This window comes from Streptomyces inhibens (assembly GCF_003389455.1).
Taxonomy (GTDB): Bacteria; Actinomycetota; Actinomycetes; order Streptomycetales; family Streptomycetaceae; genus Streptomyces; species Streptomyces inhibens.
In genome coordinates, this window is sequence record NZ_QUAC01000171.1 from 1 (window position 1) to 45,524 (window position 45,524).

A 45,524-nucleotide genomic window follows, 5' to 3' on the forward strand; every position below is an offset into this window, starting at 1 on the left:
GGCGGAGGCGGCGGGGTGGGCGGCGCGGCCGGGACCGGAGGCTGCGCCGGCACCGGGGGCGGCGGTCCGTCCGGAGCGGGAGGCGCGGCGGCCCGCCGCTCCCGGCCACAGCCCATGCAGAAGCGCGCCTCCGGCGGCGAGGCAGAACCACAGTCCGGGCAGAACGACGACAAGACGGACTCCGGGAGAATCGAGGGGCAGCACGCGCGGCTGCCGCGGGCGAACGAACGTACAGACATCGCTGTCGCACGCATGGTTCCCGGTAGTTGACGCCCCGTGAAGGGACGTTACCCAAGCGAGTCCAAGTCCCGGCCGCCCTGCCCGAGCGGGGGGGGTAACCCCCCGGAAGAGTTCGGTAGTTGCCCCCAGCGCGCGACAGGGGCATCGCTGGCGATGCTTCTCTCACGTCGCAATATGCAAGTTAAGGGGTAAAGAGCATGGCTAGGCACCGGAAGCGCATCAGCCGGCGGGGACTGCTGGTCACGGCGGTGGCCGCGACAGGAGCGGTCCTCACTCCTGTGGCGGTCCAGGCGGCCACAGCCGCCCCGGCCGACGGGAAGCAGAACCCGGTCCGCGCACTGGAGCAAGCGGCCCACCCGCTGCGCTCGACCGAGCCCGGGAAGAACACGGCCGACCTGAGAGCCCTGGACTCGATGATCGGCGACGCCAAGGTGGTCGGCCTCGGCGAGGCCACCCACGGCTCCCACGAGTTCTTCGCCATGAAGGAGCGGGTCTTCCGCCACCTCGTCGAAAAGAAGGGCTTCACCACCTTCGCCCTCGAACTGAGCTGGTCCGCCGGGCTCCAGATCGACGACTACCTCCAGACCGGCAAGGGCGACGCCCGCAAGATCGCCAAGGAGACGCTGACCGACTCCCCCTGGGAACGCGAGGAGTTCGTCAGCCTCATCGAGTGGATGCGCGACTACAACAGCCGCCACCCCGACCGCACCGTCCACTTCATGGGCGACGACATCGGCGCCCCCTCGGTGAACGACGCGTTCTTCGGCCGGGTGACCGGCTATGTGCAGCAGAACCACCCGCAGGCACTGCCGAAGCTCAACGAGCTCTACACCGGCCTGCGCCCGATCGACGACGCCTTCGCCTACCTGCGCAAGCCGCTCGCGGAACGGCAGCAGCTCGCCACCAAGGCACAGCAGGCCCTGGAACTGGTCAGCAGCCAAAAGGGCTCCGGCGAGGCGTTCGCATGGGCCGAGCAGCACGCCCGCACCATCGCCCAGACCGCCAAGTTCCTCACCATCAACCCCGACGACTCGGACTCGTTGCGCACCTTGCAGCGCTACCGCGACGAGGTGATGGCCCAGAACGTCACCTGGTGGCAGCAGCACACCGGACAGAAGATCCTGCTGTCCGCGCACAACAACCACGTCGCCTACGCCGCCAGCACCCCCGAGCTGTACCCGAAGACGCAGGGGTCGTTCCTGCGCGACACGATGGGCAAGAACTACCTCCCCATCGGCTTCACCTTCAACCAGGGCTCCTTCCTGTCGAAGGACACCGCCCTCGGCGGCGACTGGAAGAAGTTCACCGTGGACGCCGCCAAGGCCGGCAGCAACGAGCACACCCTCGACCAGGTCCGCCACCAGAACTTCTACCTCGACGTCCGCAACGCCCCGGCCCCCGCGCGCGACTGGCTGAACACCGCCCGGCCCACGCTCAACGTCGGCACGCAGTTCCCCACGGAGCCGCGCGACGTCGCGCTCGCCAAGGGCTTCGACGTCCTCATCCACCTCCACGAGGTCCGGGAGGCCGACAAGCTGAAGCCGTGACGGCAGGGCCGTGCCGGGACCTGTGGGTCCGAAGTCCCGCCTGTGGGGAGACGACGGGACTTCGGGCTTACTCGTCCAGCGCTTCTCAGCCGGCCGGCCTGGTCCCCCGGTGCAGCGCCACGACGCCACCCGTCAGATTGCGCCAGGCCACCTTCGTCCAGCCCACGCCCTGGAGGCGGGCGGCGAGCTCGGGCTGGTTGGGCCAGGTGCGGATGGACTCGGCGAGATAGACGTACGCGTCCGGGTTGCTGCTGACCGCACGGGCGACCGGCGGCAGTGCGCGCATCAGGTACTCGGTGTAGACGGTCCGGAACGGCGCCCAGGTCGGCTCGCTGAACTCGCAGATCACCACCCGGCCGCCGGGCTTGGTGACCCGGTAGAGCTCCGCCAGCGCGGCGTCCGTGTCCTGGATGTTGCGCAGCCCGAAGGAGATGGTGACGGCGTCGAACACCTCGTCCGCGAACGGCAGCCGGGTGCCGTCACCGGCCGCGAACGGCAGCCACGGGTGCCGCTTCTTGCCCTCCTGGAGCATGCCGACGGAGAAGTCGCACGGCACGACGTACGCACCGGACCTGGCGAACGGCAGCGAGGAGGTGCCGGTGCCGGCCGCGAGGTCGAGCACCCGCTCGGCGGGCCGGGCGGCCACCGCGCGCTCCACCTCCTTGCGCCACAGCCGCGCCTGCCCCAGGGAGAGCACGTCGTTGGTGAGGTCGTACCGCGCCGCCACGTCGTCGAACATCGCGGCGACTTCGTGCGGCTGCTTGTCCAGGGATGCTCGGGTCACCCGGCCATTGTCCACCGTGTGGCCCCGGCCGCCCGCACCGGGCACGGCCCGGCGGCACAAGTGGCAAAAGGTCGGTCGGGGACGGCCGTATGCCCCCCTCGGACGGGCCCTGGCGCGGCGGCTGGACGGGCCCCTGGGCCGGCGGCCTACGGGCCCTGGCGCGGCGGCCCGGGGCCGCGGCGGGCGAGCTCAGCGGCGGCGGTGGACCAGGCGGCCGGCGAGGACGGTGGCCAGACAGCTGCCGTCGTCGGCGAAGACGGCGAAGTGGGCCGCGCCCCCGACGGTCAGTGCGCGCGGGCCGCCGCCGGGCAGCTCCACGAGGCCGGACCGCTGGACGGCCGTACGGACCGCGGGCCGGGTGAACGGCCCGGTCAGCGCCGTCGTCCCGGTGGCCAGGAGGCGCTGGAGACCACGGCGGGCACTGGCGCCCCAACGGGTCTCGGTCATCTCCAGGGCGGCGAGCGCCTCGCCCGTGACCGGCTCGCTGCCGAGCTCATCGGCCTCGCGCGGGTCGGGGTGGTAGGCGGCTTCCAACAGCGCGGCGCCCTCGGTTTCCTGGCGGCCGGGGGTCAGTACGCCGTCCCACTCCCGGACGCGCGCCTTCCCCCCGTAGGCCGCCCACAGCTCCTCGTACGGGCCGATGGCGGCGAGGCGGGCGCCGTCGACGACGACCGCATGCCCGGGATCCAGCCGGCCGTCGTGGACCAGCTGGACACCGCGCACACGGTGGAGGGTCAGCACCCGTCGCCTACTTGGCCTCGACGAGCTTCAGCTCCGGATGCGCCGTGCCGCCCTCGATCGCCGTCGAGGACAAATGCGAGACGACCTTGTCGTCGACCGGGTCGTTGGCCGGGTCGTCGTGCACGAGCAGGTGCTCGTACGTCGTCGCGCGCTGCGCCGGGACCCGGCCCGCCTTGCGGATCAGGTCGATGATCTCCATGCGGTTGGAGCGGTGCTTGGCACCGGCCGAGGAGACCACGTTCTCCTCCAGCATGATCGAGCCGAGGTCGTCCGCGCCGTAGTGCAGCGACAGCTGGCCGACCTCCTTGCCGGTGGTCAGCCACGAGCCCTGGATGTGCGCGATGTTGTCGAGGAAGATCCGGGCGATGGCGATCATGCGCAGGTACTCGAAGAGGGTGGCCTGCGTCTGGCCCTTCAGGTGGTTGTTCTCCGGCTGGTAGGTGTACGGGATGAAGGCGCGGAAGCCGCCCGTACGGTCCTGGACGTCGCGGATCATCCGCAGATGCTCGATCCGCTCGGCGTTGGTCTCGCCGGTGCCCATCAGCATCGTGGACGTCGACTCCACGCCCAGCTTGTGGGCCGCCTCCATGATCTCCAGCCAGCGCTCGCCGGACTCCTTCAGCGGCGCGATCGCCTTGCGCGGCCGCGCCGGCAGCAGCTCGGCACCGGCGCCCGCGAAGGAGTCGAGCCCCGCGGCGTGGATACGCGAGATGGCCTCTTCGACGGACACCTTGGAGATCCGGGCCATGTGCTCGACCTCGGAGGCGCCGAGGGAGTGGATGACCAGCTGCGGGAACGCCTTCTTGATGGCCGAGAAGTGCTTCTCGTAGTACTCGACGCCGTAGTCCGGGTGGTGGCCGCCCTGGAACATGATCTGGGTGCCGCCCAGTTCGACGGTCTCCGCGCAGCGGCGCAGGATGTCGTCGAGGTCGCGGGTCCAGCCCTTGGCGGTGTCCTTGGGCGCGGCGTAGAAGGCGCAGAACTTGCAGGCCGTCACGCACACATTGGTGTAGTTGATGTTGCGCTCGATGATGTACGTCGCGATGTGCTCGGTACCGGCGTAGCGGCGGCGGCGCACGGCGTCGGCGGCCTTGCCCAGCGCATGCAGCGGCGCGGAGCGGTACAGGTCGAGCGCTTCCTCCGGCGTGATGCGACCGCCCTGGGCGGCACGGTCGAGTACGGACTGGAGGTCGGCGTTCTCGGTCACCGGGGCGTCCCTTTCGCAGGCGGGCATCACGACTGAACCAGCGTACGTCAGGGGTCCGACAGCCTCGCTGGCGGCCGGGCCACCGGCCGACGCGATTCAGCCGCTCCCGTTACCGCCCCGCGTACCGGTCCGCCGATGCCGCCTCAACCGCCTCCCGGCGCCGCCTTCACCGCTTCGTCAGCGTCGCCTTGGGCGTCCCGCCCGCCTCGTCGTCCGAGGTGAACTCGATCGTGCCGCCCTTGCCGAGCGTGTACGTCACCCGGGACGTGTTGCCCGTGCAGCCGGGGCCCTGTTTGCCGTCCGAGCGCTCCATGAGCACCAGCTTGGTGTCGGTGGCCGACTCCAGCTTGGCCTTGGCCTCGCAGCGCACCAGCACCGCGTCGTAGGTGGTGTGGATGACGTAATCGCCCTTGCCGCCGGCCTTGATGACGCTGGTCAACGTGCCGTTGGGGATTCCGTGCGAGGTGGTGATGCTGCCGGTCCAGGTGCCGAGGAAGGCCTTGGCCACGGTGGGCCCGCCCGCACTGCCGTCGCCCGGGTCGGACGGCCCGGCCGACTTGGACGGCGGCTTGGCGCCGGCCTGCGCACCGCTGTCGGCGTTGCCGCCCACCCCCGGCATCAGCTGGAAGACGAACGCCGCGGTCGTCGCGGCGGCCAGCGCACCGGCCACCGACAACACCAGCGTGCAGCTCACCCGCCGCGGCCGGTCCTTGCCACCGACCGCGCCGGACAGCGCGATCCGCCGCTCCCCGGCCGTGGGCGACGCGGCCCCGGTCGGCAGGTCGGCGATACCGGGGGCGGTCGGCGGGTGCGCGGGCCCGGTTGCCGGGAAGACCGACGGGCCGCCGGCGACCGGCCAGGACGTGGACTGCGGCGGAGGGCCGGGCGGCCGGGCAGGGATGCCGGTGGCCCCGGAGGCGCCCGGAACCTGCGCCTGCGCATCGAACGGCACCAGCCCGGACACCGCCCCGTACGAGGGATCCGGCGGCCCGAACGCCCCACCGGGCGACACTCCCGCACCGGCTGCGCCCACCGGGCCCGCGCCTACCGGGCCCGCGCCCGCCGAGCCACCGCCCGGAGCCGGGCCCCAGCCTCCCGCGCCCGCTTTTGTCCCTGCCCCGGCCCCCGCGTCCGCCCGCTCCCCCGCATCGCGCCCCGCTTCGGCCCCCTCGTCAAGCCCCGCATCAAGGTTCAGCAGCTCCACCGCCTGCCGGCTGACCCGCTCGACCAGCGCGGCGGGCAGCCACCCGGCCCGCACCAGCCCCGCCGCGCCACCGCTCCCCGCACCCGCGAGGCGGGCCGCCAGCGTCTTGGGTGCGGGGCGGTCCGCAGGGTCCTTGACGAGGCAGCCGGCCACCAACTCCCGTAGCTCACCCGTGAGTTGGGAGCCCAGCTCCGGCTCCTCATGGACGACCTTGTAGAGCAGGGCGGCCGAGGAGTCGCCCGAGAACGGGCCGGCGCCGGTCGCCGCGAAGGCCAGCACCGCGCCGAGCGAGAAGACATCGGCGGCGCCCGCCGCCCCCTTGCCCAGGATCTGTTCGGGCGCCATATAGCCGGGCGACCCGACGGAGACGCCGGTCGAGGTGAGCGACGCGGTGCCCTCCGTGGCCCGCGCGATCCCGAAGTCGATCAGCAGCGGCCCGTCGAGCGTCAGCAGCACATTGGACGGCTTCACGTCCCGGTGCACCAGCCCGAGACCGTGCACCGCGGCCAGCGCCTCGGCCAGCCCCGCGCCCAGCGCCCGTACGGAGTGCTCGGCCAGCGGCCCGACTTCGGCGACGGCCTGAGCGAGCGAGGGGCCGGCGACATAGCCGGTGGCGATCCAGGGGACGGTGGCGTCCGGGTCGGCGTCCAGCACCGGCGCGGTCCAGGCCCCGCCCACCCGCCGCGCGGACTCGATCTCACGCCGGAAACGGGCCCGGAACTGGTCGTCGACGGCGAAGTGCGCATGGACGACCTTCACCGCGACGGTCCGCCCGCCCGCACTGCGCCCGAGGTAGACCCGGCCCATCCCGCCCGCGCCGAGCCGCCCCAGCAGCCGGTATCCGCCCAGAACCCGTGGATCGTCCGCTGCCAGCGGCTCCATGGCGCCTCCCCCTCGATACGGCGCACCCAGCTTATGACGCACGTCATGCCCGCCCCGTTGAACCCTCCACCCCGCTTTTGCCCTCAAACAGTGCGCAACTCGACCATCCTGCCCTCGCGGCAGCCCTGCCTTCGCGGCAGCGTCACCGTCCGGAGAAGCGTCCGTGCCCCACCCTCCCCAGGAAGCACCCCCGCGCCCCGCCCGGCCCCTCGCCGACCCTCTGTCCGGCGCACGCCAGGAGCCCCGCGCCGGACGCCGTAGGCCGACAAGGCGGACGCTGATCACCGGAGCGCTCTTCACAACCCTGGCGCTGCTCGCCTACCCCGTCCTGAAATACGGACAGGTGGGCTCCGGCATCGGCGAGCCCATGTCGTTCAACGAGCCGGCCCCCGACGGCGGTGCCGGGAGGCACACAGCCCTCTCCGCCGACCCGTCCGTACGGATGCCGACCGGCCCGCAGGCGGATTTCCGCACGGCCGACACGCTCGGCGACGGCACCAAGATCGGCGTGACCACGCTCAAGGGGAAGAAGTCCGGGTTCACCGGCAAGGTGTGGGTGTGGGCGCCCGAGGAGTACTACGAGGAGCGGTACCGCAACAGCGCGTTCCCGGTGCTGATCGCGCTGCCCGGAGGCCGCGGCTACCCCGTGAACTACTGGACGCGCCCCGACCTCAAACTGCAGCGCACCCTCGCTGACCTCACCGCACTCGGCCGCAGCAAGCCCTTCCTCCTCGTCATGCCGGTGCTCAACCCCGACAAGGCCCACTACTACGACGGCAGTGACATACCGGGACAGCCGAAGATGGGCACCTGGCTGTCCGACGACGTCCCCGACCTGGTCAAGGCCAACTTCCGGACGTTCACCAGCCGCGACGGCTGGGCCTTCATGGGCTCCTCGTCCGGCGGCTTCGCCGGCCTCAAGCAGGTGCTCCAGCATCCGGACCGCTTCAAGGCGGTGATCGCCAGCGGCCCCGACACCCGCCCGGACTCCCCGTTGTGGCGCGGCCACGAGAAGGAGATGCGGGCGAACGACCCCGAGCGGCTGGCCGCCCGCCTCGCGGCCCGCCCCGGCGCCCCGGACGTGCACCTGCAGTTCCAGATAGGCACGAAGGAACGCGGCCGGGCCAACCTGGAGCGCTTCCTACGCACCTGCGCCAAGGGCCCGGTCAAGGCCGAACTGCACGTCATCCAGGACGGCGGCCACAACGCCAAGGGCTATGTCCGCGGTATGCGGGACGCGAGCCTGGAGGCGATCAGCAAGGTACTGCGCGGCCCGACGCCGTCGTAGTGGCCGCCGCTTTGACGCCGCCGTAGTGGCCGCCGTTTCCGTGACCGGGCCGCGGAAGCCGCTAACGGGTGCCGGCGCCCAGCAGGTCCACCGTCACCCCAACAGAGCCACCTTCACATCCGCCGGGAATCCGGTCGTCGGCCCGACCCGCCGCGCGAATTCCGTGACGCCCCGCAGCTGCTCCGCCCCGAAGCGGAAGTCCAGCGTGGTGAAGTAGCGCTCCAGCACCGGCTCGTCGAAGGTCTCCCAGCGCGCCGCCTGCTCGGCGACCTTGCCGACCTCCTCCAGCGACAGATCACGCGAGGCGAGAAACGCCTCATGCACCTTCTGCACCACGGCCGGCTCGCGCTCCAGGTAGTCGCGCCGGGTCGCCCATACGGCGAAGACGAACGGCAGCCCCGTCCAGTCCTTCCACATCTGGCCGAGGTCGTGCACCTCCAGGCCGAGCCGCGGCCCGTCGTGCAGATTGGCGCGCAGCGCGGCGTCACCGATCAGCACCGCCGCGTCCGCCTCCTGCATCATCAGGCCGAGGTCCGGCGGACAGGTGTAGTACTCGGGCTGCACCCCGATCTTCTCGGCGAGCAGCAGCTGCGCCAGCCGTACGGAGGTACGCGAGGTCGAGCCCAGGGCCACCCGGGCGCCGTCCAGCTTGTCCAGCGGCTTCTGCGAGACGATCACGCAGGACATCACCGGCCCGTCGCAGCCGACCGCGAGGTCGGGGAAGGCGACAAGATCGTCGGCGGCGCGCAGGAATTCGACGAGCGTGACCGGCGCGATGTCGAGATCCCCGCGGACCAGCTGCTCGCTGAGCTTCTCCGGCGTGTCCTTGCTGAGGTCCAGATCGAGCAGGGTGCCCGTACGGGCGAGGCCCCAGTAAAGGGGCAGGCAGTTCAGGAACTGGATGTGGCCCACTCGCGGCCGGATGCGACGTTGATCGGCGTCGGCTCCTGCGGGTGCGTCTCCGAAGGTTGAATTGTCCACATGCGGAGGCTAGACCCGTCTCCCATGGGGTAGCGCGGCGGGGCGGCGTATGGACGTCAGTGCGGTCCGTTAAACGTGATCTTTGGCTCTTCCGCCTCACGAGCGCACCATGCTACGCTCAGCGCAAGTTGCAGTTTGGTTTCCCTTGCAGTACAGAGCCTGCGGAGCATGTGACCCCGCAGGCTCTTGTAGTTTCAGACTTCTTTGCAGGTTCTGGAGCAGGGCAACCCTTTGGCCCAAGGAGGGCTTATGGCTACCGGAACCGTCAAGTGGTTCAACGCTGAAAAGGGCTTCGGCTTCATCGCCCAGGACGGCGGCGGCCCGGATGTCTTCGTCCACTACTCGGCGATCAACGCCTCTGGTTTCCGCTCCCTGGAGGAGAACCAGCAGGTGAACTTCGACGTCACGCAGGGCCCGAAGGGTCCGCAGGCGGAGAACGTTACGCCGGTCTAAGTTGCCCGGCCCGGAATAATTCCAGGTCGCCCCAAGCAGTACCCAAGGAGCCTCGCTCCGCCACTTCGGTGGCGAGCGGGGCTCCTGCCTTTTGATTGCGGCCTGATTTACCGACGATATAAATGGCCACTACATGAACTTTTACCGTCCGGCGCATTACGCAGCGCGTAACGCGTAACTCGGCACCGAATTGCCCGCCCGGCAGTTCACCGCGGGGGCTTACGGGCCCAGGCAATCGGACCACGCCCGATGACGGCCAATGGCGACGCCCAATGACGCATCCGGCCGCCGGGCTGCCGTGGCGGTCGCTCGCTTCCGGCTTACGAAATCGCGCCAGTTGCGGAAGCGAGGACAGGCCGGCGACTCAGAAGAAGACCGTGAGCAGCAAGGGCACAACCGAGGCCGAGACCGCAGCACCGGCGATGGCCAGGGCGATACGCGGTGTGCGCCAGCGCAGATTCCATGGGAAAACGCAGGAGAGCAGGGCCAAGCCGACACCGGTCAGGTAGAGGTAGGGCGCGCTCTTCAGGGGGACCATGACGCTGTCCGGGCAGCTGTCGGGGCCACAGGAGTCCGTAGCCATGGTCGCGAAGCCCAAGAGGAAGAAGGCGGGCAGATAGAGGCTCGCGATAACGGAAAGCGCGATCAGCGGCGGACACCACCACTTACGGTCACGGGCCTTCTGCGCCGACGGGTGACCGGCCGGACTCCGGGGCACGGCGGCGGTCGCAACGTGGTCCGCGCCGACAGGCCGTGACACGTGGTCGTACGGGACGGGCTGCGGCGGCCGAGCAGGCGCATGGGTCATGGTGGTAGTCAACCCTCCAGGGCGCGGAGTGCCATCAGGAAATGTACTCAGCCAGGTGCGGACAAGTACTCACCCCGCGGCAGCCAGCAAGGATCGGGCACCGAGCAGGCGCATAGAGCAGGTGTGCGGATCGCGCGTATCGAACTGATCACGGAAAGTGGTCACATCGGAACATGACGCGGCCTACGGTGGGCAAGATGAGCGAGAACATGCCCCCGCAGAAGCCCTGCCCCGACTGCGGTGGCAGAGGAACCGTGGACTGGGAGACGCAGACCGGCGACAAGGTCACCACACAGTGCTCCGGATGCGGCGGCACCGGAACCGTCCTGGCATAGGGGAGGCAGACGTGGCGGCCTTTAGTAGGAACGGCAAGCCGGTCGGCCTGGACGCGCAGTACGTCGGCAAGCTGCCGTGCTCGACCTGCGGAATACGGTCGATGAAGCTGCCCGGGCGGCAGGGCGGCCTGTGCATCCCCTGCTATGCCGAGGAGTGTTCGGCCGCGGGGCGACGGGCGGCGACGGCCGGTGCGTGGGTCACGGCGAATTTCGTGGGCGACCCGTGTCTTGCATGCGGGTCGAGGTCCGTCGACGCCAACGGCTGGGCGTTCTGGTGCAACTCCTGCGATATGCAGACGGCGGTGGCGCTGCCGCCGCGATGAGCCCACCGCGGTGATGGGTGCGGCAGTTGGTTGCCCTGTCTACAACGGCCTTCATGCGTAGCGTGGAAGGTGAGGCACGAGCAGAGTACGGTCCCCGGCCGTACTCGCTGTCGCACCACCGCACGCCCCGAAGTCCCCCATGTTCAACGGCCGAGAAGAAAACGAACGCAGCCTGACGGCGCCGCTGCCGGCTCCCCGGTTTGTGGCCTGGTGGGTATGGAGCGGCATGGGCCTTCTCGGCTTGATTGGTGTGTTGTGGTGGTCAGCGGACACGAAAGGGACCTCTACAGGCGCACGGCTGGCGATCTTCCTGGTCCTGATGCTGCTCGTGTATTTGCTGTGGAGGGCAACGCGAGCCTGGCTGGCTTACAAGCCGGGAGCGGTGGACGTACAGCAATTGGAGGACGCCACGCCGGCAAGCACCCCCAAACCGTCCGACGTCGACCTGACGGCCAAGCTGCGCCAGCGGCTGTCCGACAGCAGCATGTATCCGCCGACGACGCTGCCCGCCCAGGCCCCGCCCGAAACGTTCTTGGAACTGCTCGGCGATGTCGAGATCGATCCCAAAAAGCTGGGAACCGCGCTACCAAGACTGCTCAGCCGACTACGTCCAAAGCTGGCCTACCGGGTCGGAGGGGTCCTCCAGTTCCGCAAGATGGCGCCGGATCAGTTCGGAATGACAGTCACCGTTACCGCGTTCCTGTTCGGCGGCTCGCGCGCGACAACCATTTGGGGAAGCGATTGGAACGACGTCATTCGCAAAGCCAGCAGCTGGGTCATCAGCACGCTGTTGCCCGTCACCCGAGCGGGCAGGATGCCGCCCTGGCGCCGGTGGTGGGGGCGAGAGCTCAATCCCGAGTTGTATGAGGCGTACCAGGAGGCGAACGAGCTGAGCCGCGCCGGGCGGCATCTTGAGGCACTGGAAAAGTACTTCACCACGGTAAGGCTCGACCCCAAGAACCCCTACCTACGGGCCGAACTGGCGGAGACACAGGAGAAGTTGGGGCTGCACATCGATGCGCTCGACACCTGCCAAAGGGCGCTCGCGCTCGACGGGCAGTATGCAGGCAGTTATCGAGAACGTCTATGGCTAGGGCGTCACCGACTCCGATATTTCTGGCATCCGCGCCGCTTCCGTGAATTGCTGGGCCTCCGGTACCGCAATTCGATCATCCTTGGCACCGCCGAGGTGACGGCAGATCAGTGGTGCAATGGCAAGGGAACCAATGGCGAACATACGGGTAAGAACCTGACACCGCTCCTTGTGGAGCGGTACTGGCCCACCGTCCCACGCTTGACCGGAACTGGACAGAACGAGCAAACCTGCAAGGATTCACTGTGGAAAATGTTGACGAATAGAGCGGACCGAGAAAAGATTCGCCTGGTCTTTCAACTTGCTTCCTGGCAGGAGACGAAACTTCTTGCCCGGGATAACAAATGGGCCAGCGTCTGGCTCTACTGGCCTGTTTTGCTGTGGAGTTGGGCTCGGATGATCTGGCCCGCTGCGTACTACCAAAGCGTGCGCGGCCCTCGACCTCCGGTTACCCTCGGAGCCTTTCGGGTCAACCGTAAGGCCTGGGCACCATTGCGCCTGGCCTGGGCCAGCTGGGCGTACAACGAGAGCCGAGGAGAGCGGGAAAGGCGCGCTCAAACTGGCTGGGGCGCTAGATCCAAGATCGCCTGGAATGGACTGAACGTCAAATTTCTCGAACGTAAGCTTCGGTCCGCGACCCGGAGGGCGCGCGGCGACTGGCTCACCAACTACAACGTGGCGTGCGCCTACGCCGTTGCGGTGCAAGCCGATTGGGATGATGTGCACCGCCAGCGAGATCTCGCCCGGCACGCCGTCGAACACCTTGAGAAGGCAGTGCTGACCACCAGAAAGAACTTCACCATGGTTGAGCGAGCATGGCTAGTCGAGGAGGACCCCGATCTGACTCCGCTTCGAGATAAGAAGACGCCCGGGAATGAACTCTTCAATGATTTCGCGCGGACTGCGTACCCGAGGGCTGAAACGTTCGAGGAGAACCCTCCGGGCCGTCAACCCGACGAACAGCTAAGGGAGTACGACTACCGGCTCCTCGAAGAGACCGCCAAAGTGATGCAGCAGGTCTGGAATCGACGGAGCGAGACGGCAGACATTGATATTCAGCGCGCGGCAGAATGGCTTCGCACCGAGAGCAAGATCTGGATGTTCATACGACAGATCTCTGGCAAGGAGAACAAATACAGGTGGCAGGACCGGGTGAGTCTGATCCACTATATCCAGGCCGACTGCCGGTCAGCGTCTTGCTCTGCCCCAGGATTCCCGCCCCCGTTGGTGCTGGACGAAACCACCTCCACGAACGCCCGGCCGGGTCCCACGAAGGTCGAGAATGCTCTGGCGACTTTGAACCGCGATATCGCAACGGCACACGCCTACTCAACCAGCGATCAGGGCCAAAAACTTCTCCGGGAGCGCGCTGCGGACGGTGTGGCACGCCTGGATGCGCCGACGATCCGCCAGCTGTCCATGGGGTACGCGGCGGCCTGGCAGACCCTCGACGACTGGCTGGAGCGGGAAGTCGATCACAGGCAGTTCCGCAAGGCCCTGGGAAGAGTTCCGCAGCTGACGCGACCGTTCCCCTCGACAGCTCACGGACCGCCGAACCTGGAGATTTGATCAGCTAGCCGATCAAGTCGGCCTTCACGGCCGTGATGAAGCGGTCCCAGGCGCCGGCCGGGATGAGCAGCGCCGCCCCGTCAGGGTTCTTGGAGTCCCGGACGGGGACGAGGCCCGGGAAGTCGTCGGCGACCTCGACGCAGTCGGCGCCTTCGGCGTTGCTGTAGCTGCTCTTGCGCCAGTTGGCGGCGCCGAGGAATCCTTCGGCGACCTCAAGGCATTCGCCGCCGTCACCATTGCTGTAGCTGCTCTTGCGCCAATGCGCAGCGCTCAAGTCAAGGTCCTTGCTGGCCATTTCGGTAGTCCTCAGCCGCTTCTTCGATGATGGCAAGGGACGCCTCCGGTGGCAGTGCGGCGGCCCTGAGCCGATCGTATGCCTTGCGGTACTGCTTCACGAGGGCCGGATCGTCAATGGTCTGGCCGTGGTACGGCCCCTCCGTGTACATCAGCGGCGGCTCGTCATCGAACTCCATGAACATGAGCGACAGTTCCATGAAGGGCCGGGTCAGCGCATTCCGCGGCAGGATCTGCAGAAAGACGCGACGCCCCCGCACCAAGGCGGCGATCTGGTCCAGCTGTTCGGCCATCGCCAAAGGCGGAAGGAGTGGGTTCGGGCGCACCAAGGACTCGTCCAGGATGACCCAGTACTCCAGCTTGCCCGGAGCGTCGAAGAGTTTGGCTCGCAGCAGCCGAGCCCGGACCTTCGCATCGACCTCCTCGGGGAGGTCGAGCGGATGCGTGGAGTGGACGACCGCCCGCGCATACGCTTCGGTCTGCAGCAAGCCCGGGATGAGCGCATTACTCCACCGCTCGATGGTCCGGGCCCGTGTCTCAGCCTCCGCGATCGGCGCGAAGTACTCAGCGTGCGCGCCCCGCCTGGCCTTCCGTACGTCGTCGCAACGCCGCTCAAAGAACCCGTCGGTCTTCAGCACACGGTCCACATGACGGGCCAGATCCGACGGCATGCGTCGCTTCCCGCGCTCGATCTCGCTCAGGTAGCTCACGCCGTAGAAGCTGCCCTCCACGAGAGCCTGGAGCGTGAGCCCCGCAGCCTCCCGCTTCCAGCGCAACTCCTTGCCGTAGAAAGCGGGGACGCTCGCCGAGCCGTCAATGTCCTTGGGTGCAGCCATGGTTACCCGTTTCGCGCTTCACGCAGTGGAGTCCAATTCGCTTCCACGCTACGCCGCGTGACGTCACTCTGTGAGGGCTTCGTCACAATGCGCACAGGGAGGCGTACCACTTATGCCCAACCACATCCACGACGACGTACACGACTGCACCGAGTTGCTCCGCGCCGCACTCAAGGCCCACGGCATCACGTTGCCGTCACTCGGTGTCGATCTGCCGAGCCTCGTCGGCAGTTACGCGATTCCCCTCGTCGCCCTCGGCAACTGCAACACCGCCACCGCTCGCCGGCTGGCCGAGGCGCTGCGCAAGGCCGCCGTGCAATGAAGCGCCCGCTCACGCTTGAGCTGTTGGCCCTGCCCAAAGAAGTTCCCGTGGTCCGGCACGCCGTGCGCGAGCATCTGGGCGGGCCGTGCGCCGAGGTGCAGCTCTGCGTCACCGAAATACTGGGGAATGTGATCCGGCACCTCGGGGAGGGCACGCCCGTGACCGTCCGCATCAGGGGCGCCGACGGTGGCCGTACTCGCGTGGAGGTCAGCGATCCGGACCCCCGTGCGCTGCCGGTGCTGCTGGAGGCGACCGGTGAGGACGAGTCGGGGCGGGGCCTGGCGCTGCTGGATGCCGTCTCCGTGCGGTGGGGCGTGCTGCGGGGCGGCGACGGCAAGACCGTGTGGTGCGAGCTGGCGGAGGCGTAGTGCCGGAGATACGACAGACCCCGTGCCACCTCCCCCACAGAGGTGACACGGGGTTCCAGTTTGACGCGGTAAAGGCCCCGGCTCCAGAGCGGAGTCACTTCCTTTCGTAAAGCGCGGCTATGTCTTTGGCGAAATCTCGGGCCACGGCGGACCGGCGCAGCTTCAGAGATGGGGTGAGATGCCCGGTTTCCTCACTGAAGTCCGCCGGAATCACCGCGAAATGACGAATGGATTCGGCCCGGGAGACCGGATCGTTGGCGTCATCGACGGCGCGCTGGAGATCGGCCAGCAAGCGCCCGTCGTGAACCAGTTCCTCAGGCGGCACGTTCTGCTTCTTGTGCAGAGGAGGGCGCCATCGACCCCGAGGACCTGGCCCACGTCTCGCCGTAGTGACCAAGCACATCCGCCGCTTCGGCGAGTACTCCACCCATGAACTCGGCCTCCAGCCCGAGGCGTACGACCCGCACCTGGACGTCGACTTCAGCCCGCTCCGCGGCGACAGCCCGCCCGCACCGGACGGCTACAGCCAGGCGTCCTGATCCAGGCGAGCGAGTCCGCCGTGCCGCTGTGAAGCCGCGGGTTCAGATGCTCCAGTTGCGTGAGCACAGGACGAGCAGGTACCCGTCAGGGTCGGCGACGGTCACGCCGTACTTGTCCCAGTAGGGGTTGTGCGCGGGAACCCTGGTGCCCCCATTGACCTCCAGGCGGTCGACCAGGGCTTGGTCGACCGGGGCGCCGAGGTAGACGACGAACAGGTCGTCCACTGTCGGGGTGGGTTCGAGCGGCTGTTCGGGGTCATGCGTGAGTTCGAAGTGCCAGGCGGCGCCCGGCGGGCCGACCATCAGGAGGTCGTGCTCACCCGTGACTCGCTCAGTGGAGCGCCACAGGATGTCCAGGCCGAGACCGTCTACGTAGAAGCGCTCGGCGGCTGCGAGGTTCCGTGAGGGCCGGGCCACCCGGATCCGGGTCGTGGAGTCGATCACGTGGAACGCTCCAGGGCGGCGCGCCAGACCGGGCTGTCGACGTAGTGGTTGTCGAAGCGTTCCGAGGACTCGGCGATCTCCTTCGGGTCTGCCTCACCGCGCATCACCCGGCCGAGCAGGCGCAGGTAGTCGAACCTGCCCATGCCGGGGGTGAAGACGAACAGGACATCCGCCTCGCAGCCCGGGGCGGCCGCGAAGGCGTGCGGGGTGTGGGGCGGTACGGCGAGGAAGTCGCCTGCCTTGAGGACGGTGACTTCCTCGCCCACCAGGACCTGCAGGGCTCCGCTGATGACGAAGAAGAGTTCCGATGCCCGGGTGTGGAAGTGGGCGGGCGCCCCTATCGCGCCCTTGGCGAAGGTGGATCGGTAGCTCGTGCAGCCGCCTGCGGTGCCGTCCGAGTCGGCCAGCAGGGTCATCACGCTGCTCGGGTCGGCACAGGTCTCGGCGTCTGCATGGCGGGTCAGCATCGCCTCGAGCGGGGTCGTGGTCGCGGGCATGGTGGGCGTTTTTTCGTTCATGATCGTGATCCTAAGTGCGAGGGTGGGACAGGACTGGGCGAGGCGTGTCAGCCGCCCAGCGTGATCAGGGCTGCGATCGCTGGGCCGAAGGCACCGCCCAGCTGGTAGCAGAGGTTGAACAGGCCGATCGCTGTGGGGCGCTGAGTGGTCGGCGCGGCCTGGGTGGCGTATACGGCGAGCGTGGCCTGGCCAGCGCTCGTCGTGAAGACGGCCAGCGTCGCGACCAGCAGGAGCAGCGGCGCCCAGGGGGTCAGCACGGCGGTGAGCGGGGCCAGCGCTCCGACCGTGAGCAGGATCGTCAGGACCCGCGGGCGGCCCAGCCGGGCCGAGGCCGCGGCCAGCACCATGGAGAGCGCGGAGCCTGCGAGGAGAGCGACCAGCTGGCCGGTGCCGATCGTGGAGGTCGACCAGTCGGTACGGTCGCGCAGCAGCTGCGGGATGGTGAAGAGCAGCGTGAAATACGAGGTCGCGAAGGTGCAGGCGAGCAGGGCGGAGAGGGCGAAGGCCCGGGTGCGCAGCAGCGTTGCGGGGACGAAGCCCGTGGGGTTGGACCGGATGTGCAGGGCCAGTAGCACGGTCGTCAGCAGCGAGGCGGCCACCGCCGGGAGCGGGTAGCGCGGGATGAGTACCAGGGCCGTCGCCGTCAGGACCAGCAGGGCGGCGCCCCGGCCGTCGAAGGGGGTGGTCTGCTTGGGTGCGGACAGGTCGGCGCGGCGCATGACCGCCGGCAGGGCCAGGAGGGCGACCGCCCCAACGGCGAGGGACACCCGCCAGGAGGCCGTGCCCGCGATCGCCGAGCCGAGCAGCGGTCCGACCGCGCCCAGCGTCCCGAAGCCCGCCGTGATCACGCCCATTCGGCGGACCGAACCCGCCAGGCTCATCGCCGCGGTGACCAGGCCCGCGCCGCCCACCGCCTGGGCCGCCCGGCCTGCCATGGCCAGCGGCAGCCAGGGCGCCACGGCGACGACCGCGGTGCCGGCCACGATCAGGGCCGCGCTCAGCCGGAGCGTGTTGCCCAGGCCGCGGCGGCGCAGCAGGCCCGCCATCAGCGGGGTGCCGACGGCCATGGCCCAGGCGAAGACCGTGACGAGCCAGGTCGCCGTGGCCGTACGGACGCCGAGCGAGCCAGCCATGTCGGGCAGGATCAGGACCGGGCTGTTGGCGCTCGCGGCGACCGGGGTGGCCAGCAACGCCAGCCATGCAGACGGGACGTGGCGCGAAGCCGGCGTGGCGGGCGCGGTGGCGGGGGCCGGTGCCTGCGCGGCGTAGCGGGGGCGGGTGAGCAGAGACATGGCAGGCTCCGGAAGGTGAGGGGGTCGGCGTGGAGGGCTCAGGGAAGTCAGGAAGGCGGTTCAGGCAGGCCAAGCAGCTCACGCAGCTCAGGCGGCTCAGACCGTGGTGACGACCTCGTGGTAGGCGAGCCGCGGCGAGCGCGGGAACCAGGCGTCCGCTCCGGGGCGGCCGATGTTCACGACCATCAGAGGCGTGTGGTCGTCGTCCAGGAACTCCTTCTGCACACCCGGGAAGTCGAAGCCGGTCATCGGCCCCGCGGCCAGCCCCGCCGCGCGCACGCCGAGGATGAAGTACGCCGCCTGGAGCGTCGCGTTGAGCAGCGCGGACTCCTCGCGGACCGGGCGGTTGGCGAAGAAGAGGTCCTTGGCCCGTGGGAAGTGCGGGAGCAGCGCGGGGAGCTCCTCGTGGAACTCGTTGTCGGCGGCGAGGACCGCGATCAGCGGCGCGGCCGCAGTCTTACGCCGGTTCCCCTCGTCCATGAGGTCCACGAGCCGCTCGCGGGCCTCGTCGGAGCGGACCAGGACCACCCGCAGCGGCGACTGGTTGTAGGCGGTCGGGGCGTACTTGACCAGGTCGTAGATCGCCTGGACCTGGTCCTCGGTCACTGGCTCGGTGGTGAAGGTGTTGGCGGTGCGGGCCTGGCGGAAGAGGAGGTCCTGGGCGGTGGGGTGGAGAGCGAGCTCGGACATCGGGGGTGCTCCTGTCGTTCAGTCTTGATAATCTCAACGTTGAGATAAAAGCAGCTCGACTCTCTCAACGTCAAGTGTCTTAACGTTGAGAAGATGTCCATTGAGAGGAGTGACAGTGATGAGCGATGCCGTGGACGCGATCATCGGTCAGTGGGCCAAGGAGCGCCCCGACGTGGTGGAGGATCTCTGGCCGGTGCAGCTCTTCGGGCGGATCCAGCGGCTGGCCCGGGTGGTCGACAAGTCCGCCAGGGCCGCGGCCGCCGCACACGGCGTGGAGCACGGCGAGTTCGACGTGCTCACCACGCTGCAGCGCTCCGGGCCGCCCTACACCCTCACCGCCGGGGCCTTCCTCAAGGCATCCATGGTGACCTCCGGTGCGATCACCAACCGCATCGACAAGATGGAGGCCAAGGGCCTGGTCGAGCGAGTACGTGACGGCGACGACCGGCGCACCATCAAGATCCGCCTCACCGAACACGGACACGAGGTCACCCGGGCCGCCTTCGCCGACCATCTGGCGAACTACGCACAGCTGCTCGCCGACGTGGACCGCGACCTGGTCGACAAGACCGCCGAGGGCCTCCGCCAAGTGCTGGAGACCCTCGGCGACACCACCATCAAGTGATGGCTGTCCGAATGCACACGGTGGGCCGGATGTGATGGCCGTCGCACCCCGTTCGTGATGCCGCCAGTGCGCGGCGTCCGGCTAAGCCTCCACCTCGTACGTTTCGGGAGCCGCCGTCCAGGACGAGGTCGCCGGCGCGACCGGCGCCGCCTTGCCCAGATCCACCGCGAGCGACGCCGTCGCGGCATCCAGGTATGGAGCGCGAGTACATCCGCGACCGCACCCTCGAAGGCCACGAATCCGCCCGCAAACGCGGCAAGACCATCGGCGGCGCCGGCGTCACCGACGACTCCATGCCCATGGCCCTCCACCTGCGCGACCAGGAGATGAGCCTCCGCGACATCGCCAAGCGACTCGTCATCACCACGGGCGCAAAGAAGGGCCGGCACCCCTCACCCGCGACCGTCATGCGGATGCTGCGCGAACACGACGAACAGACCGTCACAGTCTCGGCCCCATAGACGGCCGCGTCAGACGATCAAGAACATTCCATGGCGGGTTTCTGGCGTATCCAGTTTCATGCCCCTAGCCAGAGCCGCATCACCCGACAGCGCCGGGTGGCCCCACCCGATCGACGAGTCCGCCCGGTGTCCATCGCGCCCCGCCCATCAACCGCCCGAGGCCCGCCCAGGCGAAGTTCATCATCGTGGCCGCCGTGTCCTTGGCCGAAGAGTGCTCCCACTCCCCCGAAGCACCTTCGTCCGTACGGGCGTTGGCCCATTCGGCGAGTGACTCGGCCGCGCCGATCAGGGCGTGCGCAACCCCCGCCACCTCCCGTTCGGCCAGCTCACCGGCGCAGCCCGCCTCCTTTGCCGCCGCGCCGATCAGATCCGTCACGAACTCCGCGATCTCCGCCCGCATCGCGGCGACTTCGCGCGCGAACGGCTCCCCGTGCGTCCGCGCCTGCTGATGCAGCACCGCCCAGCTGTCCGGATGCTCCGCGGTGTGCGAGAAGAAGCCCTTCAGCCCGCTCCACAGTCGCCGGTCGGCCGCCGCCCCGGGTTCGACCGCCGCCGTCAAGGCCGCCACCAGCGCCGCCGACTCCCGCCGGATCACCGCGCTGAACAGGTCCTCCTTCGAATTCAGGTAGAGGTAGACCAGCGGCTTGGAGACCCCGGCCACCTCGGCGATCTCGTCCATCGAGGCCGCCCGATAGCCACGCCGCGCGAACGTCAGCACCGCGGCGTCCAGCATCTGCTGCTCCCGGACGGCGCGCGGCACCCGCTTGCTCTTCACAGCTCCCACCCTGAATGTCCCTCCATCCCGCCCCTTTACTGCCGAGTAAGTTTACGATCTTCGCCTTCTACCCCTCTTTTCTTGACACGATCCCCGCCATGGCGAGACGATACGTCTCGTTACGTTGACGGACCGGCAGCCTGTGCCCGCACCCCCTCCGGAGGTCACCCCATGGAGCAGTTCATCGACGCCGCCCCCGGCATCCGCCTGTGGACCGAGCAGCGCGGCGCGGCCGACGCACCCCCGTTGCTGCTGATCATGGGCGCTCAGGCGACCGGCGTCGGCTGGCCGGAGCCGCTGGTCGATGCGCTGGCCGCGCACCACCGGGTCATCCGCTACGACCACCGCGACACCGGTCGCTCCACCTGGCCGTTCGACGAGCGGCCGTACCGGATCGCGGATCTCGCCGATGACGTGATCGCGGTCCTGGACGGGCTGGGCATCGGGCGGGCGCATATCGTCGGCATGTCATTGGGCGGCATGCTGGCCCAGATGATGCTCGCCGACCACCCCGACCGACTGCTCAGCGCCACTCTCATCGGCACCAGCGCCCTCAGCACCACCCCCTACACCACCCCCGACGGCAGCACGGTCCCGGTCGAGGCGCTCCCGGGCATCTCACCCGAGGTCCTGGAGCTGTGGGCCCGTCCGGTCGAGGATCATGGCCAGGCGGCCGAGGTGCAGCGCCGGATCGAACACTGGCGCGTACTCGCCGGTGACCAACTCCCCTTCGACGCCGACCACTTCCACGCCCTCGAACAGCGGGTCATCGCGCACACCGGCCACCACCGCACCGGCACCGCGCACGGTCGCGCCGACAACAGCGGCATGCTGCGCACCGACCAGCTCGCCAAGAACGAGGTGCCCACCCTCGTGGTCTCCGCGCCCGCCGAGCCGGTCTTCCCGCCGCCGCACCCCGAGCACCTCGCGCAGTGCGTCAACGGCGCGTATGTCGTCGAGATCCCGGGGATGGGGCATGCGCTGCCGCCCGCCGTACAGGGGCCGCTCGCCACGGCGATCCTGGCCCATACGGGGGCGACGGCGACGGGCTGAGGGGACGGCCGCCGCACGCCCCGGCGCACATACGACGGCGCCCCCACAGCCAGTACTCCAAGGCTGCGGGGGCGCCGTCGTGCGGTCGCTTCGGGTCAGCTCGCGGTGGCCGCGGCGGGGACCGGGGTGGCCTCCGGCGTGGCCGGCGTGCCGGCCTCGGTGTCGCCGATGCGGATGCTGGTCGCGCTCGCGTAGGCGTCGCGGTCCAGGATCTTCTCCTTGGCGGAGACCAGGATCGGGATGACCGCCTGGCCGGCGACGTTGGTGGCCGTACGCATCATGTCCAGGATCGGGTCGATGGCCATCAGCAGGCCGACGCCCTCCAGGGGGAGACCCAGCGTGGAGAGGGTCAGCGTCAGCATGACCGTCGCGCCGGTCAGACCGGCGGTGGCGGCGGAGCCGATGACGGAGACGAAGGCGATCAGGATGTAGTCGCCGATGCCGAGGTGGACGTCGAAGATCTGGGCGATGAAGATCGCGGCGATCGCCGGGTAGATCGAGGCGCAGCCGTCCATCTTGGTCGTCGAGCCGAACGGCACCGCGAAGGAGGCGTACTCACGCGGCACGCCGAGGCGCTCGGTGACCTTCTGGGTGACCGGCATGGTGCCGACCGAGGAGCGGGAGACGAAGGCCAGCTGGATGGCGGGCCAGGCGCCGCGGAAGAACTGGAGCGGGTTGACCTTGGCGACGGTCGACAGCAGCAGCGGGTAGACGCCGAAGAGGACGATCGCGCAGCCGACGTAGATGTCGACGGTGAAGGTCGCGTACTTGCCGATCAGGTTCCAGCCGTACGTCGCGATGGCGTTGCCGATGAGGCCGACGGTGCCGATGGGGGCGAGGCGGATGACCCACCACAGGGCCTTCTGGAGCAGTTCGAGGACCGAGCGGCTGACCTTGAGGACCGGCTCGGCCTTCTCGCCGAGCTGGAGGGCGGCGATACCGGCGACGGCCGCCATGAAGACGATCTGCAGGACGTTGAGCTCGGTGAACGGCGTGATGATGTCGGTGGGGACGATGCCGGTCAGGAAGTCGATCCAGGAGCCCGCGTGGTCGGGGAGCTTGCCGTCCTTGGGGGTCAGGCCGGTGCCCGCGCCGGGGTGGGTGAGCAGGCCGATCGCCAGGCCGATCGCTACGGCGATCAGCGAGGTGGCCATGAACCACAGCAGGGTGCGGGTGGCGAGCCGGGCGGCGTTGTTGACCTGCCGCAGATTGGTGATCGACACCAGGATCGCGAAGAAGACCAGCGGGGCCACGGCCAGCTTCAGCAGCTGGACGAAGAGGTCGCCGATGTGCTCCAGCGTGGAGGTGAGCCAGCCGAGGTCACCGCTCTTGGCGATCCAGCCGAGCAGCACGCCCAGGGCGAGGCCGGCCAGGATCTGAACCCAGAACGGGACCTTGGGTATGCGGGAGGACTTGGGGGTCTGGGGGGCCTGTGAAGACTCGGCGGTCTCGGCAGACGTGGACAACGGACACACTCCGGGAACAGGTAAGACGTCGGGAAAACGGCGTAAGTGAGCGCCAGGAGGTCCGTGCTTCAGACAGGATCTCCGGCCGCTGGACGAGGTCAGTCAGCGGCGGCAACAGGCCGCGGACATACAGCGGCAAAGATCGACGTGCAGGCGCGCCACGAGCGGAACGCTCATGGGGAACGGGGGCGCGGCTGCGGTCTTCATGACAAGTACGTTAACACTTGAACTTTGAGGAACCCAAAGAAAATCTTTGGGATCTCCGGGGGTGGACAAGCGGAACCACGGCGGAACGCCCCGTCAACAACACGACAGGCGCCCGGCCGTGGAGCAAAGTCCACGGAACGGGCGCCTGTCGTGAGATGCGGCGACTGCGAGGCAGCTGTGAGGCGTCTTACATAAAGGTCTGAATCTTTAGAGCAGCCCGTCTTCCTGGCTGGCGTTGGCGGCGAGGCGCTCGCGCTGGCGGTCGACCTTGGCGACGATCTGCTCGGACATCGCGTCCCGCTGCTTGCGCAGCAGCACAAAGCTGAGCGGCGCGGAGATCACGATGGCGAGCAGCAGCATCCAGACGGTGTTGGCCGCGCCGACGGCGAGCGGAATGATCCGGAAGTAGGCCAGCACCCACACCACGGCGAAGCAGGCGACGAAAAGGCCGATGCGAAGGGCGGTGTAGCGGATCGTGGCGAACTTTGGGCTACTCACGGACGGGACCTTCTTCTCAACGGCAACCTAAAGGGTCGCCGTCCAGTCAAGCACAGCGCCTGGGCCGATCTTCCCGGCCCCCGGCACAGGCCCGGACCCGGCACTCCGGCGCAGCACATCGGCGCAGCTCAGCGGCCCGGCCGGTCAGCCCAGCTCCAGCCACATGGTGATGTCGTCGCGGAAATCGTCGTCGGCGACCTTGATCGCGCCGGGGACGCGGCCGACCTCTTTGTAGCCGCAGGCCTCGTAGAAGCGGCTGATGCCGGTGCCGCCCCGGCAGGTGAGCCGGATGCCGGTGATGCCGTCGAAGCCGCGGGCGGCGTCGGCGACCGCGGTCATCAGCCGGCGGCCGGTGCCCTGACCCTGGAGGGAAGGGTGGACCATGACGGCGTAGACCCATAGCCAGTGGTTCATCAGGCGGTGGCCGTTGAAGGTGAGGAACGCCGTCGCCAGGATCCGGCCGTCCTCGTCGCGGCCGACCAGCAGTCGCTCGCGGCCCTCGGCCATGGCCGTCAGATGCTTGAGCAGCTCGGGGCGTATGTCTTCCCGCGTCACCGGCGGGAGAAAGCCGACCGCGCCGCCGGCGTTGGAGACATCGGCCCACAACGCGCAGATGTCATCGCGGAGTTCGGGAGTGACGGAAGGGTCCAGGTCGAAACGCACGTTCATGACCCGGACCCTAACTCTCGCCACTGACAGCGCCGCTGATCAGGTCAGAGGCGCATCGGCTGGGGGGATTCGCGGCGCTCCGGGTCCGGGCCCGGGTACTCGCGGATGGCCTCGTAGCGGGTGTTGCGCTCGACGGGGCGGAAGCCGGCGTCGCGGATCAGCTCCAGCAGGTCGTCACGGGTCAGCTTGTTGGGCGTGCCGTAGTTGTCCGCATCGTGCGTGATCTTGTACTCGACGACCGAGCCGTCCATGTCGTCCGCGCCGTGCTGGAGGGCGAGCTGGGTGGTGTGCAGACCGTGCATCACCCAGAAGCACTTGACGTGCGGGACGTTGTCGAAGAGGAGGCGGGAGACCGCGAAGACCTTCAGGGCCTCGGCGCCGGTCGCCATGGTGGTGCGCGCCTGGAGCCGGTTGCGGACCTTGCCGTCCTTCATGTCGACGAAGTCGTGCTGGTAGCGCAGCGGGATGAAGACCTGGAAGCCGCCGGTCTCGTCCTGGAGTTCACGCAGCCGCAGCACGTGGTCGACGCGGTGGCGGGGCTCCTCGATGTGCCCGTAGAGCATCGTCGAGGGGGTCTTGAGGCCCTTTTCGTGGGCGAGGCGGTGGATGCGCGACCAGTCCTCCCAGTGGGTGGCGTGGTCGACGATGTGCTGCCGGACCTCCCAGTCGAAGATCTCGGCGCCGCCGCCGGTCAGCGACTCCAGGCCGGCGTCGATCAGCTCGTCGAGGATCTCGGAGGCGGACAGGCCCGAGATGGTCTCGAAGTGGTGGATCTCGGTGGCGGTGAAGGCCTTCAGGGAGACGTCCGGCAGGGCCTTCTTCAGCTCGCGCAGCGACCGCGGGTAGTAGCGCCACGGCAGGGTCGGGTGCAGGCCGTTGACGATGTGCAGCTCGGTGAGGTTCTCGTTCTCCATCGCCTTGGCGAGGCGGACGGCCTCCTCGATGCGCATCGTGTACGCGTCCTTCTCGCCCGGCTTGCGCTGGAAGGAGCAGTAGGCGCACGACGCGGTGCAGACATTCGTCATGTTGAGGTGACGGTTGACGTTGAAGTGGACGACGTCGCCGTTCTTGCGCGTACGCACCTCATGGGCGAGACCGCCCAGCCATGCCAGGTCGTCGGACTCGTAGAGGGCGATACCGTCCTCGCGGGTCAGCCGCTCCCCGGCGTGGACCTTCGCCTCCAGCTCGCGCTTGAGGCCCACATCCATCGACGCAGCCATCCGGTCGCCTCCCAGTCTCTGCCGTGTCGCCAGGCGTATCTCTAGACGTATCTCTAGACGTTTCCCTAGCCGTTTCGATGCGTAAAACGAGCTTTGCCGAGCCTACTCCCCCGTTATCGGGGCGGACGGAGCCCCCTGGTGCCGTCCCGTCCGCCCGTCCGCTTCCGTGTGACCGGCCGGCGTCCGGTGGCCTATTCGGCCTCTTCGGGCAGCTCGCCGACGCGGTTCTCCCACTTGGTGGAGAGCACGATCGTGGTGCGCGTACGGGAGACGCCCCTGGTGCCGGACAGCCGCCGGATGGTGCGCTCCAGGCCGTCCACATCGCCCACCCGCACCTTGAGCATGTACGAGTCCTCGCCGGCGATGAACCAGCAGTCCTCGATCTCGGCGAGGTCGCGCAGCCGGCGTGCGACGTCCTCGTGGTCGGCGGCGTCCGACAGGGAGATGCCGACCAGTGCGGTGACGCCGAGGCCGAGCGAGGCGGCGTCGACCGTCGCGCGGTACCCGGTGATCACACCGGCCGCTTCGAGGCGGTTGATCCGGTCCGTGACGCTGGGCCCGGAGAGGCCGACGAGCCGGCCGAGCTCCGCGTACGAGGCCCGGCCGTTCTCGCGAAGTGCCTGGATGAGCTGCCTATCCACCGCGTCCATGCCCTCAAGCCTTCCAATCTTTACGCATTTTCGGGTTCTGCATGTAGAATCTAAGGCATACAGGGCTTCAGCCCTGCGAATCTTTCAAGCGATCAAAGACGATCCCACAGGAGTTGTCACCGTGTACTCGATCGAGATGGCCTACGCCCGCATGCGCGAGCTGCAGGACCAGGCCAATCGTTCACGTGCCCACAAGCCCACGGAACCGCGGGCCCGGCGCCGCTTCGGCCGCGCCGCAGCGAAGAAGCGCTAGGGAGCGTCCGGGGCCTCCTCTTCCTTTTCCTTGGAGCCGCCCCGCAGCTCCCCCTCCCAGCGCCGGTACAGCCCGTGCGGCACCTCTGCCGCATCGAGCACCCGGCCGGCGACGAAATCCACCAGATCCTGGATGTGCGTCGCCCCCGCATAGAACGCCGGTGAGGCGGGCAGCACCACGGCGCCCGCCTCGTCCAGCGCCACCAGATGCTTCAGCGTCGGACCGTTGAGCGGCGTCTCGCGCACCGCGACCACCAGCCGCCGCCGCTCCTTGAGCGTCACGCTCGCCACCCGCTGCAGCAGATCCTTCGAGAGCCCGAGCGCCACCCCGGCCACACACGCCGTGCTCGCCGGGACGATCAGCATCCCCTTGACCGGGTACGAACCCGACGAGGGCCCGGCCGCCAGATCCCCGGCCGGCCAGTACCGCACCGCCGCCAGATCGGCCTCCGTCACCGCAAACGTCGCCGGTTTGCCGTCCGCTCCGCGCCCCAGCCATTCCCGCAGGTCGGCGCGCCAATGAGCGTCCCTGAACGCGATGCCGGTCTCGTCCAGCAGCGTCAGCCGCGACGCCCGGCTGACGATCAGATCCACCGCCTCCCCGGCGGCTAGCAGCCCGCGCACCACGGAGGCCGCATACGGCGTCCCGGACGCGCCGGAGATCCCTACGACCCACGGACGGCGTCGGCCGGGGTCCTGCTGACTGGTGTTGTTGTGCGGCGGCTCCACGCATCGAGCCTATCCGGCGGAACCGCGGACCCCGTCATGGCCGTTCTTACCTGTGCGCCCCTCGCGGAACCCGCCGAGGGCCACGCCACCGGGGAGCCACCGGGGACGGGACGACAAGAAGGGACGGCCGGAGATGAGCTCACGCGCGAAGCCCGCGATCTGCCTGATGCTGGGCTGGGTCGCGCTGCTCTGGCTGCTGGAGGGCGTCGACTTCGCCAGCGGGGGCGCCCTGGACACCTTCGGGATACAGCCGCGCGAGCCCGGCGAGCTGGTCGATGTGGTGCCCGCCGCCTTCATGCACTTCGGCTTCGGCCATCTGGCGGCCAACACCCTGCCGTTGCTGCTGCTCGGCTTTGTCGCCGCGCTGCGCAGCGGGGTACGCCGCTTCCTCGCCGTCGTCCTGCTGATCATCCTCGCCAGCGGCCTGGGCGTATGGCTGACCGCGGCACCGGGCAGCAACACCGCGGGCGCCTCCGGCGTCGTCTTCGGCCTCTTCGGCTATCTGCTGGTGCGCGGCTTCATCGAGCGCAAACTCCTCGACATCGGCATCGGCCTGACGGTCGGTGCGGTCTACGGCTCGATCCTGTGGGGCGCACTCCCGACGGACAGCGGGATCAGCTGGCAGGGGCATCTGTTCGGGCTGATCGGCGGAGTGCTGGCTGCCTTCGTCCTCCGCGAGCGCCCTCACGGCGCCACGGACCGAGCCACTGTCGGACCCGTCCCGTAGCCTCGAACAGAACGGGAGCGCTACGCAGTACACACGGGGTGAGCAGACCATGTCCGATTACCACCAGCCCGGATACGGGCCGTATGCCGGCGGACCGCAACAGCCGTACGGGCCACCGCAGCAAGGGTGGCAGCAGGCCACCCCGCCCGTCGACCACGGCAACGCCTATGGCTACGGCTACGGCTACACGCACGGCACCCCGCCGCCCGCGCCCTCGACGAGCTCCGCGATGTGGTCCCACCTCGGCGCGCTGCTGACCATCACCGCCGGCACGGCCATGTGCTGCGGCCTGGGCGCCTTCCTCGGCTGGATCTTCCCGATGTCCATCCGCGGCAACGAGCGCCACCGACACGACCCGTATGTCCGCCACCACGCCACCCAGGCGCTGAACTTCGGCATCACCCAGGCCATCATGGCCGCCCTCGGCGTGCTGCTGTACTTCGCCAGCGCCGTCATCTTCGCGACGGCCGCCACGGAGACCCAGCGCAACGGCGCCGGCCTGGCGGTCCCGTTGCTGACCGTGATCGGCATCATGGCCGCGTACGGCATAGCGGGCGTGGTCTGCTCGGTGATCGGCACGGTGAAGGCAACCCGCGGCGAGCTGTGGACCTACCCGCGGCTGATCGCCTGGCCGCTCAGCAAGGGCTGAACGGACCGAAAGGAATTGATTACTCTCCGTGGAACTGATTACTCTCCGTAATCGTTGCCGGAGTAGGAGGAGGCAGCGCGCAAGGCCCGCGGGGCGTGAGACCGACAGCCCGCGGAGCCGTCGGACCGACAGTCCGCGGAATCGTCGGACCGACAGCACACGGAGCCGACAGCCCGCGGAGCCGACAGCCCCGGAGCCGTCAGACCGACAGCCCGCGCACCAGCAGATCCAGCAGCGCGCAGACGAAGAGCGCGATCCCGATGAACCCGTTGACCTGGAAGAAGGCCCGGTTCAGCCGGGTCAGATCGTGCGGCTTCACGATCGTGTGCTCGTACAGGAAGGCCGCCGCCACGATCACCAGCCCCAGCCAGAAGAACACACCCGCGCCGGTCGCCAGGGCGTACCACACGAAGAGCGCCGTCGTGACGAGGTGACAGCCGCGGGCGCCCCAGATCGCGGCCGGGATCCCGAAACGGGCCGGGACCGACAGCACGCCGACCTCGCGGTCCGTCTCCACGTCCTGGCAGGCGTAGATCAGGTCGAAGCCGCCGATCCAGATGCCGACCGCGAGGCCGAGGATCACCGCCTCCCAGGACCAGGACCCGGTGATCGCGAGCCACGCGCCGATCGGGCCCATCGCCTGGGCGAGGCCGAGGATCGCCTGCGGGAAGTTCGTGAACCGTTTGCCGTACGGATAGACCACCATCGGCACCACCGCGAGGGGCGCGAGCGCCAGGCACAGGGGGTTCAACAGTGCTGCCGCGCCGAGGAAGATGACGAGCGCAATCAGCGCGCCCGTCCACGCCGACTTCACCGACACCGCGCCGGTGACCAGTTCCCGGTGCGCGGTGCGCGGGTTACGGGCATCGATCTCGCGGTCGATGATCCGGTTCGCGGCCATCGCGAACGTCCGCAGGCCGACCATGGCGATGGTGACGAGGAGCAGCCGGCTCCAGTGGATGTGCCGGTCCCACTCGTACATGGCGGTCAGGGACGCGATGTAGGCGAAGGGCAGCGCGAAGACCGAGTGCTCGATCATCACGAGGCGCAGGAAGGCCTTGGTGCGGCCCGGCTGCGGGACTGCTGCGGATGCGCTGCTCACGAGAGGCCGTACTCCTTCCAGCGGCGGTCGACCTTCTCCGCCGTCCCCGGGTCGGACTCGACCATGTCGGGCCAGCCCCCGTCTCTGGTGTAGCCCTCCTCGGGCCACTTCTTCGTCGCGTCGATGCCCGCCTTGCCGCCCCAGAACTGCTGGTAGGAGGCGTGGTCGAGATGGTCGACGGGGCCTTCGACGACGGTGAGGTCGCGGGCGTAGTCGGTGTTGCCGAGCGCGCGCCAGGAGACCTCGTGGAGGTTGTGGACGTCGCAGTCCGCGTCCACGACCACGACCAGTTTGGTCAGCGACATCATGTGCGCGCCCCAGATGGCGTGCATGACCTTCTGTGCGTGCTTGGGGTACTTCTTGTCGATCGAGACGATCGCGCAGTTGTGGAAGCCGCCGGACTCGGGGAGGTGGTAGTCCACGATGTCCGGGACGATGATCTTGAGGAGCGGGAGGAAGAACCGCTCCGTCGCCCGCCCCAGCGGCCCGTCCTCCGTCGGCGGGCGGCCGACCACGATCGACTGCAGCAGCGGCCGCTTACGCATCGTCACACAGTCGATGGTCAGCGCCGGGAACGGCTCCTGCGGCGTGTAGAAGCCGGTGTGGTCGCCGAACGGACCCTCCGGGAGCATCTCGCCGGGCTCCAGCCAGCCCTCGATGACGACCTCGGCGTTGGCCGGGACCTGGAGCGGCACGGTCTTGCAGTCGACCATCTCGATCCGCTTGCCCTGGAGGAAGCCCGCGAAGAGGTACTCGTCGATGTCACCGGGCAGCGGCGCGGTCGAGGCGTACGTCACGGCCGGCGGACAGCCGAAGGCGATGGCGACCGGCAGCCTCTCACCGCGCTTGGCGGCGACCTGGTAGTGGTTGCGGCTGTCCTTGTGGATCTGCCAGTGCATGCCGATGGTGCGCTTGTCGTGGCGCTGGAGGCGGTACAGGCCCAGGTTGCGCACGCCCGTCTCCGGGTGCTTGGTGTGCGTCAGACCCAGGTTGAAGAAGGAGCCGCCGTCCTTCGGCCAGGTGAACAGGGCCGGGAGCTGGTCGAGGTCGACCTCGTCGCCCTTGAGCACGACCTCCTGGACCGGCGCGCTCTCGCCCTTCACCTTCTTCGGCGGGACATGCGTCATATTGGCGAGCTTGCCGAACGCCTCGCGTACGCCGACGAAGCCCTGCGGCAGCTCCGGCTTGAGCAGGCCGCCGATCTTGCCGCTGATGTCCTCGTACGACTTCAGTCCCAGCGCCTTCAGGAGCCGGCGGTCGGTGCCGTAGACATTCATGGCGAGCGGCATCGCCGAGCCCTTGACGTTCTCGAAGAGCAGCGCCGGGCCACCGGACTTCTGCACCCGGTCCACGATCTCGCCGACTTCCAGATACGGGTCGACCTCGGCCTTGATGCGCTTGAGGTCGCCTTCCCGCTCAAGCGCGCGCAGGAACGAGCGAAGATCGTCGTAAGCCATGCGTTCCAGTATCGGGTACGCACTACCCTGGACGGGTCACCGGGCCCCGCAGAGGGCCCGCCGTCGCACGCAGGGGGCCCGTTCCACAATGCTCAGGTATCTGCCGTTCCTCTTGGTGCTGGCGCTGTGGATCTATGCGTTCATCGACTGCCTCAACACCCCCGAATCGCAGGTGCGCGGCCTGCCCAAGGTGGTGTGGGTGATCATCATCCTGCTCTTCGGCGAGGTGCTGATCGGCCCGATCGCCTGGCTCGTGGCGGGCAGGACCCGGCACCCGGCGACCGGCGGCGGCAGTACGCCCTCCGAGTGGCACCGCAACCACAGCACGAAGTTCGTCGCGCCGGACGACAACCCCGAGTTCCTCAGGTCCCTCAAGGAAGAGAACAAGAAGGACGAGGCCCTGCTCAAGGACTGGGAGGCCGATCTGCGCCGCCGCGAGGAGGAGCTGCGGCGCAAGGAGAGCAAGCAGGGCGACGCGAGCGGCCCGGACGACGCCCAGCCGCCGGCCAAGGGCTAGGAATCTCCCCCGCCCGCCACAGCGACCAGCCACGGCGGCGGGAGTCCGGCGGAACCGACGGCGGCGGTCATCACGGCGTACGGTGACCTCATGGACCGTACGCAGGACTGGGGTCAGGACCGCGACGAGTTCCGGCTGCACGGCGTCGTCGACGGCCACAGCGACCCGACCGGGCACCCGGACCATCTGCAGGAGCAGGCCCGCGCCATGCTGGCGACGGCGGTCGCCGAGGCGCGGGCCGGGCTCGCCGAGGGCGGCATCCCGATCGGCGCGGCGCTCTACGCGCCGGACGGCACCCTGCTCGGCCGCGGCCACAACCGCCGCGTCCAGGACGACGACCCCTCCCTGCACGCCGAGACCGCGGCCTTCCGCGCGGCCGGCCGGCAGCGCAGCTACCGCGGTACGACGATGGTCACCACCCTCTCCCCCTGCTGGTACTGCAGCGGTCTGGTGCGCCAGTTCGGCATCTCGCGGGTGGTGATCGGTGAGGCGCGGACCTTCCACGGCGGGCACGACTGGCTGGCCCGGCACGGCGTACGGATCGTGCTGCTGGACGACCCCGAGTGCGCGGCGATGATGCGGGACTTCATCGGGGCGCGGCCGGCGCTGTGGAGCGAGGACATCGGGGGCGAGTGAGCCGGCGGGCCCGTGTCGGCCCCGCCCGCGCGCAATTCGGTGGCTCGCCGCCCCGCCCTCCGCCAGGATGATCCGCCATGAGCACCAGCCCCATCGCCCCCGTACGCCCCACCGAACCCCACCGCCGCATCCGCGCCCTGCACACCGAACGGACCGTCACCGTCTATCAGGCGTATGCGCCCGCGCTGGGTGTCCCGGCCGCACGGGACGGGCGTTTCCCCGCTGCCTGGAAGCGGGAGCGGATGACGTGGATCAAGCCGTCGTTCCTGTGGATGATGTACCGCTGCGGCTGGGGCACCAAGGCCGACCAGGAGACCGTGCTCGCCGTCGAGATCGACCGGGACGGCTTCGACTGGGCGCTGCGGCACGCGTGTCTGTCGCACCACGACCCTGATGAGCACCCCGACCGTGCTGTCTGGCAGCGGCAGTTGAAGGGTTCGCCGGCGCGGGTGCAGTGGGATCCCGAACGTGATCTGCGGTTGCAGTCGCTGCCGTACCGCTCGTTGCAACTGGGGCTGGCGGGTGAGGCGTCGCGGCGGTACGCGGACGAGTGGACGGTGGCCATCAGGGATGTCACGCCGCTGGCCCATGAGATCCATGCGCTGGTGCGCTCGGGGGATACCGCGGCGGCCGCCGCGCTGCTGCCCGAGGAGCGCCCCTACCCGGCACCCGAGGGAACTCCGGGCATCGGTCGCGTGTCCTGACGGAGCTTCACAAACGCGTAGTGCGGGCGGTGCGCGGTCCGCCGGGGACTGCTTCGTGTGACGTACGAGACGTAGCACCGTCCGGCCAACTCTCGGTCGTTCACGGCCATTTGATGCATCGTTCAGCTACCTCCCCCTGCCCGGGAAACTCTCCCGCCGCCACAGTCAGGTCGGCCCACTGAGGCTCACGCGACTCAGGGAGAGTGGCACATATGCCCGACATGACCCGACGCAGACTCCTCGGCTCCGCGGCCGGCGTGGTCGGCGGCGCCGCCGCGCTGTCACTGCTGCCGCCCAGCGTCCAACAGGCCGTCGCCGCCGGACCCGCACGTCACGGCTCACTGCACGACATCGAGCACGTCGTCATGCTCATGCAGGAGAACCGCTCGTTCGACCACTACTTCGGCACCCTGCGCGGCGTCCGTGGCTTCGCCGACCCGGACGCGCTCACGCTGCCGGACGGCCGGTCCGTCTTCCACCAGCCGGACGCGCAGAACCCGGACGGCTATCTGCTGCCGTTCCGGCTCAATACGCACACCTCCAGCGCGCAGGCCATCCCGTCCACCAGCCATGCCTGGTCCGTGCAGCACGAGGCGTGGAACGGCGGCAGGATGGACCGCTGGCTGCCCGCGCACCGCAAGGCCGACGGCGTCAACGGTCCGTATGTGATGGGCTATCACACCCGCGAGGACATCCCCTTCCAGTTCGCCCTCGCCGAGGCCTTCACCCTCTGCGACAACTACTTCTGTTCAGTCTTCGGCCCGACCTGGCCCAACCGGCTCTACTGGATGACCGGCACCCTCGACCCGGGCGGCACGCTGGGCGGTCCGGTGCTGAACAACACCGCGCCCAAGCCGTACCGCTGGACGACGTACGCGGAGCGCCTGGAGGCGGCGGGCATCAGCTGGAAGGTCTACCAGGAGGAGGACGACTACGGCTGCAATCTGCTGGAGCAGTTCCAGACCTTCCGGGACGCCCAGCCGGGCGAGCCGCTCTACGAGCGCGGGATGCGGCCGCAGCCGGCCGGCACGTTCGAGGACGACGCCCGGGGTGACCGGCTGCCGGCCGTCTCCTGGCTGATCCCCACCAGCCATCAGTCCGAGCACCCGGACTATCTGCCGGCCGCCGGCGCCGACTACGTCGCCCGGAAGATCGAGGCGATCGCGTCCAACCCGAAGGTGTGGGCCAAGACGGTCTTCATCCTCAACTACGACGAGAACGACGGCCTCTTCGACCATGTGCCGCCGCCGGTGCCGCCGCCGGGGACGAAGGACGAGTTCGTCCGGGGCCTGCCGATCGGCGGCGGTTTCCGGGTGCCGTGTCTGATCGTCTCGCCGTGGACGGTGGGCGGCTGGGCCGCCGGTGACCCCTTCGACCACACCTCGGTGCTGCAGTTCCTGGAGCGCTGGACGGGCGTCGAGGAGCCCAACATCAGCGACTGGCGACGGGCCGCGTTCGGCGATCTGACCTCCGCCTTCGGCTTCCGCCACACGGCGCGCCGGCCGCCGCGGCTGCCGGACGACACCGCCGAGAAGCTGGCCGAGGCGCGGTGGGAGGTGGCAAATCTGCCGAAGCCGACGCTGCCGGGCGCCGGCCAGTGGCCGCCGCGCCAGGAGCGCGGGCGGCGCAGGCGGCGTTGAGCGCGGCGGGGCCGGGCGCGCTTCTTTCTGGATACGACGGTGCCGTACGGGATCGGCCTCGCCAGGAGGCCGATCCCGTACGGCACGGTGGGCGCGCGACCGCGGCGGGTCAGACTCCCGCGTAGGAGTGGAGCCCCGTCACGAAGATGTTCACGCCGTAGTAGTTGAACAGGTAGCAGGCGAAGGCGATCAGGCCCAGCCAGGCGGCCTTGCGGCCCTTCCAGCCGGCCGTGGCGCGGGCGTGCAGATAGCCGGCGTAGGCGACCCAGGTGATGAAGGACCAGACCTCCTTGGGGTCCCAGCCCCAGTAGCGGCCCCAGGCGGCCTCGGCCCAGATGGCGCCCGCGATGATGGTGAACGTCCACAGCGGGAAGACCGTGGCGTTGATGCGGTAGGCGAACTTGTCCAGCGAGGCGGCCGAGGGCAGCCGCTCCAGCACGGACGTGGCGAAGGCGCCGGGCTGGTCGCCCGTCGGGTCGGCGAGCTTGGCCTCGTAGCGGTCGCGGAAGAGGAACAGCAGCGTGGCGACGGCGCCGAGGTAGAGCACCGCGCCGGAGATGATCGCGCAGCTGACGTGGATCCACAGCCAGTACGAGTGCAGCGCGGGCACCAGCTGGTCGCTGGCGGTGTAGAGCACCGTGACGGCCAGGCCGAGGTCGAGCAGGACGGTGGTGACCAGCGGCAGGCCGATCCAGCGGACGTTCTTCTTGAGCGTGAGCAGCAGCAGGTAGAAGCCGACCGCGACCGCGGCGAAGGTGGTGGAGAACTCGTACATGTTGCCCCAGGGGGCACGCTGTACGGACAGGGCGCGGGTGATGACGCCGCCCACGTGCAGCGCCCAGGCCAGGACGGTCAGCGAGACGGCGATCCGTCCGTAGAGGTCACCCTTCTCCGTACCGCCCGCGGCGCCCGGCCCGTCGGGGACCTCACGGCTGCCGGCGGCGGACTTGGTGATCACCTTCGGCCGCTCCAGTACGGCCGTGCCGCCCTTCTGCGCCACCACGGAGACCGTCGCGGGCGCCTTGACCTGGGCGGTCAGGGCGGCGGCGGTGCGGCCGACCTTGCTGCGGCTGCCGAACACCCACTCGGCCATGTGCGCGAGGAAGGCGAGCGTATAGACCGCCATTGCCGAATAGACCAGCAGATTGCTGTTGTGTGCCAGTGTCTCGTTGGCTGCGGCAGCGACGTTCACGCGCGCGCTCCTTCAGAGGGGTCAGCAGGTCCGTCAGAGTCAGTGGGCTCCGCGGGGTCTTGGGAGGGGGTGTCGGATTCGGTGCCGGGTGCGGCGTTCGGGGCGAGCGGGGCGTCGGGCTCCAGCGCCAGCGCGAGATCGGCGAGTTCCTCCGGCAGCCGGGCGGACTCGCTGCGGCCGAGGCCGGCCATCTCGACGACGGTGATGCCGATGCCGTTCTCCGTGACCCGTTCCGCCCGGATCCACACCCGGCGCCGCTGGATGAACAGCGAGCCGGCCAGGCCCAGCAGGGCGGCGACCGCGCCGGTCAGCGCGAGGCCGTTGCCCGGCTGGTGGGTGATCTTGAAGCTGGCCCAGTTCTTGATGCCGGTGAACTGGATGGAGCCGTCGCCGTTGGGCAGCTTCATCGTCTCGCCGGGCAGCATCATCTTGGCGAGCGGTGCGCCCTTGACCTTGTACTGCTTCAGGTTCTTCTTCTGCAGCTGGTAGACGCTCTGCGGCAGCCCGGAGTCGACGCCCAGATCACCGTGGTAGGCGGTCAGTGTCAGCACCGGATAGTCCAGGGCGGGGAACTGCGAGAACATCGAGCCGGAGCCCTTGCCGCCGAAGGTCGGCACGAAGAAGCCCTGGAAGCCGAGCTGATTGCGCTTGCCGTCCTTGGTCTGCGCGCCCGGCACCTTCACCACACCGGTCGAGGTGAAGTTCTTGGGGTCCTGCGGGAGGAAGGGCACCGCGCCCTTGTAGACGACCTTGCCGCGGCCGTCCTTGACGGTGACCTCGGGTGCGTAGCCGTGCGAGAGCAGGTAGACCTTCGAGCCCGCGATGTCGAGCGGGGTGTTCACCTCGATCGGGGTCTTGTGCTCCTTGCCGTCCGCGCCGGAGAAGTACGTGACATCGGCGCGGAAGACGCGCGGGGTGCCCTTTTGCGGTCCGGAGCGCTCGTAGGTCGCGACGAACTTGTTGAGGGTGAAGCCGAAGGGCTCCATGGTGTCGGTGTCGAAGAAGGCACCGGACTTGAAGTCGTCGTACTGGGTGAGGCTGTTGGCGAAGCCGTCGCCCTCGGTGATCAGCTTGCCGCCCTCGGACTTCCACAGGCTGCCGACGGCGAACGCCACCAGCATCACGATCAGCGCGATGTGGAAGACGAGGTTGCCGACCTCGCGCAGATAGCCCTTCTCGGCGGCGACCGCGGTGCCGGCGCGGTGGGCCCGGAACCGGCGCTTCTTCAGCATCCGCTCGGCCGCCGCGAGGACCTCGTCGGGGTCCGCGTCGGTGCGCCAGGTGGTGTACGCGGGCAGCCGGGTCAGCCGGCGCGGGGCGCCCGGCGGGCGGCCGCGCAGCTGGCCGACGAACTGCCAGCTGCGCGGCACGATGCAGCCGATCAGCGAGATGAACAGCAGCAGATAGATCGCCGAGAACCACACCGAGCTGTAGACGTGGAACATCCCGAGCTTGTCGTAGATGTCGCCGAGCGTGCTGTGTTCGACCTTGAACTGATCGACCTTGACCGGGTCGATGCTGGTCTGCGGGATCAGCGAGCCGGGGATCGCACCGATCGACAGCAGGAAGAGCAGCAGCAGCGCCACCCGCATCGAGGTCAGCTGCCGCCAGAACCAGCGCGCCCAGCCGAGCGGGCCGAGCGAGGGGAAGGTGACGTCTTCGGTGGGCGCGGTGGAGAGCTGGGATCCGGCCGCGCCGAGATCGCTGCCCGCGTCGGCCGCGGCCGCTGCGCCGGTGTCCGGGTCGCGGGGGGTGTCGGTCTTGGTGGACATCAATCAGATCCCAACGGTGAAGCTTTGCGTCCAGCTCTGGAGCTCGGACATCAGGCTGTCCCAGACGCCGGTGAGGAGGAGGAGGCCGAGCGCGACCATCATGCCGCCGCCGGCCCGCATCACCCACACGTAGTGCCGCTTGACCCAGCCGAACGCGCCGAGCACCCGGCGGAAGGCCAGTGCGACGGCGATGAACGGCAGGCCCAGGCCGAGGCAGTACGCCACGGTGAGCAGGGCACCGCGGGCGGCGCTGGCCTGGTAGAGGGAGAGGGTGTTGACGGCGGTGAGGGTGGGGCCCAGGCAGGGCGTCCAGCCGACGCCGAAGAGCACCCCGAGCACCGGCGCGCCGAGCAGCCCCATGGCGGGCTTCTTGTGGAAGCGCAGTTCGCGCTGTCCGAAGCGCTTGAGCACGCCCGCGAAGGCCAGCCCGAGCAGGATCATCAGCCCGCCGAGCACCCGCGAGATGGTGTCCTTGTACTCCTGCAGGTTCTGTCCGAAGAAGCCGAAGAGCGCGCCGCCGGAGACGAAGACCGCGGTGAAGCCGAGGACGAAGAGGGCGGCGCCGGCGAGCATCCGGCCGCGTTTGGCGTCGGCGAGGTCGGTGCCGGTGACGCCGGTCACATACGACATATAGCCGGGGACCAGCGGCAGGACGCAGGGTGAGAAGAAGGAGACCAGCCCGCCGAGCAGCGCGACGGGCACGGCGGCGAGCAGGGCGCCGGTCAGGACGGTCTGGTTTCCCGCGGCGGCGGCGAGCTGTCCGAGTTCCATCTCTGGCGCGATCACTTCTCGGCGATCAGCGGGGCGATCATCTTGCGCAGATCGTCCTCGGCGAGCGGGCCGATCGAGCGGGCGGCGATCTTGCCGTGCCGGTCGATGGCGATCGTGGAGGGGATCGACTGGGGGTTGAGGCTGCCCTTGGGGAAGCGCAGCATCAGCCGGCCGGTCGGGTCGAACAGGCTCGGGTAGGGCATCTTGTGCTCTTCCTCGAAGCTGGTGGCCTGCGACTTCTCGGCGTCACGGGTGTTGATCCCGACGAACTGGACGCCCTTGTTCTTGGTGTCGTTCGCGACCTTGGCGAAGTTCGGCGCCTCGGCGATGCAGGGGCCGCACCACGATCCCCAGACGTTGACGACGACGACCTTGCCCTTGTAGTCGGCGACGTCCAGCTTCTTGCCTGTGGTGGTCTCACCCGAGAGATCGGGCGCCGGCTGCCGTTCGTCCTTCTTGACGGTGTCGACACCGTTCTTGCCCTGGACGAACCGGGTCTGGGCCGAGCCGCCGGAGGCGCCGTCGCCGCAGGCGCTCAGCGTCAGTGCGGCGGCCGCGGCCCCTGCGGCGAGCAGGGTGATCCGGCGGCGGCTCGCGAGGCGGCGTGGGGCGCGGCAGGCACTCATGTGAAAAGTTTCGCATGGGCCATTTCCGGATCTTCCGCGCCCCCCTCGGACGGCTCACCCCGGTACAAAGGGGCATGTCAGGCGGCTGTCAGATACGACTTCCAGCCGGCGGACGGCCGCCTGCCGACCGGGATCTGCTGGAGCTTGCGCAGCACCTCGGGGTCCTGGGCGTCGATCCAGTCGGTGAACTGCCGGAACGACACCAGATGGACATCGTTGTTCTGCTCATTGGCAATGTGCTTGACCGCTTCCTCGACGGCGTCCATATAGATGCCACCGTTCCACTGCTCGAAGTGGTTGCCGATGAAGAACGGCGCGCGGTTGGTCTCGTACGCCCGGCGGAATCCGGAGATATATGCGTCGGTGGCCTGCTGCCGCCAGCCCGGGTAGTTGGCCGGCGGGGCCTTCGTGGAGTTCTTCGACTGATTGGCGAGGATGTTGTAGTCCATCGAGAGGACCTCGAAAGAGTGCCCGGGGAAGGGAATCTGCTGGAGCGGGTAGTCCCAGATACCCATCTTTTTCTTCGGCCACATCTGCAGGCCGCCGGGCGAGCTGGCGTCATAGCGCCAGCCGAGTTCTTTGGCTACGGGCAGCAGATTTTCCTGGCCCAGGAGACATGGCGTACGGCTACCGACCAATTCCTTTCGGTAGTCGAACGGCAGCGGGTCCAGATCCGTGAAGCCGGTGTTGGTACGCCACTTGGTGACGAAGTCCATCGCCTGGTCGATCTCGGACTGCCACTGCTGGGGGGTCCAGTGCTTGACCGAGGTCGGGGCGGTGCCGCAGAAGTGGCCGTTGAAGTGGGTGCCGACCTCGTGGCCGTCCAGCCAGGCCTGACGGACGTTCTTCAGCGTCTCCTTGATGTGGTCATCGCTGAGGTAGCCGATGGCGGAGGCGCCCCGCCGGTTGTTCGGCGGTTCGTAGAGGTGCTTCTGGGATTCGGGCAGGAGGTACAGACCGGAGAGGAAGAAGGTCATGGCCGCGCCATGGTCCTTGGCGAGCTTGAGAAAGCGGGGGAAGAGGCCGTTGCCGACCTCTCCCGCGCCGTCCCAGGAGAAGACCACGAACTGCGGCGGGGTCTGTCCGGGCTCCATCCGTTCGGGTGCTTTCGGCTGATGGGGCTGCGCGCCGTAATTCGCTGTCGAGCCGTCACCGATGAGCTTGGGGCGAGCCTGGACGGAGTTCTTCGCCCGCTGCTTGTCCGCCCCCGCGTCCGAGCTCGACGAGGAGCAGCCGGCGACGCCCAGCGCCGCGGCTGCCCCAACTCCCATACCAAGCAGGTTTCGCCGACTGATCGCGCGCATACCCTCGTCCCCATCCGTGCTCGCCGAACTCAATATCCATATAAACGGACAATGGAGAGGAGGGCATGTCGAGCGTTGGGGTTCCAGGTTATTCGCTCAGGTATTGCATTTTGCTTGCTTTTGACGTTCCACCAAGTGATGCAGCGTCAGGCCCCGAAAGCCTTGGCCTTTCCCTTGACGGGTTTGGCGCCCGCCAGAAGATGGGAGGGAACCAGGTCGCGCGCCGGCTCGCTGTACCCCACCGAGATGATCTTGTCGCCGTGGAACGTGAACGACGTCAGCGAGGCCAGCGTGCACTGCCGCCTCCGCGGGTCGTGCCACAGCCGCCGCCGCTCCGCGAAGCTGCGCACGATCCAGATCGGCAGCTGATGGCTGACCGCCACCGCCTCGTGCCCGCGCGCCGCGTCGCGCGCCGCGCCGAGCGCCGCCATCATCCGTACAACCTGCTCGATGTACGGCTCGCCCCAGGAGGGCCGGAACGGATTCGTCAGGTACTTCCAGTTCCCCGGCTTCTTCAGCGCACCGTCACCGACCCCGAAGGTCTTGCCCTCGAAGACGTTGGCCGCCTCGATCAACCGCTCGTCGGTGGCCAGCTCCAGACCGTGCGCGCCGGCGATCGGCAGCGCCGTCTCCTGCGCACGCTCCAGCGGCGAGGCGACGACATGGGTGATGTCCCGCTCCGCGAGGTGCTCCGCCACCCGGTCGGCCATCTTCCGCCCCAGATCGGAGAGGTGATAGCCGGGCCGGCGCCCGTAGAGCACACCGTCGGGGTTGTGCACCTCGCCGTGCCGCATCAGATGCACGACGGTGATGTCTTCGCTGCTCATGTCACCCATCATTCAGTCGCTTCGGCGGCGGCCCGCGCGGCGGCCGGCAGCGCGGCCGCGATCCGCTCGACGGCCTGCGTGTCGTGTGCGGTCGAGACGAACCACGACTCGAAGGCGGACGGCGGGAGGTAGACGCCCTGCGCCAGCATCGAGTGGAAGAAGGCGGTGAAGCGGAAGGACTCCTGCGCCTTGGCCGCGTCGTAGTTCGTGACGTCCCGGTCGGTGAAGAAGACCGAGAACATGTTGCCCGCGACCTGGAGGCGGTGCGCGACGCCTTCCTTGGCCAGTGCGTCGGTGACCAGCGAGCGCAGCTCGGCGGAGACCGCGTCGACCGTCTCGTACGCGGCGTCGTCCAGCAGCCGCAGCTGCGCGACACCGGCCGCGGTGGCGATCGGGTTCCCGGACAGGGTGCCTGCCTGGTAGACGGGGCCGGCCGGGGCGAGGTGCGCCATGACGTCCGCGCGGCCGCCGAAGGCCGCGGCCGGGAAGCCACCGCCCATGACCTTTCCAAAGGTCATCAGATCCGGACGCACCCCATCAATTCCGTACCAGCCGGCCTTGCTGACGCGGAAGCCGGTCATCACCTCGTCGGAGATGAAGAGCGCGCCGTTGTCGGAGCACAGGTCCTTCAGGCCCTGGTTGAAGCCGGGCAGCGGCGGCACCACGCCCATGTTGCCCGGCGACGCCTCCGTGATCACGCAGGCGATCTCGCCCGGGTGCGCGGCGAACGCGGCCCGCACCGCCTCGATGTCGTTGTACGGCAGCACGATCGTGTCACCGGCCTGGGCGCCCGTCACACCCGGCGTGTCCGGCAGACCGAAGGTCGCCACCCCCGAGCCGGCCGCCGCCAGCAGCGCATCCACATGCCCGTGGTAGCAGCCCGCGAACTTGACCACCTTCGGCCGGCCGGTGAAACCGCGCGCCAGCCGGATCGCCGACATCGTCGCCTCGGTACCGCTGGAGACCAGCCGCACCTGCTCGACCGGCTCGATCCGGGCCACGATCTCCTCGGCCAGCTCGACCTCGCCCGCGCCGGGCGTACCGAAGGACGTACCGCGGGCGACCGCGTCCTGGACCGCGGCGATCACCTCGGGGTGCGAGTGGCCGAGGATCATCGGCCCCCACGAGCACACGAGGTCGACATACTCACGGCCGTCGGCGTCGGTGAGGTACGGACCGGTACCGGACACCATGAACCGGGGCGTACCGCCCACGGCCCGGAACGCCCGCACCGGAGAATTGACGCCGCCCGGCGTCACGACGGACGCACGCTCGAACAGCGACTGCGAAACAGGGGCTTCATACGGAAAAGACACTGTGATCCTGACCTGCATAAACGGAGGGAGGGCGGCGGCGCGCTGACACGGCCCGGCTGACTACGGTGCGGGAATCCCCTCGCGGACCACCTTNGCGGCGCGCTGACACGGCCCGGCTGACTACGGTGCGGGAATCCCCTCGCGGACCACCTTCCGGTGCCGCTCGGTTCCCTCTCGATCCTTTTTTGATTCCTCTCGCTTTCGACCGGGCGTCATCCCCCACTCGTCTGCGAAACTGGGGCGACGTACGAGTAAGTCACGCAAGCAATGGTCTCAGAGGCGCACGGGGGCGTGTGGCCGGGCGTTTCATGCGCTCACCACGGGGGAGGTCTCTGAGACGATGATCGGGTTGCGCGGCTGGGGCTGCGAGTGGTCGGGTGGAGATATGCATCGCGGTGGCGAACTGGGCGAGGGAACCGATGACCGGGGTCCCGAGCGCGCCCAGCGCGGCCGTCACCGGCGCGAGGACACCGAGGGCATCAAGGGTGGGGACATCAGGGGCGGCCGCATGGGGGTGACGTACAAGTACTTCGGCGCGCCCAACGGCGCGACGGCGGCCCGTGTCCCCATCTCGATGCGCCCCGAGGAACTCGGCGGTGACGAGCTCGGCATGGGCGGCATGTTCACCAAGATCAAGCCGGAGACGATGGCCGCCATGGTCCTCACCGGTATAGAGGGCATACCCCTCCATAAGGTTCCGCCGCTCGAACTTGTCGTCCTCCACCCCGACTACGCCGTCGTCAAGCTCCCCATGACCGTGGTCGATCCGCTGCGCGGCGTCGGCGAGGAGTCGGTCGGCGCGGCCGCCTTCATCTGGTCCACCGTCCCCGACCGCGGCGGCCCGCGCGACGCCTTCACCGTCTACCAGCTCCTGCACGAATGGCAGGACTTCAGCCACCGGCTGCACGAGGCGGGGCATCAGGCGTACTGCCTGGTGTGGCCGTAGTCGTCAGCGAAGGCGCGGCGAGCTGAGGCGGCGCCGGGCCCGGCCTCCCGCATCGGGCGCGCGTGCCCCGTCACTCACCAGGTGGGCGGGCCGCTCACCAGGTGGGCCGGGCCGAGACCCCGCCGTCCACGACAAGATCGTGCCCGGTGATCCAGGAAGCCATCGGCGAGGCGAGAAAGACACAGGCATCGCCCACGTCCTCGGGCCGGCCCAACCGCCCGGTGGGCGCCGCCTCTTGCCAGCGGCGTACGCCCTCCGGCCAGTCGTCCGCCAGGCCGGGGCGCGCGATCAGCCCCGGCGAGACGCTGTTGACGCGGATGCCGTACGGCCCGTACTCCAGCGCCGCCGCGCGCGCATGCATCACCACCGCCGCCTTGGACGCGCAGTAGTGGGCGTGGTGCGGCGCCGGACGGTCCGCCTCGATCGAGGCGATATGGGTCACCGTCCCTCCGCCGCCCGTCCGCATCACTGCCGCCGCGGCCTGGGTGCAGGCGAACACGCTGTGCACGTTGGGATCCGCCACAGCCCGCCAGTCGGCGAGCGACATCGCCGCCAGCTCCTGCGTGGGCTGCACCCCCGCGTTGTTCACCAGCGCGGTCAGCCGTCCGCGCCAGCCCGCCGCCTCCGCCACCAGACGGTGGCACTCCTCCTCGACGGTCAGATCGGCGCGCAGCGCCAGCGCGCTCCCGCCGGCCTCCTCGATCCGCGCGACCAGCGCCCGGGCCGCATCGGCGCCCGTACGGTAGTGCGCCACGACCGCGGCGCCCGCGGCGGCGAACCGCAGTGCGATGCCGGTGCCGATGCCGCCGGCGGCGCCGGTGACGAGGGCGACCTGGCCGGTGAGGTCGGGGAGGCCGGGACGGACGGGGGCGTGGGGGGCGGCTGGGTCGGTGGGATCGGTCGTATCGGTCATGGCCGGCTCAGCGCGGTGATCCGTGCCGCCTCCTGGGGGAAGCGCGCGGCCAGTTCGGCGGCGTCCCCGTGCTCGTAGTCCTCGAAGGTGAAACCGGGCGCCATGGTGCAGCCGAAGAGCGTCCAGGCGCCGCCGTCGGCGACCTCGGCGGCCATCCACGTACCGGCCGGCACGGTGAACTGGACGTGCTGCCCGCCCAGGACGTCCGGCCCGAGGACGACGGTACGGGCTCGCCCCGCGCCGCCTTCGGCGAGACCGCCGCCCTGGGAGGGACCGCCGCCTTCGCCAGGACCACCGCCTTCGGACAGAAGGAACAGGGTGAGCGGATCGCCCGTATAGAAGTGCCAGATCTCATCGGTCGGCAGCCGGTGCAGAGCGGAGAAGTCGCCCGGCTCCGCGGTCAGCAGCATCACGATCGCCGTCCCCTCGGGCCGCCCGTCGGGGCGCGCCGGGCCCGCCCACGTCTGCCGGAACCGCCCTCCCTCCCGGGACAGCGGCGCCAGCCCGTAGAGCTCGATCAGCGCCTCGGGAAGCCGGTCGCGGGATGTGCGGTGCGCGTCCATCTGCGGGGTCCCTCCCCGTTGCCGTCCGTCGGTGGTGATCCAGCCTAGGCACGAAGGTGGCGCCGGCGCGGGCACAATCGGGCCATGTCTGATACCCCGAGCAGCTCGACGACCGCTTCGGCCGACGCCCCGTCAGCCCTCTGGGGGGCCGTCGAAGATCTGGTGCGCTGGCTGGACCGGGAGAGTGTGCTGCCGCCCGAACAGGAGCGGCTGCTGCGCATCCTGAAGCTTTCGGAGGAGGCCGGCGAGGTCGCGCAGGCGGTCATCGGGGCCACCGGCCAGAATCCGCGCAAGGGCCACAGCCACACCTGGGACGACGTGCACAGCGAACTGTGCGATGTGATCCTCACGGCGATGGTGGCGCTGCGGACGCTGACGCCCGAGGCACAAGGGGTGTTCGAGGGGCATCTGCGGCGGGTCGCGGAGCGGGTGCCGTCGCCGCGGGGCGGCGCCGGGGCCTGAGGCCGGGCCCGGCGGGCCGGCTGCCGTCAGCCGGCCC

Annotated in this window: 51 protein-coding genes and 2 pseudogenes; 21 read left to right on the plus strand and 32 right to left on the minus strand. The window is 69.2% G+C overall.

Features of this window, described 5'->3' with window-relative positions; genetic code table 11:
• Positions 1-204, minus strand: a pseudogene (locus DY245_RS45315) (hypothetical protein); the annotation flags it as partial.
• Positions 205-437: 233 nt separating this feature from the next.
• Between DY245_RS45315 and DY245_RS21585 the strand changes: the two are divergent.
• Positions 438-1,787 (plus strand): erythromycin esterase family protein, encoded by a 1,350-nt coding sequence (locus DY245_RS21585; RefSeq protein WP_128508888.1) that lies wholly within the window; start codon positions 438-440, stop codon positions 1,785-1,787.
• 85 nt (positions 1,788-1,872) lie between these two features.
• Here DY245_RS21585 and DY245_RS21590 read toward each other — a convergent pair whose 3' ends face one another.
• The 4 genes from DY245_RS21590 to DY245_RS21605 form a co-directional block, all read right to left on the minus strand.
• Positions 1,873-2,571 (minus strand): demethylmenaquinone methyltransferase, encoded by a 699-nt coding sequence (locus DY245_RS21590; protein ID WP_128508889.1) that lies wholly within the window; start codon positions 2,569-2,571, stop codon positions 1,873-1,875.
• A gap of 189 nt (positions 2,572-2,760) precedes the next feature.
• Positions 2,761-3,312: a hypothetical protein gene (locus tag DY245_RS21595; protein ID WP_128508890.1), complete on the minus strand. Its 552-nt coding sequence runs from the start codon at positions 3,310-3,312 to the stop codon at positions 2,761-2,763.
• A 7-nt stretch (positions 3,313-3,319) separates the two neighbouring features.
• Entirely contained in the window at positions 3,320-4,519 is a 1,200-nt protein-coding gene (mqnC, locus tag DY245_RS21600) for a cyclic dehypoxanthinyl futalosine synthase (RefSeq protein ID WP_128508891.1), read from the minus strand.
• 166 nt (positions 4,520-4,685) lie between these two features.
• On the minus strand, positions 4,686-6,605 hold the full coding sequence (locus DY245_RS21605; protein ID WP_128508892.1) for a serine/threonine-protein kinase: 1,920 nt from the start codon (positions 6,603-6,605) through the stop codon (positions 4,686-4,688).
• 163 nt (positions 6,606-6,768) lie between these two features.
• Between DY245_RS21605 and DY245_RS21610 the strand changes: the two genes are divergently transcribed.
• On the plus strand, positions 6,769-7,893 hold the full coding sequence (locus DY245_RS21610) for an alpha/beta hydrolase (protein WP_425329425.1): 1,125 nt from the start codon (positions 6,769-6,771) through the stop codon (positions 7,891-7,893).
• A 93-nt stretch (positions 7,894-7,986) separates the two neighbouring features.
• Here DY245_RS21610 and DY245_RS21615 read toward each other — a convergent pair whose 3' ends face one another.
• A complete protein-coding gene (locus DY245_RS21615) occupies positions 7,987-8,874 on the minus strand; it encodes a menaquinone biosynthetic enzyme MqnA/MqnD family protein (RefSeq protein WP_128508893.1) in 888 nt (295 codons plus the stop codon).
• Between the two features lie 249 nt (positions 8,875-9,123).
• Between DY245_RS21615 and DY245_RS21620 the strand changes: the two genes are divergently transcribed.
• Positions 9,124-9,327: a cold-shock protein gene (locus tag DY245_RS21620; RefSeq protein ID WP_003984261.1), complete on the plus strand. Its 204-nt coding sequence runs from the start codon at positions 9,124-9,126 to the stop codon at positions 9,325-9,327.
• 364 nt (positions 9,328-9,691) lie between these two features.
• Here the strand turns inward: DY245_RS21620 and DY245_RS21625 are convergent, their stop codons facing one another.
• Positions 9,692-10,045, minus strand: coding sequence for a hypothetical protein (locus DY245_RS21625; protein WP_128508894.1), 354 nt, complete (start codon positions 10,043-10,045; stop codon positions 9,692-9,694).
• Positions 10,046-10,332: 287 nt separating this feature from the next.
• On the opposite strand from DY245_RS21625, the gene DY245_RS44535 reads away from it, so the two are divergent.
• The 3 genes from DY245_RS44535 to DY245_RS21635 all read left to right on the plus strand — a co-directional run bounded on the left by DY245_RS44535 (position 10,333) and on the right by DY245_RS21635 (position 13,455).
• Positions 10,333-10,470, plus strand: coding sequence for a hypothetical protein (locus tag DY245_RS44535; RefSeq protein WP_181923803.1), 138 nt, complete (start codon positions 10,333-10,335; stop codon positions 10,468-10,470).
• Between the two features lie 11 nt (positions 10,471-10,481).
• The gene (locus tag DY245_RS21630; protein ID WP_128508895.1) at positions 10,482-10,793 is read left to right on the plus strand and encodes a hypothetical protein; all 312 of its coding nucleotides are present in this window, start codon (positions 10,482-10,484) and stop codon (positions 10,791-10,793) included.
• Positions 10,794-10,932: 139 nt separating this feature from the next.
• Entirely contained in the window at positions 10,933-13,455 is a 2,523-nt protein-coding gene (locus DY245_RS21635) for a tetratricopeptide repeat protein (RefSeq protein WP_128508896.1), read from the plus strand.
• A 4-nt stretch (positions 13,456-13,459) separates the two neighbouring features.
• Here DY245_RS21635 and DY245_RS21640 read toward each other — a convergent pair whose 3' ends face one another.
• Both DY245_RS21640 and DY245_RS21645 read right to left on the minus strand, forming a co-directional pair.
• The gene (locus tag DY245_RS21640; protein ID WP_128508897.1) at positions 13,460-13,750 is read right to left on the minus strand and encodes a DUF397 domain-containing protein; all 291 of its coding nucleotides are present in this window, start codon (positions 13,748-13,750) and stop codon (positions 13,460-13,462) included.
• Positions 13,731-14,585 carry a helix-turn-helix domain-containing protein gene (locus DY245_RS21645; RefSeq protein ID WP_128508898.1) on the minus strand — a complete coding sequence of 285 codons (855 nt, stop codon included), beginning with the start codon at positions 14,583-14,585 and terminating at the stop codon, positions 13,731-13,733. The genes DY245_RS21640 and DY245_RS21645 overlap by 20 nt, the downstream gene beginning before the upstream one ends.
• A 112-nt stretch (positions 14,586-14,697) precedes the next feature.
• Between DY245_RS21645 and DY245_RS21650 the strand changes: the two genes are divergently transcribed.
• Both DY245_RS21650 and DY245_RS21655 read left to right on the plus strand, forming a co-directional pair.
• Entirely contained in the window at positions 14,698-14,907 is a 210-nt protein-coding gene (locus tag DY245_RS21650; protein WP_128508899.1) for a hypothetical protein, read from the plus strand.
• A 47-nt stretch (positions 14,908-14,954) separates the two neighbouring features.
• Complete coding sequence (locus DY245_RS21655) at positions 14,955-15,275, plus strand: ATP-binding protein (protein WP_342354207.1); 321 nt, start codon at positions 14,955-14,957, stop codon at positions 15,273-15,275.
• 94 nt (positions 15,276-15,369) lie between these two features.
• Here DY245_RS21655 and DY245_RS21660 read toward each other — a convergent pair.
• A pseudogene (locus tag DY245_RS21660) lies at positions 15,370-15,618 on the minus strand (long-chain fatty acid--CoA ligase); the annotation flags it as partial.
• Positions 15,619-15,664: 46 nt separating this feature from the next.
• On the opposite strand from DY245_RS21660, the gene DY245_RS44540 reads away from it, so the two are divergent.
• A complete protein-coding gene (locus tag DY245_RS44540) occupies positions 15,665-15,814 on the plus strand; it encodes a hypothetical protein (RefSeq protein ID WP_181923801.1) in 150 nt (49 codons plus the stop codon).
• A 42-nt stretch (positions 15,815-15,856) separates the two neighbouring features.
• Here DY245_RS44540 and DY245_RS21665 read toward each other — a convergent pair whose 3' ends face one another.
• From DY245_RS21665 to DY245_RS21680, 4 genes are all read right to left on the minus strand, one after another.
• On the minus strand, positions 15,857-16,258 hold the full coding sequence (locus tag DY245_RS21665) for a VOC family protein (RefSeq protein WP_128508901.1): 402 nt from the start codon (positions 16,256-16,258) through the stop codon (positions 15,857-15,859).
• Complete coding sequence (locus DY245_RS21670; protein ID WP_128508902.1) at positions 16,255-16,776, minus strand: cupin domain-containing protein; 522 nt, start codon at positions 16,774-16,776, stop codon at positions 16,255-16,257. The genes DY245_RS21665 and DY245_RS21670 overlap by 4 nt, the downstream gene beginning before the upstream one ends.
• Before the next feature lie 47 nt (positions 16,777-16,823).
• The gene (locus tag DY245_RS21675; RefSeq protein ID WP_128508903.1) at positions 16,824-18,068 is read right to left on the minus strand and encodes an MFS transporter; all 1,245 of its coding nucleotides are present in this window, start codon (positions 18,066-18,068) and stop codon (positions 16,824-16,826) included.
• 96 nt (positions 18,069-18,164) lie between these two features.
• On the minus strand, positions 18,165-18,758 hold the full coding sequence (locus DY245_RS21680; protein WP_128508904.1) for a malonic semialdehyde reductase: 594 nt from the start codon (positions 18,756-18,758) through the stop codon (positions 18,165-18,167).
• Positions 18,759-18,876: 118 nt separating this feature from the next.
• Here DY245_RS21680 and DY245_RS21685 point away from each other — a divergent pair, with 118 nt between their 5' ends.
• The gene (locus DY245_RS21685; protein WP_128508905.1) at positions 18,877-19,383 is read left to right on the plus strand and encodes a MarR family winged helix-turn-helix transcriptional regulator; all 507 of its coding nucleotides are present in this window, start codon (positions 18,877-18,879) and stop codon (positions 19,381-19,383) included.
• Positions 19,384-19,577: 194 nt separating this feature from the next.
• A complete protein-coding gene (locus DY245_RS21690) occupies positions 19,578-19,844 on the plus strand; it encodes a hypothetical protein (protein ID WP_128508906.1) in 267 nt (88 codons plus the stop codon).
• 79 nt (positions 19,845-19,923) lie between these two features.
• On the opposite strand, the gene DY245_RS21695 is transcribed toward DY245_RS21690, so the two are convergent.
• Positions 19,924-20,628: a TetR/AcrR family transcriptional regulator gene (locus DY245_RS21695; protein WP_244943183.1), complete on the minus strand. Its 705-nt coding sequence runs from the start codon at positions 20,626-20,628 to the stop codon at positions 19,924-19,926.
• Between the two features lie 162 nt (positions 20,629-20,790).
• Here DY245_RS21695 and DY245_RS21700 point away from each other — a divergent pair, with 162 nt between their 5' ends.
• A complete protein-coding gene (locus DY245_RS21700; RefSeq protein WP_128508907.1) occupies positions 20,791-21,672 on the plus strand; it encodes an alpha/beta fold hydrolase in 882 nt (293 codons plus the stop codon).
• A gap of 95 nt (positions 21,673-21,767) precedes the next feature.
• Here DY245_RS21700 and DY245_RS21705 read toward each other — a convergent pair whose 3' ends face one another.
• From DY245_RS21705 to DY245_RS21725, 5 genes are all read right to left on the minus strand, one after another.
• On the minus strand, positions 21,768-23,138 hold the full coding sequence (locus DY245_RS21705) for a dicarboxylate/amino acid:cation symporter (RefSeq protein ID WP_128508908.1): 1,371 nt from the start codon (positions 23,136-23,138) through the stop codon (positions 21,768-21,770).
• Positions 23,139-23,552: 414 nt separating this feature from the next.
• Positions 23,553-23,843, minus strand: coding sequence for a DUF4229 domain-containing protein (locus DY245_RS21710; RefSeq protein WP_128508909.1), 291 nt, complete (start codon positions 23,841-23,843; stop codon positions 23,553-23,555).
• A 144-nt stretch (positions 23,844-23,987) separates the two neighbouring features.
• Entirely contained in the window at positions 23,988-24,512 is a 525-nt protein-coding gene (locus tag DY245_RS21715) for a GNAT family N-acetyltransferase (protein WP_128508910.1), read from the minus strand.
• A 44-nt stretch (positions 24,513-24,556) separates the two neighbouring features.
• Positions 24,557-25,720, minus strand: a complete 1,164-nt coding sequence (gene mqnE / locus DY245_RS21720; RefSeq protein ID WP_128508933.1) for an aminofutalosine synthase MqnE — start codon at positions 25,718-25,720, stop codon at positions 24,557-24,559.
• Positions 25,721-25,923: 203 nt separating this feature from the next.
• The gene (locus DY245_RS21725) at positions 25,924-26,382 is read right to left on the minus strand and encodes an Lrp/AsnC family transcriptional regulator (protein ID WP_128508911.1); all 459 of its coding nucleotides are present in this window, start codon (positions 26,380-26,382) and stop codon (positions 25,924-25,926) included.
• Between the two features lie 121 nt (positions 26,383-26,503).
• On the opposite strand from DY245_RS21725, the gene DY245_RS47550 reads away from it, so the two are divergent.
• Entirely contained in the window at positions 26,504-26,635 is a 132-nt protein-coding gene (locus DY245_RS47550) for a hypothetical protein (protein WP_280524989.1), read from the plus strand.
• Here DY245_RS47550 and DY245_RS21730 read toward each other — a convergent pair.
• On the minus strand, positions 26,632-27,363 hold the full coding sequence (locus DY245_RS21730; protein WP_128508912.1) for a UbiX family flavin prenyltransferase: 732 nt from the start codon (positions 27,361-27,363) through the stop codon (positions 26,632-26,634). The genes DY245_RS47550 and DY245_RS21730 overlap by 4 nt on opposite strands.
• A gap of 133 nt (positions 27,364-27,496) precedes the next feature.
• Between DY245_RS21730 and DY245_RS21735 the strand changes: the two genes are divergently transcribed.
• Both DY245_RS21735 and DY245_RS21740 read left to right on the plus strand, forming a co-directional pair.
• A complete protein-coding gene (locus DY245_RS21735; RefSeq protein WP_128508913.1) occupies positions 27,497-28,090 on the plus strand; it encodes a rhomboid family intramembrane serine protease in 594 nt (197 codons plus the stop codon).
• A 49-nt stretch (positions 28,091-28,139) separates the two neighbouring features.
• Positions 28,140-28,739, plus strand: coding sequence for a DUF4870 domain-containing protein (locus DY245_RS21740; RefSeq protein ID WP_128508914.1), 600 nt, complete (start codon positions 28,140-28,142; stop codon positions 28,737-28,739).
• A 199-nt stretch (positions 28,740-28,938) separates the two neighbouring features.
• Here DY245_RS21740 and mqnP read toward each other — a convergent pair whose 3' ends face one another.
• Positions 28,939-29,841, minus strand: coding sequence for a menaquinone biosynthesis prenyltransferase MqnP (gene mqnP / locus DY245_RS21745; protein WP_128508915.1), 903 nt, complete (start codon positions 29,839-29,841; stop codon positions 28,939-28,941).
• Positions 29,838-31,298 (minus strand): menaquinone biosynthesis decarboxylase, encoded by a 1,461-nt coding sequence (locus DY245_RS21750; protein ID WP_128508916.1) that lies wholly within the window; start codon positions 31,296-31,298, stop codon positions 29,838-29,840. The genes mqnP and DY245_RS21750 overlap by 4 nt, the downstream gene beginning before the upstream one ends.
• Positions 31,299-31,386: 88 nt before the next feature.
• Here DY245_RS21750 and DY245_RS21755 point away from each other — a divergent pair, with 88 nt between their 5' ends.
• From DY245_RS21755 to DY245_RS21770, 4 genes are all read left to right on the plus strand, one after another.
• Complete coding sequence (locus DY245_RS21755; RefSeq protein ID WP_128508917.1) at positions 31,387-31,815, plus strand: PLD nuclease N-terminal domain-containing protein; 429 nt, start codon at positions 31,387-31,389, stop codon at positions 31,813-31,815.
• A 90-nt stretch (positions 31,816-31,905) separates the two neighbouring features.
• Complete coding sequence (locus tag DY245_RS21760) at positions 31,906-32,451, plus strand: nucleoside deaminase (protein WP_342354208.1); 546 nt, start codon at positions 31,906-31,908, stop codon at positions 32,449-32,451.
• A 77-nt stretch (positions 32,452-32,528) separates the two neighbouring features.
• Positions 32,529-33,155, plus strand: a complete 627-nt coding sequence (locus tag DY245_RS21765) for a DUF4291 domain-containing protein (protein ID WP_128508918.1) — start codon at positions 32,529-32,531, stop codon at positions 33,153-33,155.
• Between the two features lie 212 nt (positions 33,156-33,367).
• Positions 33,368-34,795 carry an alkaline phosphatase family protein gene (locus DY245_RS21770; RefSeq protein ID WP_128508919.1) on the plus strand — a complete coding sequence of 476 codons (1,428 nt, stop codon included), beginning with the start codon at positions 33,368-33,370 and terminating at the stop codon, positions 34,793-34,795.
• A gap of 109 nt (positions 34,796-34,904) precedes the next feature.
• Here the strand turns inward: DY245_RS21770 and ccsB are convergent, their stop codons facing one another.
• The 7 genes from ccsB to hemL form a co-directional block, all read right to left on the minus strand.
• Positions 34,905-35,987: a c-type cytochrome biogenesis protein CcsB gene (ccsB, locus tag DY245_RS21775; protein ID WP_128508920.1), complete on the minus strand. Its 1,083-nt coding sequence runs from the start codon at positions 35,985-35,987 to the stop codon at positions 34,905-34,907.
• Positions 35,984-37,759 carry a cytochrome c biogenesis protein ResB gene (gene resB, locus DY245_RS21780; RefSeq protein ID WP_128508921.1) on the minus strand — a complete coding sequence of 592 codons (1,776 nt, stop codon included), beginning with the start codon at positions 37,757-37,759 and terminating at the stop codon, positions 35,984-35,986. Before resB ends, ccsB begins: the two co-directional genes overlap by 4 nt.
• Positions 37,760-37,762: 3 nt before the next feature.
• Positions 37,763-38,530: a cytochrome c biogenesis CcdA family protein gene (locus tag DY245_RS21785; protein WP_128508922.1), complete on the minus strand. Its 768-nt coding sequence runs from the start codon at positions 38,528-38,530 to the stop codon at positions 37,763-37,765.
• An 11-nt stretch (positions 38,531-38,541) separates the two neighbouring features.
• Positions 38,542-39,156 (minus strand): TlpA family protein disulfide reductase, encoded by a 615-nt coding sequence (locus tag DY245_RS21790; RefSeq protein WP_128508923.1) that lies wholly within the window; start codon positions 39,154-39,156, stop codon positions 38,542-38,544.
• Between the two features lie 77 nt (positions 39,157-39,233).
• The gene (locus DY245_RS21795) at positions 39,234-40,460 is read right to left on the minus strand and encodes a polysaccharide deacetylase family protein (RefSeq protein ID WP_128508924.1); all 1,227 of its coding nucleotides are present in this window, start codon (positions 40,458-40,460) and stop codon (positions 39,234-39,236) included.
• Positions 40,461-40,606: 146 nt separating this feature from the next.
• Positions 40,607-41,287: a histidine phosphatase family protein gene (locus DY245_RS21800; RefSeq protein WP_181923802.1), complete on the minus strand. Its 681-nt coding sequence runs from the start codon at positions 41,285-41,287 to the stop codon at positions 40,607-40,609.
• 8 nt (positions 41,288-41,295) lie between these two features.
• On the minus strand, positions 41,296-42,621 hold the full coding sequence (gene hemL, locus DY245_RS21805) for a glutamate-1-semialdehyde 2,1-aminomutase (protein ID WP_128508926.1): 1,326 nt from the start codon (positions 42,619-42,621) through the stop codon (positions 41,296-41,298).
• Positions 42,622-42,988: 367 nt separating this feature from the next.
• Between hemL and DY245_RS21810 the strand changes: the two genes are divergently transcribed.
• Positions 42,989-43,549: a hypothetical protein gene (locus tag DY245_RS21810; protein ID WP_128508927.1), complete on the plus strand. Its 561-nt coding sequence runs from the start codon at positions 42,989-42,991 to the stop codon at positions 43,547-43,549.
• 94 nt (positions 43,550-43,643) lie between these two features.
• Here DY245_RS21810 and DY245_RS21815 read toward each other — a convergent pair whose 3' ends face one another.
• On the minus strand, positions 43,644-44,462 hold the full coding sequence (locus DY245_RS21815; protein ID WP_128508928.1) for an SDR family NAD(P)-dependent oxidoreductase: 819 nt from the start codon (positions 44,460-44,462) through the stop codon (positions 43,644-43,646).
• A complete protein-coding gene (locus DY245_RS21820; protein WP_128508929.1) occupies positions 44,459-45,025 on the minus strand; it encodes a cupin domain-containing protein in 567 nt (188 codons plus the stop codon). The genes DY245_RS21815 and DY245_RS21820 overlap by 4 nt, the downstream gene beginning before the upstream one ends.
• A gap of 84 nt (positions 45,026-45,109) precedes the next feature.
• Here DY245_RS21820 and DY245_RS21825 point away from each other — a divergent pair, with 84 nt between their 5' ends.
• Entirely contained in the window at positions 45,110-45,487 is a 378-nt protein-coding gene (locus DY245_RS21825) for a MazG-like family protein (RefSeq protein ID WP_128508930.1), read from the plus strand.
• Positions 45,488-45,524 lie beyond the last annotated feature (37 nt).

Bases quoted from the DNA above. Each gene is read 5' to 3' on its own strand.
- DY245_RS21585 (WP_128508888.1), top strand. From the start codon at position 438: ATGGCTAGGCACCGGAAGCGCATCAGCCGGCGGGGACTGCTGGTCACG.
- DY245_RS21605 (WP_128508892.1), bottom strand. From the start codon at position 6,605: ATGGAGCCGCTGGCAGCGGACGATCCACGGGTTCTGGGCGGATACCGG.
- DY245_RS21620 (WP_003984261.1), top strand. From the start codon at position 9,124: ATGGCTACCGGAACCGTCAAGTGGTTCAACGCTGAAAAGGGCTTCGGC.
- DY245_RS44535 (WP_181923803.1), top strand. From the start codon at position 10,333: ATGAGCGAGAACATGCCCCCGCAGAAGCCCTGCCCCGACTGCGGTGGC.
- DY245_RS21635 (WP_128508896.1), top strand. From the start codon at position 10,933: ATGTTCAACGGCCGAGAAGAAAACGAACGCAGCCTGACGGCGCCGCTG.
- DY245_RS21640 (WP_128508897.1), bottom strand. From the start codon at position 13,750: ATGGCCAGCAAGGACCTTGACTTGAGCGCTGCGCATTGGCGCAAGAGC.
- DY245_RS21645 (WP_128508898.1), bottom strand. From the start codon at position 14,585: ATGGCTGCACCCAAGGACATTGACGGCTCGGCGAGCGTCCCCGCTTTC.
- DY245_RS21650 (WP_128508899.1), top strand. From the start codon at position 14,698: ATGCCCAACCACATCCACGACGACGTACACGACTGCACCGAGTTGCTC.
- DY245_RS21670 (WP_128508902.1), bottom strand. From the start codon at position 16,776: ATGAACGAAAAAACGCCCACCATGCCCGCGACCACGACCCCGCTCGAG.
- DY245_RS21675 (WP_128508903.1), bottom strand. From the start codon at position 18,068: ATGTCTCTGCTCACCCGCCCCCGCTACGCCGCGCAGGCACCGGCCCCC.
- DY245_RS21680 (WP_128508904.1), bottom strand. From the start codon at position 18,758: ATGTCCGAGCTCGCTCTCCACCCCACCGCCCAGGACCTCCTCTTCCGC.
- DY245_RS21685 (WP_128508905.1), top strand. From the start codon at position 18,877: ATGAGCGATGCCGTGGACGCGATCATCGGTCAGTGGGCCAAGGAGCGC.
- DY245_RS21690 (WP_128508906.1), top strand. From the start codon at position 19,578: ATGGAGCGCGAGTACATCCGCGACCGCACCCTCGAAGGCCACGAATCC.
- DY245_RS21700 (WP_128508907.1), top strand. From the start codon at position 20,791: ATGGAGCAGTTCATCGACGCCGCCCCCGGCATCCGCCTGTGGACCGAG.
- DY245_RS21715 (WP_128508910.1), bottom strand. From the start codon at position 24,512: ATGAACGTGCGTTTCGACCTGGACCCTTCCGTCACTCCCGAACTCCGC.
- mqnE (WP_128508933.1), bottom strand. From the start codon at position 25,720: ATGGATGTGGGCCTCAAGCGCGAGCTGGAGGCGAAGGTCCACGCCGGG.
- DY245_RS21725 (WP_128508911.1), bottom strand. From the start codon at position 26,382: ATGGACGCGGTGGATAGGCAGCTCATCCAGGCACTTCGCGAGAACGGC.
- DY245_RS21735 (WP_128508913.1), top strand. From the start codon at position 27,497: ATGAGCTCACGCGCGAAGCCCGCGATCTGCCTGATGCTGGGCTGGGTC.
- DY245_RS21740 (WP_128508914.1), top strand. From the start codon at position 28,140: ATGTCCGATTACCACCAGCCCGGATACGGGCCGTATGCCGGCGGACCG.
- DY245_RS21750 (WP_128508916.1), bottom strand. From the start codon at position 31,298: ATGGCTTACGACGATCTTCGCTCGTTCCTGCGCGCGCTTGAGCGGGAA.
- DY245_RS21755 (WP_128508917.1), top strand. From the start codon at position 31,387: ATGCTCAGGTATCTGCCGTTCCTCTTGGTGCTGGCGCTGTGGATCTAT.
- DY245_RS21760 (WP_342354208.1), top strand. From the start codon at position 31,906: ATGGACCGTACGCAGGACTGGGGTCAGGACCGCGACGAGTTCCGGCTG.
- DY245_RS21765 (WP_128508918.1), top strand. From the start codon at position 32,529: ATGAGCACCAGCCCCATCGCCCCCGTACGCCCCACCGAACCCCACCGC.
- DY245_RS21770 (WP_128508919.1), top strand. From the start codon at position 33,368: ATGCCCGACATGACCCGACGCAGACTCCTCGGCTCCGCGGCCGGCGTG.
- resB (WP_128508921.1), bottom strand. From the start codon at position 37,759: ATGTCCACCAAGACCGACACCCCCCGCGACCCGGACACCGGCGCAGCG.
- DY245_RS21785 (WP_128508922.1), bottom strand. From the start codon at position 38,530: ATGGAACTCGGACAGCTCGCCGCCGCCGCGGGAAACCAGACCGTCCTG.
- DY245_RS21790 (WP_128508923.1), bottom strand. From the start codon at position 39,156: ATGAGTGCCTGCCGCGCCCCACGCCGCCTCGCGAGCCGCCGCCGGATC.
- DY245_RS21795 (WP_128508924.1), bottom strand. From the start codon at position 40,460: ATGCGCGCGATCAGTCGGCGAAACCTGCTTGGTATGGGAGTTGGGGCA.
- DY245_RS21800 (WP_181923802.1), bottom strand. From the start codon at position 41,287: ATGAGCAGCGAAGACATCACCGTCGTGCATCTGATGCGGCACGGCGAG.
- hemL (WP_128508926.1), bottom strand. From the start codon at position 42,621: ATGCAGGTCAGGATCACAGTGTCTTTTCCGTATGAAGCCCCTGTTTCG.
- DY245_RS21810 (WP_128508927.1), top strand. From the start codon at position 42,989: ATGCATCGCGGTGGCGAACTGGGCGAGGGAACCGATGACCGGGGTCCC.
- DY245_RS21815 (WP_128508928.1), bottom strand. From the start codon at position 44,462: ATGACCGATACGACCGATCCCACCGACCCAGCCGCCCCCCACGCCCCC.
- DY245_RS21820 (WP_128508929.1), bottom strand. From the start codon at position 45,025: ATGGACGCGCACCGCACATCCCGCGACCGGCTTCCCGAGGCGCTGATC.
- DY245_RS21825 (WP_128508930.1), top strand. From the start codon at position 45,110: ATGTCTGATACCCCGAGCAGCTCGACGACCGCTTCGGCCGACGCCCCG.